This window comes from Mesorhizobium sp. M0166 (genome assembly GCF_040322255.1).
Taxonomy (GTDB): domain Bacteria; phylum Pseudomonadota; class Alphaproteobacteria; order Rhizobiales; family Rhizobiaceae; genus Mesorhizobium.
Window position 1 is genome coordinate 1 of sequence record NZ_JAMYTD010000040.1, and the last position, 50,210, is coordinate 50,210.

The following is a 50,210-nucleotide window of genomic DNA, read 5'->3' on the forward strand; positions in this document are numbered from 1 at the left end:
GAGTTCATCTGCAAGGCATGGGCTTCCCAGCCCGAGCGCTTCACTCTCAATCCGCTCCAGCAAATGCCGGGACTAAACATCTAGCCCCAGCCGGTTGGTGAAATTCCGAACACATCGGTCTCATTTTCAGTCCTTAGGGGTAAGGGCGGGTCGTTCTGTTTGACGAACCGATGCTAGCAGCTGACAGTCGGGTCGGTGCTGGCTCAAGATGGCGCGCTATACAACTTTCCGCCGCAATTGGCTCACGCTCAGCCACACCGCCGAAACCAGGAAGTAGAGGGCGCCTACTGCGGCATAGCCGGCCACGTTGGCGATGGATGGCGGCATCGGCATCCGCGCCTGCGCGATGAAAAACGTGCCTGCCAGTGCTGATTGCCCTCCGCTCAGGATCATCGCCCACTGCGCACCTGAGCTCTTCCAACGGCGGACAGCGGTGCCGAGTTGAAGCAGGCCGGACAGGATCGCCCATAGGCCAAACACCCCGAGCACCCAATTCATGCTCATCTTCAGCGCAACAACGACCGCGAGCGTTGTCGCCACACTGACCACGACGTTGATGGTCTGGGTGCGATTCTGTCCCAATCCTCCGCTGCGCGATGCGTCGACAAAATTGGCCAAGGCATCCCATGCAGGATAAGCCACGAGTAAAACCGCCGCGACCACCCCGGAATGCTGTCCCACTGTAAAGGCAGCCGCCACCCAGACAGCCGAGAACGCCGTCCGAGCGAAGTAATAGAGCTTGAGCCATTGTTCCTGGCTGGCGCGGGAAAGATCGCCATCGTGAATCGTCATTGGATCATCCTTTCGACTAGTAGGTAGGTCTCTCGACGAACGTCGCAGAGCCATTACGGCTATGGTTCGTTGAGGTCTTAGGGTCGTATCTGGAGGGAACGCGGAGCGAGCCGCTCCAGGAGCGGGCCTGTCACGACGCCGAATACCTTCGGGTCGCCATAGGCCCGTGCGGAAAGCATCGCGCCGTGGACAGTCGCCATGAACGCTTCAGCCTCGGCACGAGGGGTACTCACCAGTTGAAATCGGCCGCGTCGCGCGCCGCGCTCCAGCACGGATGTAAGCCAAGCCGACAGGGAGCGGAAATGCGCCCGGACCTCAAGGCCAACTTCCTCGGGCAGAACGGGGAGCTCGCTTGCCAACAGCGCGCAGATGCAAAACGGGGCGCTGACGTCCGCAATGCAGGCTTCCCAATACCGGGCATAGATCCCCAACTGTTCGAGCGGATCGGATTCGTGAAGTTCGACATTTGCCAGCCCCGCTTCAGCTTCCTCCCGATACCGCGCAACCAGCGTTCGGACCAGATCGACCTTGCTTGGGAAATGGTGATGGATGCTCGCCTTACGGATCCCGACCACATCAGCGATGTCGGCATAACTGAAACCGTTGTAGCCGCCAGCGACGATCAGTGAACGTGCACAAGCCAGGATGTCATCAGAGGTGGTAGACAAGTTGCTCATGCCCTTTACCTACCTTCTGGTAGGATGGCAGTCAAGCCTCGTTGCGATGCGGCGAACCAAGGAGAGAGTAGCGTGAAATCGGGTGGCTATGGCGTAGACGTCATTCGATCTTCATTGTTTCTCGGCCCCCATCCATTCAAAAGCGGGGTGTTTGTCGATCGAGGTAGCCGTCCCACTTCGCAGGCGGCGACACCCTCCGGCCGACCGGATCATCGCAATCGCCGCGCGGCTCTAGGCGTTTGCACCGACTGCGCTATCTCCCCATCGTTAGCCTTGTTCTATCGCTGGTTGAGATCGGGAGGTTTCCATGGATCGGCGACTATTTTTGACAGGAATGTTTGGCATTGCGGGGGCTGCGGCCCTTGCAAGCACAGTTCGGCCAATCAACGCAGTGGCCGGCGTTCCAACTGCCAGAAGCGGCATTCTCGATGAACTCGAGGCGCCGGATGTCGAGACCTTCGACGACGACGAAACTCAAGCAGAGTTGCAACCAATCTATCATCGCCGGTGGCACCGGCCGCGTCGCCGCCGCCGGCGCGCTTGGAGAAGGGTCTGTCGCGTTTACTGGCGAAATGGCTATCGGCGTAGGCGGTGCTTCCGCAGGCGCGTCTGGGTCTGGTTTCGATTCTAGCAACTGGCCGGCATGAACCCTGGCCATCGCGGCCGGGGTTTTCGCCTCAGGCGGCCGTTTGCGCCCTTAGGGAGCTTTCCTAAGGGCGCGGAGGAGGCTGACGGTGTTTGCAGGTTTCAGAGCCACCAGCTTGGAACTAGACGATACGACCATCTTCGCAAGGGTCGGTGGCACCGGTCCGCCGCTACTGCTTCTTCACGGTTTTCCAGAGACGCATCTGATGTGGAGGGATATCGCCGAAGCCTTGGCGCCCCGCTTCACTGTGGTCGCCGCCGACCTGCGAGGCTATGGACGAAGCGGATGTCCGGTTTCCTCTGCCGATCATAGCCTATACGCCAAACGCGCCATGGCCGGCGACATGGTTCAAGTCATGAAGCAGCTGGGGTTTGAGCGGTTCATGGTTGCCGGGCATGATCGTGGCGGACGGGTTGCCCATCGCCTGGCGCTCGACCATCCCGACAAAGTACTCAAGATCGCCGTCCTCGACATCATCCCCACCGCCGCAACATGGGATCGGGCGGATGCCAGACTGGCGCTCGGCTTCTGGCCATGGAGCCTTCTTGCCCAGCCGGAGCCCCTGCCGGAACGTCTGATCGGCGCGGCTCCCGATGCCGTCGTCGACGATGCGATAACGCAGTGGGGATCGTCGGCAAAAATGGTCTCCAAAGAGGTCAGGGACGCCTATGTTGATGCGCTTCGTGATCCCGCGCATATTCATGCAATCTGCGAAGAGTATCGCGCCGCTGCGACGATCGATCGTGAACATGACGCGCTGAACCAGGCAAACGGTCGTCGCATCGAGTGTCCGCTACTGGCGCTATGGAGTAGCGAAGGCGCTCTGGAGAACTGGTATGCGCAAGAAGGCGGGCCGCTGGTCATCTGGAGGAAATGGGCCGACAGAGTGGAAGGACGGGCCGTCCAAGGCGGGCACTTTTTCCCGGAAGAGCACCCCGACAAGACGGCAGCGGCTCTCTCGGAATTCTTCGAAGAAAAACAGGACGGTCAGCACGGAGTGTTGTAGAGGTCACATGCTTCAGTTACGCGGAACCTCGGGAGCCCTTCGCCGCCCGAGATCGAGAACCCTCCGAAATCCGCCCGTCCGGCATCAACGTGCTTGATAAGGGAATGAAGGCGATCTCCACGGCCACGCCTGTAATATGCAGCCTGATGTTTGTCGCAAGTTGCGCATCGCCTTTGCCGGCATCCTTTGATGCTGCGAAATACGACAAGATGAGTTGCGTCGAGCTCAACGTGGCGATAGGCGCGGTCGCCGACGAAATGTCGGCAACGGCCATTGCTCGCGGCAAAGTCGTCCACACCAACATTCCGAGCTGGCTGTTGGGAGGACAGCGTGTCGCCGCGACCGTGGCTGCCCGCCAGAGTGCGAAGATCGAGCGCTTGCGGCAGCAGGAGGCAGCGATTGCAGCGGCGAGACGAAGCCGGTGCTGATTGCGCCGCTGGAGTGGGTCTTCAACCCGACAGACCGGATTGATGCGCAGCGATCGCGCCGAGGAATATCTCGCCGAAATCCTTGAGCTTGGCGGCGCCGACGCCGTTGACCGCGGCGAAGGCGTCCAGATCACGCGGGCAGCGTTCGGCCATATCGATCAGTGTACGATCCGAAAAGACCACGAAGGCCGGCACCTGGCGTTCGCGGGCAAGACGCAGCCGTACCGCCTTGAGCGCGGCCAGCAGCGCCGAATCCAGACCTTCCGTGCCTGCTGCGGTATCCTGTACGGTCCGTATCTTGCCTCGCGATAACTGGCGCGCGTCCACGCGATACCGGAACGAGGCCTCGCCCCGAGCCAGCGCACGGCCCTTCTCGGCAATGGCGAGGCCGCCATGGCCGGCTGGGTCCAATGTCAGGAACCCTCCCGCGACGAGCTGGCGGACCAGCGACAGCCACACGTTTTTCTTGTGCGCCACACCGGTGCCGAAGCTGGCAAGCCTATGGTGGTTCCTGTCCAGGACCTTCTCGGTCTCATGGCCGAGCAGAACATCGACGACATGGGCGGCGCCAAAGCGCTCGCCGGTCTGTGTGATCGCCGCCAGGATGATCCGCGCCTCCGCCTCGCCATCCGCATGCGGCGCCTGGTCGAGGCAGTTGTCGCAATTGCCGCAATGCGAAGCATTTTCGCCGAAATAGCCAAGCAGGATCTGGCGGCGGCACTGCGTCGTCTCGCAATAGCCGATCAGCGTATCGAGCCGGCCATGCGCGCGCCTTTTGTGCTCAGCCGGTGCGTCCTCGTCTTCGATGAAAAGCCGGCGCATGCGGATATCGCCGAGACCGAAGAGCATATGTGCCTCGGCCGCTCGCCCGTCGCGGCCCGCCCGCCCGATTTCCTGATAATAGGCCTCAAGACTGCCCGGCAGGTCGGTGTGGAAGACATAGGCGACATCCGGCTTGTCGATCCCCATGCCGAAGGCGATGGTCGCTACCATCACCACGCCGGACAAGGTCATGAAAGCGTTTTGATTCGCTTCGCGCGCGTCCTTGCTCATGCCGGCATGATAGGCGAGCGCGCGTACGCCGTTCCGCTCGAGGAACGCCGCCATCTCCTCGGTCTTTTTGCGTGACAGGCAATAGACGATCCCGCTGCGGCCCGCATGGCGCTGCACGAAGCCTAGCAGTTGGCGCTTGCTGTCCTGCTTGGGCTCGATGCTTAGCTTGATGTTCGGCCGGTCGAAGCCGAGCACCACGGTATCGACGCGCCCATCGAACAGTTGCGCGGCAATGTCGGTGCGCGTCGCCTCGTCCGCCGTCGCCGTCAACGCAATGATCGGCACTTTCGGGAAGACATCACGTAGTCTCGACAACTCTTCGTATTCGCGCCGGAACGCCGGTCCCCATTGCGAGATGCAATGCGCCTCGTCGATGGCCATCAGCCGGACATCGAGCTTGGTCAACGCCTCGAGCATTCGCACCGTCATTAGCCGCTCCGGTGCAAGATAGAGCAGGCGTGTCTGGCCTGCCGCGACGCGGCGCCATGCAGCGACATTGGCGTCGCGGTCGAGCGAGGAATTGATCGTATCGGCCGCCACGCCGGCAAGGCGCAATGCGGCGACCTGATCCTGCATCAGCGCCACCAGCGGCGAAACGACAATGGTGAGCCCGCCCAGCACCAGCGCCGGGACCTGGTAGCAGAGCGATTTGCCGGCGCCGGTCGGCATGACAGCCAGCACATGGCGCCCGGCCAGCAGCGCCTCCATAACGGGCGCCTGGCCGAGACGAAAGTCATCGAAGCCGAAGACATCCTTCAGGACGCGCCGCTTGGAATCCTCCGCCGGGATGCTCGCTGCTGCCTGCATTACAGAACTTTCGGAGGCACGACCTGCCGAAATTTCCCGGCGAATCGCCAAGTGATTGCCTGGACAGCAGATTCGAACATTTATCGACCCCTCCGGTCCTCCTCGGCACCGCCTGAAGCGAACCTCTCTCTCATTGGCCGATATCAGACCGTCGTTCCAGCCCCTATTCGCTTTGGCTGTGAATATCGCGCCGCCTCGGAGCGGTTAATCCTATCTTCACCATCATTCGGCAGGTTCAGGTTCTGCGGTGATGTTTTGAGTACCGCGGCGCCACAAGCGCCCAGGCAACACGCCCGCGTCTCTCCGGAGGCGCGGGTTTTTCGTTCCGAGAACCGGCTGCCTGATCTTCGCGCCAGCGGCTCAGTCGAGGAAATCGGCGCGGTGCGGCGTGAAGCTGTCGACCAGTCGTCCCGCCTCCAGCGCCTTGACGCCATGGACAAGGTTGGACCGGACGATGAAGCTGCTTCCGGTCTCCAGGATCTCGGTCCTGCCGTCGATGGTGACTTCGAAGCGGCCTTCGGCGACGTAGCTCGCCTGGACGTGCGGGTGCGAATGCAGCGCGCCGACGCCGCCCTTGTCGAATCCGAACTCAACCATCATCAGCTCATCGGTGTGCAGGAGCACGCGCCGGCAGTTGCCGTCGGGCGTCGGCGTCCACGCACCCTCGCCGGCATGCGAGAAGATTTTGATTCCGGTCATCGTCAAACTCTCATTGTCGCTGTTCATCGCGCCAGCCAGCCGCCGTCCACCGGCACCACCGCGCCATGCATATAGTTCGACGCCGGCGCCAGCAGGAAGACGGCTGCGTCGCCGATGTCCTCCGCCGCGCCCCAGCGCCCGGCCGGAATGCGCGCCAGGATCGACGCGCTGCGGTCGGGATCGGCGCGCAGCGCCTCGGTGTTGTTGGTCTCGATATAGCCGGGCGCAATGCCGTTGACGTTGATGCCCTTTGCCGCCCATTCGCACGCCAGCAGCCGTGTAATGCCGAGTACGCCATGTTTGGAGGCGGTGTAGGAGGCGACGCGGATGCCGCCCTGAAAACTCAGCACCGAAGCGATGTTGACGATCTTGCCGCGCCGCGCCGGATCGGCGAGCACGCGCCTGGCAAAGCGCTGGCTGAGGAAGAATACCGTCTTCAGATTGACACCGATGACGTCGTCCCAGTCGGCTTCGGTCAGTTCGACCGCATCGGCACGCCGGATAATGCCGGCATTGTTGACCAGGCCGTCGAGCGGCCCGGTGTCGTCCCAGACGCGGTCAAGCATCGCCTGGGCGGCTGCATCATCGCCAAGATCGCAGCGGACAGCCTCGAAGCGGCCGCCGGCTGCTGCAATCTTCTCCGCGGTCTCGTCCATCGCCGAGCGGCCGACGCCGACGACCGCGCCGCCGGCACGCGCGACCGACACGGCGATGCCCTGGCCGATGCCGGTATTGGCGCCGGTGACGAGAATGCGCTTACCGGCAAGGCTGAAGGCCGAGAGGTCGCTCACTTGAGCTCTTCCATCGTTACCAGGTCGACATCGGTATAGTCGGCATTGTCGCCGGCCATCGCCCAGATGAAGGCGTAGTTCGAGGTGCCGGCGCCCGAATGGATCGACCATCCCGGCGACAGCACCGCCTCCTCGTTACGCATGACGAGATGGCGCGTTTCGTCCGGCTCGCCCATGAAGTGAAACACCCGGGCTGCCTCCGGCAGGTCGAAATAGAGATAGGCCTCCATGCGCCGGTCATGCACATGGCATGGCATGGTGTTCCAGACCGAACCGGAGGCAAGCTGCGTCATGCCGACGACAAGCTGACAGGTCTTTACGCCATCGGCATGGATGAACTGGAAGATCGAGCGCTCGTTGGAGGTTGCCTGGCTGCCTAGATCGAGCCGCTTGGCATCGCCGATGCGGATCAGCCGGTTGGGATGGCTCTGATGCGCCGGCGCGCTGAGCAGGTAGAATTTTGCCGGCTCAGCCGGGTTGGTCGCAGCGAACGATACCTCATTCGTGCCCATGCCGAGATAAAGCATGTCGCGCGCCTGCAACTCGAAGGATTGACCGCCGGCTTTCACGATGCCCGCGCCGGCGACGTTGACAATGATCATCTCACGGCGGTCGAGAAAATTCTTGGTCCCGGTCGGCTTGATTGCCTGCAGCGTCAGGGGTGTACCGGCGGGCATGGCGCCGCCGACGATCATACGGTCGTAATGGGTGTACGTCAGGCTGATGCGGCCGGGCTGAAACAAGTCCTCGATCAGGAAATTGTGTCGCAGCTCGTCCGTTCCCATGGCTGCGGCAGAAACAGGATCGATGGCGAAGCGGGAGGTGAAATCGGTATGATTGTCGGTGTGATTCATTGCTGTCCCATGGGGCTGCCTCAATTGCTTATTCGGTTGCCGCGGCCTTGACCGAGTCGGCATAAAAAACCTGGCGCGCGTGCAGGCGCTCGCGATAGCGCTGCTGGCTGGCACCGAGATGCGCGCGCATCGCCTCCCGGGCCCCCTCGGCATCGCCTGCCGAGATGGCATTGAGGATCACCAGATGCTCTCGTTGCAGGCCGCGCTGATAGGCGTCCGATTGGGCGATCTCGGTCGACCAGGGCGAGGTCACGTCGCAAGGAATGGCGCGGCGGCCGAGCACGTCGAGCATCTCGACATAGAACGGATTGTTGGTGGCGCTGGCGATAGCGCGGTGGAAGGCAAGGTCGGCCGGTCCCGTCGGCTCGCTGTTGAGGAGCAGCCGTTCGAATTCGAAAAAAGCTTCCTGGATCGCCGCTTCCTGCGCGGCGTTGCGGCGGATGGCAGCGAGCCCGGCGGATTCGATCTCGATCGCCAACCTGACTTCGAGCACGTTGAGGGCGATCGAGTCCTTGCTGCCCATCTCCGCTGCCAGCGCACCGAACGCAGTCGAGATATGCTCGGTGACGAAGACGCCGGCGCCTTGGCGCGGCTCGACCAGGCCGTCTGCGGCAAGCTTGGCCAGCGCCTCGCGTATCACGGTGCGGCTGACCCCGAAGGTTTCAGTCAACTGACCCTCGGTCGGCAGCTTTTGCCCGGGCTGGATCTCACCCGCCTGCAGCTGTTTGCGGATCGCCGCGACGACGGTTTCCGAAAGCTTCGGTCTTCGTTCGACGCGGAGATCGACTGCGGTATCCGAGGCCATGTCGCACCCCCTATTTGAAGACACTCGGCAGCCATAGCGAAATGGCCGGAATGTAAGTGACGAGCGCAAGCACCACGAGGCCTGCCGCATAGAACGGCCAGATCGAGCGCATCGATTCCCAGACGGATATCTTGCCCACGGCACACGCCACGAACTGCACTGCGCCCACCGGCGGCGTGTTCAGTCCGATGCCGAAATTGAGGATCATGATGACGCCGAAATGCACCGGATCGACGCCGTAGGCCTGCGCCACGGGCAGGAAGATCGGCGTGCAAATGATGATCGTCGGCCCCATGTCCATGAACGTGCCGAGGAACAGCATCAAGAGGTTGAGCAGGAGAAGCACGACCAGCGGATCGTCCGAGATCGCGTTCATGGAGGCTATCAACGCTGCCGGCACTTTCAGGAAGGCCATCAGCCACGAGAACGCCGCCGCCATGCCGATGATGAGCAGCACCATGGCCGTGGTGCGCACGGCGCCATGGGTGGCATGAACGAACCCTTCCCAGGTCATCTGCCGGTAAACGAAGACGGTCACGAGCAGCGCATAGATGACGGCGATACAGGAACTCTCGGTGGCGGTGAAGACGCCCGATCGCACGCCGCCGAAGATGATCGCGATCAGCAGCAGGCCGGGCACCGCAACGGCGAAAAGATGCGCGACGGCGGTGAAGCCCGGAAACGCCTCGGTCGGATAGCCGCGCGAGCGCGCCACGATATAGGCGGTGACCATCAGCGACAGGGCCAGTAGCAGGCCCGGGATGATACCGGCCGTGAACAGATCGGCGATGGAGATCTTTCCGCCTGCCGAGATCGAGTAGATGATCATGTTGTGCGACGGCGGCAGCAGCAGCGCAATCAGCGCCGCCATCGACGTGACGTTGACGGCGTAGTCCGCCCCATATCCACGCGCTTTCATCTGCGGGATCATCAGGCCGCCTACCGCCGCTGCCTCCGCAACCGCCGAGCCGGAAATGCCGCCGAAGAGTGTGGCGGTGGCGATGTTGACCTGGCCGAGGCCGCCGCGCAAATGGCCGACGAGCGAGCCGGCGAAGGCAACGATCTTGCTGGCGATGCCGCCGCGCACCATCAAGTCGCCGGCGTAGATGAAAAACGGAATGGCCAGCAGCGAAAAGACGCTCATGCCGGAATTCAGGCGCTGGAACACGATGAGCGGCGGCAGGCCCATATAAAGGACGGTGGCAAGGCTTGCGACGCCCAGGCAAAAAGCGATCGGCGTGCCGATGAGCATCAGCAGAGTGAAGACGCCGAAGAGAATCCACAGTTCCATGGCGTCAGACCTTCACCTTGGCGGTATCGAGTTCGGCCGCGACTTCAGCCGGCGGCAGTTCATCGAGGGCATCGTCGATCGGTGCGCCGGAGAGACGAAGCACGATGCGCTCCAGCGTGAAAAGCACGATGAGCGCGCCTCCCGCGACAAGCGGGACATAGTCCCAGCCTCCCGATATGCCGAGTGACGGCAAGACGGAGCCCCAGGTCAATGCGACCAGCTGGCTGCCATACCAGATCATGCCGATGCCGAAGGCGAGCGCGACAATATCCGAAATCATCCGCAGCCAGCGCTTGCCGCCTTTCGGCAGCACGTAGAGCAGGACGTCGAAGCCAAGATGATAGTTCTCGCGCACACCGACGGCAGCGCCGAGGAAAATGAACCAGCTCATCAGCATCACCGAGCCGGGCTCGGTCCAGCTCGGCGAGCGGTTCAGGACGTAGCGGCCGAACACCTGCCAGGCGACGAACGCGGTCATCAGCACCAGCCCGATGCCGGCGATCGACAGCGCCGCCGTGCTGACGCGCGACATCACTTGCGCGACGCCCGACAGGAGCGGTGTTGGTTTTGGGCTGGAAGTCACCGGTTTTCTCCCCAGGAGGATGGCGGCGCGGAATGTCCGCGCCGCCGCTTGATCACTGCACGGCCTTGATGGCTTCGACCATGGCCTTCAGCTTGTCGTCCTTGACATGCTTCTCATAGACCGGCCCCATCGCGTCGATGAAGGGCTGCTTGTCCGGCGTCGTGATCTGCGAACCGGCCGCCTCGACCTTGGCGCGCGATTCCTTGACCTTGGCAGTCCACAGCTCGCGCTGCTTGGCGACGCTTTCCTTGGCGGCCGCCTTGAAGATCGCCTGGTCTTCCGGCGTCAGCTTGTCCCAGCTCGACTTCGCCATGACGAAGGCTTCCGGCACCATCGTGTGCTCGTCGAGCGAATAGTACTTGGCGACTTCCGCATGCTTGGCAGTGTCGTAGCTCGGAAAATTGTTTTCCGCGCCGTCGATGACCCCGGTCTCGATCGCCGAATATACTTCGCCATACGGCATCGGCGTCGCGTTGGCGCCGAGTGCCGCCACCATGTCGACGAAGATGTCGGACTGGATGACGCGGAACTTCATCCCGGCCATATCGGCGACGGTGTTGATCGGCTTCTTCGAATTGTAGAAGGAGCGCGAGCCGCCGTCGTAAAAGGCAAGCAGCACCAGCCCGACCTGGTCGAACGCCGCCGCGATCTGGTCGCCGATCGCCCCGTCCATGACCTTGTGCATGTGCTCTTCCGAACGGAAGATGTAGGGCAGCGAGGGCACGGTGGTCTCCGGGATGAGCCCGTTGAACGGCGCCATCGAGACGCGGTTGAGATCGATCACGCCGGTGCGCACCTGCTCGATCGTGTCCTTTTCCTCGCCGAGTTGCGCGGAAGGATAGATCTCGACCACGTAGCGGCCGGCCGTGCGCTCTTTCACGAGCTCGCCGAAATATTTGACCGCCTCGACCGTCGGATAACCGTCCGGGTGCGTGTCGGAGGAGCGCAGGACCGTCTGGGCGCTTGCCGTTCCGGCCAGCAGTGCGGCGGCAAGTAGCGTAGCTCCCGCCAATCTCGAAAAATGCAGCATTGGTTTCCTCCCGTTTTGAACGATGGCGGCAAGCGCCGTTAGAGCCGGTACGCCTTTTTCGCGAGCGTATAGGCAAGTTCCTGCGCCAGCTCGTGCGCCTCGTCTTCGCCGAGCCGATGCTCGGCGACGAGACGCGCCAGATATGCGCAATCGACCCGGCGCGCCACATCATGGCGGGCCGGTATGGATGGAAAGGCGCGGGTGTCGTCGTTGAAACCGACGGTGTTGTAGAAACCGGCCGTTTCGGTGGTCATCTCACGGAACCGGCGCATGCCTTCGGGGCTGTCGTGGAACCACCAGGCCGGCCCGAGCTTCAATGCCGGGTAGACGCCGGCGAGCGGCGCCAGCTCGCGCGCATAGCTCGTCTCGTCGAGGGTGAAGAGGATGATGGTGAGGTCGCGCTCCAGCCCGACACAGTCGAGCAACGGCTTCAGCGCCGTCACATAATCGGTGCGGGTCGGGATATCGAAGCCTTTGTCCCTGCCGAACTTGTGAAAAATAGCCGGCGAATGATTGCGCCAGGAGCCGGGATGGATCTGCAGCACCAGCCCGTCGTCGCGGCTCATCTTGGCCATCTCGGTCAGCATCTGGGCGCGAAACAGTTTTCGCTCCCGCTCGTCGTCCGAGCCCCGGCGGATGCGGTTGAACAACTCCTGCGCGGCGGCATCCGAGAGATTGGCGGTTTCGGCCGTTGGATGGCCGTGATCGGAGGAAGTCGCACCGAAACTTTTGAAGAAGGCCCGCCGCTGGCGATGTGCATCGAGATAGCCGGCCCAGTTGCCGGTATCGCACCCGGTGATCTCGCCAAGCCGGTCGAGATTGGCCGAGAACCCTTCGAAATCGGGATCGACGACCGCGTCCGGCCGATAGGCGGTGACGACGCGGCCCTCCCAGCCGCTGTCGCGGATCATCTGGTGCCATCTGAGATCGTCGAGCGCGCCTTCGGTCGTCGCGATGACCTCAATGTTGAAGCGCTCGAACAGCGCTCGGGGGCGAAAATTCTCCCACTGCAGCAGCATCGCGATCGTGTCGTAATGGCGGTCGGCCGTCTTGGCATTCAGCGGCTCGTCGATGCCGAACAGGTGGGCAAGAACATGGTCGAACCACAGCCGGGTCGGCGTGCCGCGGAACAGGTAGTAATGCTCGGCGAAGCGCCGCCAGATCGTCCTGCCGTCGGTCTCCACCGGCGAGCCGTCAAGAGTCGGCACGCCAAGCTCCTCAAGGCGAACGCCCTGGCTGAACAGCATACGGAAAATGTAGTGGTCCGGCACGATCAGCAATTGCGCCGGATCCGGAAACGCCTCGTTGAGCGCATACCAGCGCGGGTCGGTGTGGCCGTGCGGGCTGACGATCGGCAGGTCCTTGACCGCAGCATAGAGATCGCGGGCCAGCGAAAGCGGGCGCGCCTCGGCGGGAAACAGCAAATCCGGATCCGTCAATGCGGCCACGTAATCCTCCCAATCTGGACATCGGTAGGGTTGGAAAGAAATAATGTCAACATACAAAAACTGGGTTGTTGTATGATGACTTTTCGTCGGTCATCGCCCATTGTGCGTGACGGCATCGGGTGTTACGCCGCCTGCCAGCAGTGACCCAACAATCTCGATCAGACACGTGGCGCAATGACCAATAGACGCCTTTCCAACAGCACCCTGAAGGCACTGCCGGCTTCGGTCGCGGTTCCGCGCTACGACCGCGGCGGCATCGCACCAGGCATCGTCCATCTCGGCGTCGGCGCGTTCCACCGCGCCCACCAGGCGGCCTCTGTCGACGACTGCATGGCGTCGGGAGAGACGGACTGGGGCATTGTCGGCGTGTCCTTGCGCAGTCCAGACACGCGCGACGCACTGGCGCCGCAGGATGGCCTCTACACGCTGGCGATCAGAAGCAGCATCGGCGAAGAGCTGCGCGTCATCGGTTCGATCCTGTCGCTGCTGGTCGCGCCGGAAGATCCGGTTGCGGTGCTCGCCGCTCTGACCGATCAGCGCACCCGCATCGTCACGCTGACGATCACCGAAAAGGCCTATCTGAGAGCAGCCGGCGGCGGACTGGACAATACCCACCCCGACATCGTCCATGATCTGGCTAACCCGCAAATGCCACGGACGGCGCATGGTTTCCTCACCGAAGCGCTGTCGCGCCGCCGTGCCGCCGGCATCCAGCCTTTCACCGTGCTCTGCTGCGACAACCTTCCGGCGAATGGCGCCACGCTGCACCGCCTGCTCGTCGAATTCGCCGCACTGCGCGATTCCAGGCTCGCCACTTCAGGCGATGCCAGGCTCGCCGCACACATCGCTGACGGCGTCGCGTTTCCGTCGAGCATGGTCGACCGTATCGTGCCGGCGACCACCGACGCCGACCGGGCGCGTATCGCCGTCGAGCTCGGCGTCGAGGATGCCTGGCCGGTGATGACCGAGCCGTTCTGCCAATGGGTGGTCGAGGACGATTTCCCGGCGGGCAGGCCGGCCTGGGAAAAGTTCGGCGTCACCATGGTCGGCGACGTCGGGCCGTTCGAGGACATGAAGCTGCGGTTGCTCAACGGCTCGCATTCGGCAATTGCCTATCTCGGCCTGCTCAGCGGCTACGACACGGTCGACCGCGCCTTTGCCGATCCGGCGATCCGGCAATTCGTCGACGGACTATGGGCCGAGGCCATCCCGACGCTGCCGCAGGACGCCGGACTCGATACGGCCGGCTACACGGCCCAGCTCGCCGAACGCTATTCGAACACCGCGCTCGCCCATCGCACGGCGCAGATCGCCAATGACGGCAGCCAGAAGCTGCCGCAGCGCATCGTCGCCTCTGCCCTCGATCGGCTGGGTGCCGGTGACCCGCCCGCGCATCTCATGCTGGTGGTGGCCGCCTGGATCGCCGCTTGCGAGGCGCGCGGCAAAACCTTGCCGGAAGCCCATTTTACCGACCCGATCGACACTCGGCTTACGCTCGGCAGCCGGCCGGCTGTCGAAACGGTGACAGCAATGTTCGATCTCGCCGGCTTCGCCAAGGACCATTCCCACCGCATGACACTGATCGATCTGACGGCAGCCCATCTTGAGCGCCTGCGGCGGGGCGGACCTGCTGCTGCCTTCGCGGCGCTTGGCATAGGGAGTGAGAAGCCATGAGACAAACCTGGCGCTGGTTCGGGCCAGACGATCCGGTGACGCTTGCCCATGTCCGTCAAGCCGGCGCCGTCGGCATCGTCAGCGCGCTGCACCATCTCAATGACGGCCGCGCCTGGCCGGCGGACGAGATCGCCAGGCGCAAGGCCGAGATCGAGGCAGCAGGCCTGACCTGGGATGTGGTCGAGAGCATCGTCGTCCACGAGGACATCAAGACCCGCAACGGCAACTGGCGCAGCCTGATCGACAATTACAAGGCCTCGATCCGCGCCGTCGCCGCCGCCGGGATCAATACCGTCTGCTATAATTTCATGGCGATCACCGACTGGACGCGCACCGACCTCGATTATCCCATGCCGCATGGCGGCACGGCGCTCCGCTTCGATGTCGTTGAGCTCTGCGCCTATGACGTCTTCATCCTCGAGCGAGAAGGGGCGGAGGCCGATCACCCACCGGCCCGTATCGAGGCCGCGCGTGCGCGGCTGCAAGGGATGAGCGACAGCGACAAGGCAAGGCTGGAGCGCAACCTGATCGGCTGGGTGCCGGCGCGCGAATTCATCTTCGATCGGGCAAGCTTCCGCCGCGCCCTCGACCTCTACAAGGACGTCTCCACCGAAGGCCTGCGCGAAAACCTGTTTGCCTTCCTGCGCGAGATCGTGCCGGTGGCCGAAGAGGCCGGCGTCAGGATGGCGATCCACCCCGACGATCCACCTTTTTCGCTGTTCGGCCTGCCGCGCATCGTTTCCAACGCCAATGATGCCCGCGCGCTGCTCGACGCCGTCGCTTCGCCGGCTAACGGGCTGACACTGTGCACCGGCTCCTACGGCGCGGGCGCGCAGAACGACCTGCCGGCAATGGCCAGGGCCTTCGCCGAAAACATCCATTTCGCCCATCTGCGCAATGTCACCAAGGAGTCCGACGGCTCCTTCCACGAAGCCGAGCACCTCGACGGCGACACCGACATGGTGGCGGTCGTGTCGGCGCTGATTGGCGAAGAGCGGCGGCGCAAGGCGGCAGGCCGCGCGGACTGGCAGATCCCGATGCGCCCCGATCATGGCCATGCCATCGTCGACGACATCGGCAAGAAGGTGAACCCCGGCTATTCCTGCATCGGCCGGCTGAAGGGCCTCGCCGAACTGCGCGGCGTCATGCGCGCAGTGGAGGCACTGACGACCTGAGGTTACTTGCTGGCCTGGCCGTTCAGCGTCTGTCGCGATGAATAATCGGTGCCCTTGGAATTCCAGAACAACCGCACAGCCTTGCCGACCAGATTTTCGTAGGGAACAAAGCCGACAGTGAATCGGCTGTCGGAGGCATTGTCGCGGTTGTCGCCAAGGACGAAATAATGGCCTTCGGGCACCTCAAACACGCGCGTATTGTCACCAATCGAGTTGTCGGTGAGGTCGAGGACGGAATGGGTGACGCCCCCCGGCAGAGTTTCGCGTTGAAGTTTGGCTTTCGAGAACTCTTCAGACGAAAAAGTGCCGATATCGTCGAGTCCCACCGCGACATCGTTGATGTGAAGCACCCCATCGATGATCTGGATCCTTTCGCCCGGAAAGCCGACGATCCGCTGGATGTAGTCCACGCTCGGATCGGGCGGGAACTTGAAGACAACCACATCTCCCCGTTTGGGCTCCGCGCCGAACAGCCGCCCGTCAAATGAAAGAACGTTGAAGGGCACGCTGTAGCGACTGTAACCGTACGCGGATTTGGAAACGAAGAGATAGTCGCCCTCCTGCAACGTCGGCACCATGCTGCCGGAGGGAATCGAAAACGGCTGGAATAGGAACGCGCGTATTGCAAATGCGGCCGGATACGTGGTCAGAAAGACGAGCACCAGCACCCAGAGCCCGTGCGCATACCATCTGTCCGGCTTGAATCGGCGCGCGAACGGCACGACAAGCGCTGCCCACAGGATCATCAAGCCGATACTTGAAAGATCGGCCGGCCAGGCAAGATCGACGCCAGGCAATACCGGAAATCCGATATAGACAAGCGCGAAAACGAGGGCGCCGATCACTAGCATGCTGGCAACCGCCAGTCTGCCGCTGCCGATCCAGAGGAACCCGCCGAACGGTCCGCCAAAGGCTGACACCAGGGCCGTCGACCACAGGGATCGCGAGGCAGTTTCTCGTTGCGCTGTTTCTTCCGTCACGGCCACCCCTCAATGCCCAGGCAGCCAGACTGTCCACCAAACAAAAAAGCGGGGCAACCCGCTTTTTCAGTCGATCATTTGAGCGAACCTCAAGCCGGCAGGATGGCACCTTCTAGCGTGGTGAGTTGGCTAAGGAACTGCTCGGCCTTGCTGCGGGTCTGGTCGTCCTTGGCGTCGGCGGCGTCTTCCCTCGCTTCCTGGATGCGGCGGGCAAGGTCGGCGCGGTCGATGTCGCCGACGGCCACAGCCGATTCCGCCAGCAGCGTGCAGCCGGCCGGAACGATGTCGGCAAAGCCGCCGAACACCACATAGCGCTCTTCCTTGCCTTGCGCGGTCCTCAGTGTGACGACGCCCGGCTTGATTGTGGTCATGACCGGCGCGTGATGCGCCATGACGGTCATCTCGCCTTCGGCGCCCGGGATGACGACGGATTCGACCTGCTCGGAAACCAAGAGGCGCTCCGGCGAGACCAGTTCGAATTTGAAAGCTTCAGGCATGATCAGTTTAGCGACTGGTGAATGGTGAATGGTGAATGGTCAAAAAGAATGACCTTCACTCAGCCCCGATTTCCTATCCGCTACTCCCCATTCACAATTCGCTATTGACCATTCACCATCAGGCCGCTTCAGCGGCCAGGCGCTGCGCCTTCTCGACCGCTTCCTCGATGCCGCCGACCATGTAGAAGGCGGCCTCCGGCAGATGGTCGTAGTCGCCGTTGCAAAGGCCCTTGAAGCCCTTGATGGTATCGGCGAGGTCGACCAGCTTGCCCGGCGCGCCGGTGAACACTTCGGCGACGAAGAAGGGCTGCGACAGGAAGCGCTCGATCTTGCGGGCGCGGGCAACCGTCTGCTTATCCTCTTCCGACAGCTCGTCCATGCCCAGGATGGCGATGATATCCTGCAGCGACTTGTAGCGCTGAAGGATCGACTGCACCTGGCGGGCGACCTGGTAGTGCTCTTCGCCGACGACCATCGGGTCGAGCATGCGCGAAGTCGAATCGAGCGGATCGACGGCCGGATAGATGCCCTTCTCCGAAATCGCGCGGTTGAGCACGGTCGTCGCGTCGAGGTGGGCGAACGAGGTCGCCGGTGCCGGGTCGGTCAGATCGTCGGCCGGCACGTAGATCGCCTGCACCGAGGTGATCGAGCCCTTGGTCGTCGTGGTGATACGCTCCTGCAGCGCGCCCATGTCGGTGGCCAGCGTCGGCTGGTAGCCGACGGCCGAAGGAATGCGGCCGAGCAGCGCCGACACTTCCGAACCCGCCTGCGTGAAGCGGAAGATGTTGTCGACGAAGAACAACACGTCCTGGCCCTGGTCGCGGAAATATTCGGCAACCGTCAAGCCGGTCAGGCCGACGCGGGCGCGCGCGCCCGGCGGTTCGTTCATCTGGCCATAGACGAGCGCGGCCTTGGAGCCTTCGCCGCCGCCCTTCTTGTTGACGCCGGACTCGATGAACTCGTGATAGAGGTCGTTGCCTTCGCGGGTGCGCTCGCCGACGCCGGCGAACACCGAGAAGCCGCCATGCGCCTTGGCGACGTTGTTGATCAGTTCCTGGATCAGCACCGTCTTGCCGACGCCGGCGCCGCCGAACAGGCCGATCTTGCCGCCGCGGGCATAGGGTGCCAGCAGGTCGAGCACCTTGATGCCGGTGACCAGGATCTGCGCTTCCGTCGACTGCTCGACATAGGTCGGTGCCGGTTGATGGATCGAGCGCATCTCGATGCCGTCGACCGGGCCTGCCTCGTCGACCGGCTCACCGATGACGTTGATGATGCGGCCGAGCATGCCCGGGCCGACCGGCACGGTAATCGGTGCACCGGTGTCATAGACGTCCTGGCCGCGGACCAGACCTTCGGTCGAGTCCATAGCGATGCAGCGCACGGTGTTTTCGCCCAGATGCTGGGCCACCTCTAGCACCAGGCGATTGCCGACGTTGATCGTCTCGAGCGCGTTCAGGATCGCCGGCAGATGTTCGCCGAACTGGACGTCGACAACGGCGCCGATGACCTGGCGAACCTTGCCTGCCAGGCCGGTTTTCTTGATGGTGGCGGCCGGCGTATTCACAGCGGCGGCCCTGGTTGGTGCCGCCTTCTTGGCCGGAGCGGCCTTTGCAGCTGCCGGAGCCTTTGCTGGTGCCGCGGCCTTAGGGGCTGCCGTCTTCGGGGTCGCTGCTTTCGCCATCGTCTTTACCCTTTTCGTCTCTTTGTTTCTCACACGCCTGAGGTCGATGACCTCCTTGTGAGCGTGCCTAGAGCGCCTCGGCGCCCGAAATGATTTCGATCAATTCCTTGGTGATCTGCGCCTGCCGCTGGCGGTTGTAGGTGATCGACAATTTGTTGATCATGTCGCCGGCGTTGCGCGTCGCATTGTCCATGGCGCTCATCTTGGCGCCCATCTCGCCGGCAGCATTCTCGAGCAGCGCGCGAAAAACCTGCACGGAAATGTTGCGCGGGATGAGATCGGAGAGGATTTCGCCCGGCTCCGGCTCGTATTCGTAGACGGCGCTGCCGCCATCCTTCACTTCCGCGGCAGCCGAAGCGACGCCCGCCGGGATAATTTGCTGCGCTGTCGGGATCTGGCTGATCACCGACTTGAACTGCGAATAGAACAGCGTGCAGATGTCGAAGCCGCCTTCGTTGAACAGGTGGATCACCTTCTTGGCGATGGCATCGGCATTGACGAAGCCCAGCGTCTTGACCTCGCGCAGGTCGACACGCTCGATGATCAGCGCCCCGTAGTCGCGGCGCAATATGTCGAATCCCTTCTTGCCGACGCAGATGATCTTGACCTGCTTGCCGTCGGCCAGAAGCTTGCGGATGTGGTCGCGGGCAAAGCGGGCGATCTGCGAATTGAAACCGCCGCACAGACCGCGTTCGGCCGTGCAGACGACAAGCAGATGTACGTCGTCCTTGCCGGTGCCGGTCATCAGCGCCGGGGCATCCCCGCCGCCACCGATCGCCTGGGTGATGTTGGCCAGCACCGCGCCCATGCGCTCCGAATAGGGACGTGCCGCTTCCGCCGCTTCCTGCGCACGACGCAGCTTCGCCGCGGCGACCATCTGCATCGCCTTGGTGATCTTCTGCGTCGCCTTGACCGAGGCGATACGGTTACGAAGGTCTTTTAACGAAGGCATGCTTCAAACCTGATCCCGTCCGTCCTGCTCAAGCAAAGGTCTTGGCGAAGGCGTCGATTTCTGCCTTCAGCCTGGCGCGCAGATCGTCGGACAGCGCCTTCTCCTTGCGGATGCCGTCGAGCACGTCCTTGCCGGCCGAGCGCATATGCGACAACAGACCATGCTCGAACTTGCCGACCTGGTTGATCGCCAGCTTGTCGAGATAGCCGTTGACGCCGGCGAAGATCACCGCGACCTGCTCCTCGACCTTAAGCGGCGAGAATTGCGGCTGCTTCAAAAGCTCGGTCAGGCGCGAGCCGCGGTTGAGCAGGCGTTGCGTGGCGGCGTCGAGATCGGAGCCGAACTGCGCGAAAGCAGCCATTTCGCGGTACTGCGCGAGCTCGCCCTTGATCGACCCGGCAACCTGCTTCATCGCCTTGATCTGCGCCGAGGAGCCGACGCGCGACACCGACAGGCCGACATTGACCGCCGGACGGACGCCCTGGAAGAACAGATTGGTCTCAAGGAAGATCTGGCCGTCGGTGATCGAGATGACGTTGGTCGGGATGTAGGCCGAAACGTCGTTGGCCTGCGTCTCGATGATCGGCAGCGCCGTCAGAGACCCGCCGCCGTTTTCGTCATTGAGCTTGGCGGCGCGCTCGAGCAGGCGCGAGTGGAGGTAGAAAACGTCGCCGGGATAGGCTTCGCGGCCCGGCGGGCGGCGCAGCAGCAGCGACATCTGGCGGTAAGCGACGGCCTGCTTCGATAGATCGTCGTAGCTGATCAGCGCGTGCATGCCGTTGTCGCGGAAATATTCGCCCATGGTGCAGGCGGTGAACGGCGCCAGGAACTGCATTGGCGCCGGATCGGAGGCGGTCGCGGCGATGATGATCGAATAGTCGAGCGCGCCGCGCTCTTCCAGGACCTTGACGAACTGCGCCACGGTCGAGCGCTTCTGGCCGACGGCGACATAGACGCAGTACAGCTTTTCCTTCTCAGGGCCGTTGTCGTGCACCGATTTCTGGTTGAGCATGGTGTCGAGGATGATCGCGGTCTTGCCGGTCTGGCGGTCGCCGATGACCAGCTCGCGCTGGCCGCGGCCGACCGGGATCAGCGCGTCGATGGCCTTGAGGCCGGTCGACATCGGCTCGTTCACCGATTTGCGCGGAATGATACCAGGCGCCTTGACGTCGACGCGCTTGCGTTCGGTGGCCTGGATCGGGCCTTTGCCGTCGATCGGGTTGCCGAGCGCGTCGACGACGCGGCCGAGCAAGCCCATGCCGACGGGCGCGTCGACGATGGCGCCGGTGCGCTTGACGGTGTCGCCTTCCTTGATGTCGCGGTCGGCGCCGAAGATGACGACGCCGACATTGTCGGCTTCCAGGTTGAGCGCCATGCCGCGGATGCCGCCGGGGAACTCGACCATCTCGCCGGCCTGGACATTGTCGAGGCCGTAGACGCGGGCGATACCGTCACCGACGGACAGCACCTGGCCGACTTCGGAGACCTCGGCCTCCTTGCCGAAATTCTTGATCTGGTCTTTCAGAATTGCGGAAATTTCCGCGGCGCGGATGTCCATCAGCCGACCTCTTTCAGTGCAAGCTTGAGCGAATTGAGTTTGGTTTTGAGCGACGTATCGATCTGGCGCGAGCCGATCTTGACCACCAGTCCGCCGAGCAGCGACGGATCGACGGTGACCGTGATCGCCACATCCTTGCCGGCGACGCTTTTCAGCGCTGCTTTCAGCTCGGTTTCCTGGGCAGGCGTCAGCGCATGCGCCGAGGTGACCTCGGCAGCGGTCTCGCCGCGGTGTTCGGCTGCGATCTGGCGGAAGGCCTTGATCATGCCGGGCACGGCGAACAGCCGGCGATTCTGGGCAACGACGCGCAGGAAATTGCCGGTGAGGCCGGTAATCCCTGCTTTGTCGGCGATCGCGGCGATCGCCTTGGCCTGGTCCTCGCTGGAGAAGACAGGGCTCCTGATCAGCCGCGAAAGGTCAGCGCTACCTTCGAGCATGGCGTCGAAACTATTGAGGTCGGCCTCGACGCTGGCGACCGAATTGGCCTGCAGCGCGAGCTCGAACAGCGAACCCGCATAGCGTTCTGCGACACCTGAGATTGGCGATGACGATTGGGCCACGGACCGTCTTTTCTCTTGTCTGACAGGCCGCAGATTGTTGGCGCGAGCAAAAACTCTGGCTAAATCTTTGACCTTACTGCATTTTTCCAAGCACGGAGGCGCGGCTTCCGCTATCCCCGGTCGAAAGTCGATTGCCGTCTAGCACAGGCATTTTCAGACCGCAATGCGTCGTCCGGCATGGTTTTCAGGCACTATTGTCGCATCCGCTGGCCGAGTTCAGCAACCAACCCCGGATTGATCCCTGATTCAGGGCAAAAAGCCAAAGGCGAAGGCAAGCGGCAGCGCCGCCAGCACCAGCTCGACGACGATCGATGCCCAGTTGAACGGCGTGTTGGCGCCGTCCGACATCATCGAGAGCAGCCGGCCGAAGGCGGTGAACAGCCAGGAGAAGCCGAGCGCCATGTAGAGCAGCGGCTGCGCCAGGAGGATGCAGCACAGGCTGACGCCGAGATAGAACCCCGACATCCGGCCGCGCCCCTCGGCGATCGCCGCCGCCTTCTCGGGCTTGACCTGCAGCCTGAGAATCCGGAAGGCCAGCCCTGGCGCGAGGAACAGCAGCAGGCCGAACAGCAGGGTCACCACGGCGCTCGACCATGCCAGCCACTCGCCCTGGCTCATCGGCCACGGAAACGCAAATTCCATCTTGTCCCCTCGTAAATGGATATTCAAAATTTCGGGCATTCTAGCGAAGCAAGAGACATACGCCAGATGGGCCGTCGGCAATTTGCAGGGCGCGTCAGCCCAACGCGGGCGCGACCGTTTTCTCGACCGGGCTAACAGGACGTTACACAACGGGCTGTTTTTTTCTGCACAATTCCTATATTGTGACTACATGAGACCACAAGGGGTTCCGCGCATGAAGACGATGCAACTACGAGAGGCAAAGGCCAGCCTTTCCGCGCTCGTGGAGGCTGCTGAGAACGGTGAGCCCACGGTTATCACCAAGCACGGCAAGCCCGCAGTCATGGTGGTGCCGATCGGTGAGGGACGGAAACTTTATCCGCAGAACAGCCAAAAAGACTTCGTGGATTTCCTGCTTCAGTATCCAGGCGGCATCGAGCTTGAGCGAAACGAATCGCCGTCGCGGGAAGTGGAGTTTTGACCGGTTATCTGCTTGATACGTCTTTTCTCTCGGCATTTGCACCTGGTCGGCCTCTGCTTCCGTCACACGTGCAGACCTGGGTTGCCGAACAAGGAGAACGCGGCTCTTGGCAGCTCTCGTCGATCGTCATCTTGGAGATGGAACGAGGAATCGCGAAACTGAAGCGGGCGGGCGGGCATATGAAGGCAGAGCGCATCAATGAGTGGTTCGAAAGGTTGCTTCTAGAGTTCAACCAGCGCATCCTTCCCATCGATTTAGCAATCGCACGAGAAGCCGGAAAACTGGAAGACGCCACTATCGCCAGAGGCGCCAATCCGGGTCTGGCGGACGTCCTGATCGCAGCTACTGCCCGTTTACACGGCCTGTCAGTTTTGACGGCCAACACCCGGCATTTTGCGATTCTCGACGTGCCTTACCTGAACCCATTCGCCGAACGCGTCACGAAAGGGTAATTCGACACCTTACAAAAAGCTCTGCGGGTCGATGTCGACCTGGACTCGCACCGAGCCCCTTATCTTCGGCCCCTCGGCCAGCATGGTGCGAATGAACCCTTGCATGTCGGCGCGCCGTTCGCCCTGGATCAGCAGGCGAAAGCGATGGCGGCCGCCGATCAATGACAGCGGCGCCTCGGCCGGGCCGAGCACGAACAGATCGGTGGCTTGCGGCGCGGCGCGACGCAGGCCACGGGCGTGCCCTTCGGCTTCGGCCCGTGTCGCCGCGCTGACGATGACGCCGGCGAGCCTGCCGAAGGGCGGCAGCCCCGCCCGCTCACGCTCGGCGATCTCGCGCTCGTAGAAGGCCTCGGCATCGCCGGAGACGATCGCGCGCATCACCGGGTGGTCTGGCTGGAAGGTCTGCAGCAGGCCGAGGCTCTTCTTGCCGGTGCGGCCGGCGCGGCCGGTCACCTGGCTGAGCAGTTGGAAGGTGCGCTCGGCGGCCCGCGGGTCGCCATTGGCAAGGCCGAGATCGGCATCGACCACACCGACCAGCGTCATGTTAGGGAAATTATGGCCCTTGGCGACGAGTTGCGTGCCGATGACGATGTCGGCCTCGCCATTGGCGATGGCTTCAAGCTCGAGCCGCAGCCGCCGCACGCCGCCCATCAGGTCCGACGACAGCACGATGGTGCGGGCATCGGGGAAATGCGCGACGACCTCCTCGGCGATGCGCTCGACACCCGGCCCGCAGGCGACGAGATGATCGAGCGTGCCGCATTCCGGACAGGCCTCTGGCCGGCGTTCATTGTGCCCGCAATGATGGCAGACGAGTTGGCCGCAAAAGCGATGCTCGACCAGCCAGGCCGAGCAGACCGGACAGCCAAAGCGGTGGCCGCAGACCCGGCAGAGCGTCAGCGGCGCATAGCCGCGCCTGTTGAGGAACAGCAGCGACTGTTCCTTTCTTTCCAGCGTCTGCCCCATATGGCCGAGCAGCACCGGCGACAGGAAGCCGCCGCGTGCCGGCGGCGCGCGGCGCATGTCGACCGTCTTGAGATCGGGAAGTGCCGCCTCGGCAAAGCGCGCCGAAAGCACCGCCCTGCTGTAGCGGCCCTGGCTGGCATTGACCCGGCTTTCGACCGACGGTGTGGCCGAAGCGAGCACGACCGGAAAACCGCCGATATGGCCGCGCACCACGGCCATGTCGCGGGCATTGTAAAAGACGCGATCCTCCTGCTTGTAGGCGGGATCGTGCTCTTCGTCGACGACGATCAATCCAAGTTCCCTGAACGGCAGGAACAGCGCCGAGCGTGCGCCTGCGACGACCCGCACGCCGCCTTCCGCTACTTGCCGCCAGACCTTTTCGCGCATCCTTGGCGGCAGGTCCGAGTGCCACTCCGCCGGCTTGGCGCCGAACCGCTCCTGGAAGCGTTCGAGGAAGGCGTGGGTCAGCGCAATTTCCGGCAGCAGGATCAGCACCTGCTTGCCACGATCGAGCGCGGCCGCGACCGCCTCGAAATAGACCTCCGTCTTGCCGGATCCGGTTACACCGTCGAGCAGGGTGACGCCGAATGTACCGGTCGTGACATTGGCGCGCAGCGTCTCGGCGGCATCGCTCTGGTCGGGCATCAGTGTCGGCACGGCGTAGCCGGGATCGGGTGCTGCGACCACCGGCCGCGGCGGGATCATCACCGTCTCGAATACGCCCTGCGCCCGGAGCCCGTCCACCACCGTCGACGACACGCCTGCCGCATGCGCCAGGCCCGATCGCGTCCAGGCCAGTCCGCCTTCGGCCGTCTCCAGCACGCGCGTCCTCGCCTCCGTCATCCGGTCGGGCTTGGCGAAGGTGCGCTGTAGTCCTTCGATCCACGGCTCCGGATCGAACGCCTCCGGCGCCCTGAGCAGCATGCGCGCCACCATGCCGGGCGGCGACAGCGTGTACTGCGCTACCCAATCGACAAAACGCCGCATCGCGCGGTCGATCGGCGGGCAGTCGAAAACCTGCTCGATCGGCCGCAATTTCTTCGCGTCGACCTTTTCGACGGCGCCGTCCCAGACGATGCCGGCGACCTGGCGGGGCCCAAGCGGAACGCGCACGATCGAGCCCGGCACCACGTGCATGCCAGCCGGCACGGCATAGGTGTAGGGGCGCTCGGCGGGCATCGGCACCAGCACCGGTGCGGCCGCGACAAAGGGCGAATCTTCGATCATGAGGCGTGACCTTGCCCCGACTTTGGTCTAGATCAAAGTCCGACCCCGAATGTGCATGACGTGCACATGAAAAATCTTCAGGAGACCGCCATGAAATTTTTTGTCGACACCGCCGATGTCAAGGAAATCCGCGAGCTGAACGATTTGGGGCTGCTCGACGGCGTAACCACCAATCCGTCGCTGATCCTGAAATCCGGCGGCAAGATCGCCGACGTCACAAGAGAGATCTGCGAGATCGTCAAGGGCCCAGTCTCGGCCGAAGTCGTCGCCACCGAATACAAGGACATGATGGCGGAGGCCAAGATCCTGGCCAGGATCGCCGACAATGTCTGCATCAAGGTGCCGCTGACGCTCGACGGCCTGAGAGCCTGCAAGGACATCCGGTCGGACGGCCGCATGGTCAACGTCACGCTTTGCTTCTCGGCCACCCAGGCGCTGCTTGCCGCCAAGGCCGGCGCCTCGTTCATCTCGCCCTTCGTCGGCCGCATCGACGACAGCGGCTGGGACGGCATGGAGCTGATTGCCGATATCCGCACCATCTACGACAATTATGACTTCCAGACCGAAATCCTGACCGCTTCTGTGCGCACCGTGAACCATGTCAAGCAGGCGGCACTGATCGGCGCCGACGTCATCACCGCGCCGCCGGCGACACTCAAGGCACTGGTCAAGCACCCGCTGACCGACAAGGGCCTGGAGCTGTTCCTCGCCGACTGGGCAAAGACCGGGCAGAAGATCGGCTGAAGCGACTATCCTGCGAACAAAAAAGGCCGAGCAATCGGCCTTTTTTGCAGATTGCGCACTCTGGAAAGACCTAGCTTGCCGCCGGCTTGCCGTGCTTGATCAGATCCTGGGCGATCGACAGCCGCAGCACATCTGCCAGCTCGCGCGCCGCACGGTTCTCGGCGTCGATCTGCGCCCGGTATGACGCGAATTCCTGGCGCGGCCTGTCGTATGACGACGGAATCGAGCGCTTGCCCCTCGCTATGACCGTGCCCGTCTTGGCATCGCTGAGCACATAGTTAGCGGTCAGCGTCACAGTGCCGGCGGTCGGCTCGTCCTCGTCGGTCGTGACCTGCTCGATTGCCGCCGATTCGACGAGTTCGGAGACGCCGAGATCAAGCGAATAGACCGGCGAAGCCGGCTCGCCGGCGCCCTGGCCGAGCGCGAAGATCAAATTGTTGCGGACCTGCTGGGCGTAGCGGGTCTTGACCGGCTTGACCGAGATCGATGCCAGCTCGGCAGGAGCGCCGACCTGCGAGCCGGCGACCAGCGGCGCGCTCGAATAGAGCGGCCGCACCGTGCAGGCGGAAACCAGCGCCACCGACGCGAGCAGCCCGCAAAGCACGACACGGCGCAGCGTCAGCTCTGTCTTTCGCGGCTCAGGCAACGACATTGACGATCCTCTGTGGCACGATGATCACCTTGCGCGGCGCCTTACCTTCGAGCGCTCTCTGCACGAAGTCGAGAGCCAGAACCGCTTTTTCGACCGCACCTTGGTCCGCGTCGCGGGCAATTGTCAAATCGCCGCGCTTCTTGCCGTTGACCTGCACCGGAAGCACGATCTCGGCGTCGACGACAAGCGAGGGATCGTAGTTCGGCCAGGGCCGTTCGGCGACAAGATCGGTGCCGCCGAGCGTCTGCCAGCACTCTTCGGCCAGATGCGGCATGACCGGCGCGATCAGGTGCACCAGGATCTCAACGGCCTCGCGGCACGCCGCTTGCAGCGCCGGACCGGCCTTGCCCTCTGCCGCCTCGTTGAGCGGCACGGTCAAGGCATTGGCGAGCTCGTAGATGCGGGCGATGGCGCGGTTGAAGGCGAGCTTTTCGATATCCTCACCGACCGACTTCAGTATCTTGTGCGCGGCCTTGGATACTGTCCCGGCCTCGCCGTCCTTCGCCGCAGCTGGCCGGACTCCGGCGAGCGATTCGGCAGCCGTCGACACCAGCCGCCAGATGCGCTGGATGAAGCGATGCGCGCCGGCCGCACCCTCGTCGGTCCATTCGACATCGCGCTCGGGCGGCGAGTCCGACAGCATGAACCAGCGCGCCGTATCGGCGCCGTAGCCGTCGGTGATCTCTTCCGGACTCACCGTATTCTTCTTCGACTTCGACATTTTTTCGAGCGGACCGATCCCCGCCTCTTCGCCAGTGGCGATTTCGAAGGCGCGGCGCTTGCCGTCGGCGTCTTCCAGCCTGACCTCGCTTGGCGCAAGCCAGCGGCCGTTCGAGGCGCCGCCAACCCGATAGGTCTCGTGCACCACCATGCCTTGCGTGAACAGGCCCCTGAACGGCTCGGCGAGATCGACATGGCCGGTCTCGCGCATGGCGCGGGTGAAAAAGCGCGAATAGAGCAAATGCAGGATCGCATGCTCAATGCCGCCAATATACTGGTCGACCGGCAGCCATTCAGTCGCGGCCTTGGGATCGGTCGGATCGTTTGCCCAGGGCGCGGTGAAGCGCGCGAAATACCACGAAGAATCGACAAATGTGTCCATCGTGTCGGTTTCGCGCCGCGCATCCTTGCCGCAGCGCGGGCATTTGACGTGCCGCCATGTCGGATGGCGGTCGAGCGGATTGCCCGGCCGGTCGAACTCGATATCGTCCGGCAGCTTGACCGGCAGGTCGGCTTTCGGCACCGGCACCACGCCGCAATCCTCGCAATGGATCATCGGGATCGGGCAGCCCCAATAGCGCTGGCGCGAAATGCCCCAGTCGCGCAGGCGGAAGTTCACCTTGCGCTCGGCCATCGGCCGGTTGCCGATGGTCCTTTGTTCCAGCAGCTTCGCCACCTCGTCGAATGCCTGATCCGGCTTCATGCCGTCGAGGAAGCGCGAATTGATCATCGCGCCATCATCGACATAAGCCTCGTCGATGACCTGGAAGCTTCCTTGATTCTCGCCTTCCGGCATCACCACCGGAATGACCGGAAGGCCGTATCTGTTGGCGAAGTCGAGGTCGCGCTGGTCATGTGCCGGACAGCCGAAGATGGCGCCTGTGCCATAGTCCATCAGCACGAAATTGGCGACGTAGACAGGCAGCGTCCACCTCTCGTCGAACGGATGGACGACGCGAATGCCGGTATCGAAACCCTTCTTCTCGGCCGTCTCCAAGGCCGCCGCCGAAGTGCCCATATGGCGGACCTCGTCGATGAACTTTGCCAGCGCCGGATTGTCTTCGGCGGCCTTTTTGGCCAGCGGATGATCGGCCGCAATCGCCATGAAGGAGGCGCCGAAGATGGTGTCGGGCCTGGTCGTGTAGACTTCAAGTTCATGCTCGCCGGCGACTGGCTCGGCCAGCGGCCAGCGGATCAGCAGCCCTTCTGAACGGCCGATCCAGTTCGCCTGCATCAGCTTCACTTTTTCCGGCCAGTCGTCGAGTTGATCGAGCGAATCCAGCAGGTCCTGCGCGTAGTCGGTGATCTTGAAGAACCACTGCGTCAGCTCGCGCTGTTCCACCAGCGCGCCCGAGCGCCAGCCGCGTCCGTCGATGACCTGCTCGTTGGCAAGCACCGTCATGTCCTCCGGATCCCAGTTGACCTTGGAGGATTTGCGCGTCACCAGCCCCTTCTCGACGAAATCGAGGAACAGCATCTGCTGGCGGTGATAGTAGTCGACATCGCAGGTGGCGAACTCGCGCGCCCAATCGAGCGACAGGCCCATGACCTTGAGCTGCTCGCGCATGGCGGCAATGTTCTGATAGGTCCAGTCCTTGGGATGAACCTTGTTCTGCATCGCCGCGTTTTCGGCTGGCATGCCAAAGGCATCCCAGCCCATCGGGTGCAGCACGTTGAACCCCTTGGCCCGCTTGTAGCGTGCCACCACGTCGCCCATCGTATAGTTGCGGGTATGGCCTATATGGATGCGCCCCGACGGATAGGGGAACATCTCCAGCACGTAGTATTTCGGGCGCGGGTCGTCATTGTCGGCTTCGAACAGCTTCTTGGCGTCCCAGGCCTTCTGCCATTTGGGCTCTGACGCGCGCGGATTGTATCGTTCGGTTGCCATCGGGTGTTTTTCACTTAAAAGCATGCACGAGCCGCCGGACAATGCCCGGGCGGCTCAGGAAATGTCGTCGCGGTGTTCACCATGGATTGCCGGACCCGTCAACTGCGGCGATCCGGCGAAAAGCCAAACACAGGCAGGATATAGGCATGGCGAGCGCCGTCGAACAGCTTTTCACGGTCAAGGCAAGGATCGCTGCCGCCGAACGCGAGGCAGGACGCGAGGCCGGAGCGGTGACGCTGGTCGCGGTCTCGAAGACCTTCGATACAACCGATATCCGCCCCGTCATCGAGGTCGGCCAGCGCGTCTTCGGCGAAAACCGCGTCCAGGAAGCACAAGCCAAATGGCCGGTGCTGAAGGAGGCGTTTCCCGACATCGAGCTGCATCTGATCGGTCCGCTGCAATCGAACAAGGCAAGGGAGGCGGTGGCGCTGTTCGACGTCATCGAAACCGTCGATCGCGAAAAGATTGCCGCAGAGCTGGCCAAGGAGATCGCCAGGCAAGGCCGGTCACCAAGGTTGTATGTCCAGGTCAACACGGGCTCCGAGCCGCAAAAGGCCGGCATCGAGCCGCGCGAGGCTGTCGCCTTCGTCGCCCGCTGCCGCGATGTCCATGGCCTCGCCGTCGAGGGGCTGATGTGCATTCCGCCGGCCGACGAGAACCCCGGGCCGCATTTCGCGCTGCTGGAAAAGCTTGGGCTTGAGGCCGGCGTCGACAAGCTCTCCATGGGCATGTCCAGCGACTACGAAACCGCGATCGCCTTCGGCGCGACCAGTGTCAGGGTTGGATCGGCGATTTTCGGCGCCAGATGAGGCGCAGCCGGCCTTAGGCCACAGACTGACATTGACTAAGCCAACTTATAGAAACGGAACGTTTCGTTCCTATATGGGTCGAGTTATTCTCAACCCGTCTGGAGCCACCATGCGTTACAATCAACTTGGAAATACGGGGATGTTCGTCTCCGAACTTTGCCTCGGCACGATGACGTTCGGCGCGGGCGGCGAGAATGCCCAATGGGGCCTGATCGCCAGCCTCGACCAGAAGGGCGTCGACGAGATCGTTGCCCGCTCGCTCGTCGCCGGTGTCAATTTCTTCGACACGGCGGATGTTTATTCATTCGGCGCCTCGGAACGGCTTCTCGGCCAGTCGCTCAGGAACCTTGGCGTCAACCGGCAGGACGTGATCATCGCCACCAAGGTTCATGGCACCATGGGCGGCGGCCCGAACCAGCGCAGTTCCTCGCGCGGCCACATCATGGATTCGGTCGAAGGCAGCCTCGAACGGCTGCAGCTGGACCATATCGATCTTTACCAGCTGCACGGCACCGACACGGTGACGCCGATCGACGAGACGCTGCGGGCGCTCGACGACCTGGTTGCCGCCGGCAAGGTCCGCTATGTCGGCGTCTCGAACTGGCAGGCCTGGCGCATCGCCAAGGCGCTGGGTATTGCCGAGCGCAGAGGCTTTGCCCGCTTCGAGACCGTGCAGTCGTATTATTCGATCGCCGGCCGCGATCTCGAGCGCGAGATCGTGCCGCTGCTCAACGAGGAGAAGCTCGGGCTGATGGTCTGGTCGCCGATGGCAGGCGGCTTGCTCTCCGGCAAATACGGACCGGGTGCCCCCGGCAATGGCGAGGGCCGCCGCGCCAGCTTCAATTTCCCGCCGGTCAATGAGGACCGTGCCTGGGCAGCGGTCGCCGTCATGCGCGAGATCGCCGCCAAGCACGGCGTCAGCGTCGCCACGGTGGCGCTCGGCTATGTCCTGGCCAAGCCATTCATGATGAGCGTGATTATCGGCGCCAGCCGCATGGAGCAGCTTGAACAGAACCTTTCAGCCACCGAGTTGCAGCTCGATGCCGATGATCTTGTTCGCCTCGACGAAGTCAGTGCCCTGCCCGCCGAATACCCCGGCTGGATGCTGGAACGTCAGGCGGCCGGCCGGCGTCCGGCGCCCTTTGTGCCGAAAACGTAACTCAATCTCACCTTCGATTCGATGCTTCGGGAGCCGGCAGGCTCCCGATTTTTTTGGGCTCAGGTCAGCCGGACAGTCTCGACCAAAAAGTCCAAAAACGCCCGCACCCGCGCCGGCAGATGCTTGCCTTGGCCGACATAGACCGCGTGGGTGAGTTCCTCGTCGCCGGGGTTGAACTCTTCCAGCAGCGGCAACAGCCGGCCGGCGGCAATGTCGGCCTCCACGTGCCAGCGTGCCAGCCGGGCGATGCCCACCCCTGAGAGCGCCATCAGCCGCATCGCCTCGCCGTCGCTGACCAGCGTATTTCCGATGATCGACAGGGTGATCGGCTTGCCGGCCGCGTCGATAAAAGGCCAGCCCTCGAGGTGACGTACGAAACGGAAGCCCATCCGGTTGTGACGATCGAGATCGGCGGGCTCCTTGGGCGTGCCACGCGCTTCGAGATACGATGGCGCTGCAACGACGACCACCCGGCTCTGCCCGAGCTTGCGCGCCACCAGCCGTGATTCACCGAGCGGCCCGGCGCGGATGGCGACGTCAGCGCGCTCCTCCATCAGGTCGATGACATCGTCGGTCAACACCAGATCGACCGAGATTTCGGGGTAGCGCTCTAGGAAACGCGGCAAAAGCGGGATCAGCCGATGTTGCCCGAAAGGCACGTAGCTGTTGATCCGCAGCCGGCCACGCGGCGCGGCACCCGCCGCTGCCTCGCGCTCGGCCGCTGCCATGTCGGCCAGGATGCGCACGCCGCTGTCGAAGAACGCCGCGCCCTCTGGCGTCAGTTGCAGCTTACGCGTCGAACGGCTGACCAGCCGCGCGCCAAGCCGCGCCTCCAGCCGCGCGATCAGCTTGCTCACCGCCGACGGCGTCATCCGCAACGCACGGGCAGCGGCTGAAAAGCTGCCCGCCTCGACGACGCGGACGAACACTTCGATCTCGCCGGAGCGATTGATGTCGGGCCTAGCCATTGGTGAATCTATTTCACAGACGATGTGCCCGATGCAAGGCTGGTTCACAGCACATCGCGGCACGATCTTCGGCATCGGCGCGTGGGAGGACACGGCGCCCGTCGTCAAAATTGGTCGTCATCGAAGTGGGAACCGCCATGCCCCTTGCTCTTTACGCTCTTGCCGCCGGTGCCTTCGGTATCGGCGTCACCGAATTCGTCATCATGGGCCTGCTGCTCGACGTCAGCACCGATCTCGGCGTCTCGATCTCAGCTGCCGGCCAGCTGATTTCCGGCTATGCGCTCGGCGTTGTCATCGGCGCGCCGCTGCTGACGATCGCAACCGGCCGCTGGCCGCGCAAAATCGTGCTTCTGGCGCTGATGGCAATCTTCACGCTTGGCAATCTCGCCTGTGCGCTTGCCCCAGACTACTGGACGCTGATGGGTGCGCGCGTGCTGACCGCCTTCGCCCACGGCACCTTCTTCGGCGTTGGTTCGGTCGTGGCGACCGGGCTGGTGGCGCCCAACAAGAAAGCTTCGGCGATCGCCCTGATGTTCACCGGCCTGACCATCGCCAACATCCTCGGCGTGCCCTTCGGCACATGGCTCGGCCAGGCCTTCGGCTGGCGCGCGACCTTCTGGGCGGTGACCCTGGTCGGCATCGCCGCCTTCGCCATCATTCTCCTGCTGGTGCCGCGCAGTCGAACAGAGCCTGAGAAGAGCAATTTGCGCGCCGATCTCGCCGTGCTCGGCCGCACGCCCGTCCTGCTTGGCTTCGCCACCACCGTGCTTGGCTATGCCGGCGTCTTTGCCGTCTTCACCTACATCGCCCCGTTGCTGACCGAGATCACCGGTTTTGACGAAGCAGCGGTGTCGCCGATCCTGCTGGTCTTCGGCGGCGGCCTCATCGCCGGCAACCTCGCCGGCGGCAAGTTCGCCGACCGCTGGCTGGTACCTTCCGTTCTCGGCAGTCTCGTCGTGCTGGCGCTGGTGCTCGGCACCATGACCTTCGCCCTGCACAGCCAGGTCATGGCCGTCATCTATGTCGGTCTGCTCGGCGCTGCCGCGTTCGCCACCGTGGCGCCGCTGCAGATGTGGGTACTGGAAAAGGCACAAGGCGCCGGCCAGAGCCTAGCTTCATCCTTCAACATCGCCGCCTTCAACCTCGCCAATGCGGCCGGCGCCTGGCTCGGCGGCTTGGTCATCGCCCATGGTCCCGGCCTCGGTGCCGTCACCTGGGTCGCGGCCCTGTTGCCGCTTTCAGCGCTTGCCGTGGCAGCGTTTGCGCTACGCCTCGACCGAGATCCCGTCCTCGCCACACCGGAAATCGCGCGGTCATAGAACGGCAACCTCAACCAATCTTTGAAACAGCCATCCTTCCACAAGGAGCAAACCCATGGATTATCGAAATCTTGGCGCATCGGGCCTGAAGGTCCCGGCGCTCTCGTTCGGCGCTGGAACCTTCGGCGGTTCGGGCCCGCTGTTCGGCGCCTGGGGCAACAGCGATGCGACCGAAGCGCGGCGGCTGGTCGACATCTGTCTTGAGGCCGGCGTCAACCTGTTCGACACTGCCGATGTCTATTCGAATGGCGCTTCCGAACAAGTGCTCGGCGCTGCCATCAAGGGCCGCCGCGACGCCGTGCTGATCTCGACCAAGACCTCGCTGCCGATGGGCGACGGTCCCAACGATGCCGGCTCTTCGCGTTCACGCCTGATCAAGGCCGTCGAAGACGCGCTGAGGCGTCTTGGCACCGACTACATCGACCTGCTGCAACTGCACGCTTTCGACGCCGCAACACCGATCGAGGAGGCGCTGTCGACGCTGGACAGTCTCGTGCGCGCCGGCAAGCTGCGTTATGTCGGCGTCTCCAATTTTTCCGGCTGGCAAGTGATGAAGTCGCTCGGCCTGGCGGACAGATACGGCTATCCCCGATACGTCGCCCATCAGGTCTATTACTCGCTGGTCGGACGCGATTATGAATGGGAGTTGATGCCGCTCGGCCTCGACCAGGGTGTCGGTGCGCTGGTGTGGAGCCCGCTCGGCTGGGGCCGCCTGACCGGCAAGATCCGCCGTGGCCAGAAGCTGCCTGAGAAAAGCCGGCTGCATGACACCGCAAGCTTCGGACCGCCCGTCGAGGATGAGCATCTCTATCGGGTGATCGACGCGCTTGATGTTGTCGCCGAGGAAACCGGCAAGACCATACCGCAGATCGCCATCAATTGGCTGCTGCAGCGGCCGACCGTCGCCTCCGTCATCATCGGCGCGCGCAACGAGGAGCAGTTGCGCCAGAATCTCGGCGCCGTCGGCTGGTCCTTGACAGCCGGGCAGATGAAGAAGCTCGACACGGCAAGTGAGGTCACCGCACCCTACCCGTATTTTCCCTACCGCCGGCAGGAGGGGTTTGCCCGGCTGAGCCCGCCTGCAGTCTGACGCTCCAAAAGCTGGGGCGGCGGCTCCCAGCCTGCCACCCGCCCGGCTAATGCAGCACGAACTCGCCGTCGACCTTGCGCCATTCGTTCGGCGCGATCAGCTTCTGGTGCGTGTAGCTGACCGAATGCAGCGGGCCTTCGAGCTTGGCCTGCCAGAACTCGATGAAGCGGATCAGCACCGGAAATTTCGGGGCGATGTCGTAATCCTGCCAGATGAAGCTCTGCAGCAGATGCGGATGATCGGGAAAGTGATAAAGAATCTTGGCCGTGGTCAAGCCATAGCCCTTGAGCATCAGGTCCATTTCGGAATGGTCGCGCATTGCGGTCCCCTGGTTGATTCTCCTTCCTCCCAGCCTGAAATTGTGCACCCCATTTGCTTAATCGTCTATTGGTATTTCTGCGATCGAATCAGATTCCTCCCGCAAAAACATGTGCTTAGCAGCCACCTCACGAGAGTGCTGACACCGCCTGGCAAGGCACCTGCGGCATCCCGCCGCGCGAATCCAACGTCTAATGTTGCCGTCGCGGCCGAACTGTTAATAATGCGCGCGAATTCGCGGCCGCATCGCTGCGATCCTGCCGGCGGTCAAGCCGGCGGTTTGGTTTTGGGGAGGAAGGCGAAGAATGTCCGATGTTCATGTCCATCGCGTCCAGCCGGCGTGGAAGAAGAACGCGCTGATTGACAATGACACCTACCTGAAATGGTACGCCGACAGCGTCAAGAGCCCGGACAGGTTCTGGGGCAAGCACGGCAAGCGCATCGACTGGTTCAAGCCGTACAGCAAGGTCAAGAACACGTCCTTCGACGGCAAGGTCTCGATCAAATGGTTCGAGGATGGCCAGACCAACGTTTCCTGGAACTGCATCGACCGGCATCTGAAGAAGCGCGGCGAACAGACCGCTATCATCTGGGAAGGCGACAATCCCTACGACGATAGGAAGATCACCTATAACGAACTTCACGCGCATGTCTGCCGCCTCGCTAATGTGATGAAGAAGCACGGCGTCAAGAAGGGCGACCGCGTCACCATCTACATGCCGATGATCCCGGAGGCCGCTTATGCGATGCTCGCCTGCACGCGCATCGGCGCCATTCATTCGGTCGTCTTCGGCGGCTTTTCGCCGGACGCGCTGGCCGGACGCATCGACGACTGCAAGTCGACCTTCGTCATCACCGCCGACGAAGGCCTGCGCGGCGGCAAGTCGATCCCGTTGAAGGACAACACCGACAAGGCGATCGAGATCGCCGCCAAGGCTGGAACGAAAGTCGAAAAGGTCTTGGTAGTACGCCGCACCGGCGGCAAGACCGGCTGGGCCGCCGGGCGCGACGTCTGGTACCATGACGAGGTCGCGACGGTTAAGGCCGAATGCAAGCCCGAGAAGATGAACGCCGAGGACCCGCTGTTCATCCTCTACACATCCGGCTCGACCGGCAAGCCGAAGGGCGTGCTGCACACCACGGCCGGCTATCTCGTTTATGTCTCGATGACCCACCAATATGTCTTCGACTATCATGACGGCGATATCTACTGGTGCACCGCCGATGTCGGCTGGGTCACCGGCCACAGCTACATCGTCTACGGGCCGCTGGCCAACGGCGCAACCACGCTGATGTTCGAAGGCGTGCCGAACTACCCCTCGCAGTCGCGGTTCTGGGACGTGATCGACAAGCACAAGGTCAACATCTTCTACACCGCGCCGACGGCGCTGCGCGCGCTGATGGGTGCCGGCGATGCCCATGTCACCAAAACGTCGCGCAAGTCGCTGCGCGTGCTCGGCACCGTCGGCGAGCCGATCAATCCGGAAGCCTGGGAGTGGTATTTCAACGTCGTCGGCAACGGCAAGGTGCCGATCGTCGACACCTGGTGGCAGACCGAGACCGGCGGCATCATGATCACGCCGGTTCCGGGCGCCACCCACCTCAAGGCGGGTTCGGCGACGCGGCCCTTCTTTGGCGTCAAGCCGCAGCTGGTCGATGCCGACGGCAAGGTGCTGGAAGGCGAAGCCAGCGGCAATCTTTGTATTGCCGACTCATGGCCGGGCCAGATGCGCACCGTCTATGGCGATCACGACCGCTTCGTGCAGACCTATTTCTCGACCTACAGGGGCAGGTACTTCACCGGCGACGGCTGCCGCCGCGATGCTGACGGCTACTACTGGATCACCGGCCGCGTCGACGACGTCATCAACGTCTCCGGCCACCGCATGGGCACCGCCGAGGTCGAATCGGCGCTGGTTTCGCATGAGAAGGTCTCGGAGGCCGCCGTCGTCGGCTACCCGCACGATATCAAGGGCCAGGGCATTTACTGCTATGTCACGCTGATGGCCGGCGAGACGCCAAGCGAGGAACTGCGCCAGGAGCTCGTCGCCCATGTCCGCAAGGAGATCGGCGCCATCGCTTCGCCCGACAAGATCCAGTTCGCGGCCGGCCTGCCGAAGACGCGTTCCGGCAAGATCATGCGGCGCATCCTGCGCAAGATCGCCGAGGACGATTTTGCCACGCTCGGCGACACCTCGACGCTGGCCGATCCGGCGGTCGTCGACGACCTGATCGCCAACCGGCAGAACAAGAAGGGCTGATGCAACCCGCATTGGGCGCCGTCACCGCGCTTTGCCGCTATCCCGCGAGCTCGCTCGCCGGCGAGTTTCAGGAGGCGATCTCCGTGGACTGGCATACCGTCGAAGGCGACCGGCTGTTTGGCCTTGTCGATACCTTGACCGACGAAATCGCACGGCCCGACCGCGAAGCGAAATGGCACAAAGTGCCCCGCATCCGCACCCGGCTGTCGCAGGCCGGCAGACTGGAGGTCGCCATCCCGGACGGACGCTGGCTTTCGGCACCTGGCGCGCAAAGTGATCGCGCCATTTCCGCCTATCTCGGCTTTGCGGCTTCCATCCGGCCGTTCCGCCGGGAAAATGCGGCTCCGGATTACGCCGGCCCCCTGCTGATGGAACGCTACGTCAAAGCCCCTATTCATCTACTGACCACCGCCTCACTGGCGCGTTTGAAAGTGCTGCATCCAAAGGGCACGGCCGACCCGCGCCGCTTCCGCCCCAACATCGTCGTCGACATGGCGGCGGTCGAGGGATCGTTCCCGGAAACGGAATGGATCGGCCGCAAGCTGGCGATCGGCGATCTGCTGCTGACCATCTCCGAACCATGCCGCCGCTGCGGTTTCACCATCATCGCCCAGGACGGCTTCGACCACGATCCGGCAATCCTGCGCAGCCTGGTCCGCCACAATGCGCATAATATGGGCGTCTACTGCACCGTCGACCGACCGGCCCGCGTCGAGATCGGCGCCGCGATGCGCCTCCTGTAGCTATCGGTACAAATCCGCCCGCGTCGGCGGCAGGCCGCTCGGCCCACGCGCGCGCCTGGTGGCGACGGTCTGGAAAACCTGTGCCGATGCACGTTCGAAGGTAATCGAGCAGCCGGTGAGATAAAGTAGCCAGAGCCGCGCCTTGGCTTCGCCGACCTCGGCGATGGCTTCGTCAAAGCGTGCGTGGAGGCGCTCGGCCCACAGCCTGCAAGTGCGCGCATAGTGCTCGCGCAAGTTTTCGACGTCGTAGACGAGGAAGCCGTGCGCCTCGAGATTGCCGAGCGTCATGCCGATCGTATCGAGTTCGCCGCCCGGAAAAATGTATTTGATCAGCGCCTTGAATTCCGGCCCCTTGCGCAGCGTCTTCTTTATGTTGCCCTTGTCGCGCCGGGTGATGGCGTGGTGCAGATAGATGCCGCCGGGCTTGAGCAGGCGATGGATCCTCGAGAAATAGGCCGCATGGTTGGCAAGCCCCAGATGCTCGAACATGCCGATCGACGAGATCTTGTCGAAGGAGCCGGACAGCTCGGCATAGGACTTGATCTCGATGGTGATGCGGTCCTCCAGCCCCTCTGCGCGGATGCGCTCGCGGGCGAGCTCGGTCTGTGCCTCCGACAGCGAAACGCCGTGGCCGACGACGCCATAATTCTTCACCGCGTGGATGAGCATCGCTCCCCAGCCGCAGCCGATGTCGAGCAATCTGTCGCCGGGCTTCAGCCGAAGCTTGCGGCAGATATGGTCGAGCTTGTCTCTCTGCGCCTGATCGATATCGTTGGCAAAATCCTTGAAGTAGCCGCAGCTATAGACCATGCGCTCGTCGAGGAAGAGCCGGTAGAATGCGTTGGAAATGTCGTAGTGATGCTGGATCGCCTCCTTGCTCGAACCGCTGACGTAAGGATTGCGGCCGGAAAGATCGGTTCGCGCGGTCATCTGTTTTCGCGAAAACAGCACCGCCGGCAGGTCGCGCAGGATCGCCAGCTTCGGCAATGTCTTGAGCTTTGTCCTGAGCTTGCCGTGCGTGGGCAAGGCGTAGAAATCGAACAGCGATCCGTCTTCGACGTCGACCGCCTTGGCAATCCACATCTCGATCAGCGTCGATAAAGAAGGGCGGCGTACGATCTGCCAGACGATGTCCTGGTCATTGATAGTCAGCACCGGGCCGGTAGCCGGGCCGATCCGCTCGCCTGTCCACAGCCTCACCGCAAAACCCGGCTTAAGCGTCTCGATGACCGTCCGAACAATCCGGGCCGCTCTCTCGGCTGCCTCCATCCCCGTCCTCCCTTACCCGGCAAAATAGTGACCCGGAACAATAGCGGCTCGATCTTGCCTGCCCGATCGGCCGGCCGCAAGCTGCCTGAGTGCGCAAGCACGCTTGTTCAGGATTTTCGAGTGCCGCGCCTTGCCATTTGCCGGGTGACACCCCATCATGAGCGAGTGTTCAACAAATCGAAAGGAGGTGATCCGATGTCGAGTGATTTCGTTTTCCAGAACGTGGCCTCAGCGGATCGCACTTTCGGGAAGCAGTCTTCCCGTTAAGGCGCGAGATGCGCGGCTGGCGACCAGGGTCGCCGCCAGGAGCCGCGCCATGGACGGAAACACGGAAGGCCGCCGGCTTCGCGAGAAGCGGCGGCCTTTTCCTTTTTGGGCTGTTTGTCCTCTATTTGGTTACGGTCAACATCTCGACGTTGCGCACTATATCCTGGAAAGCCTGGTTGAGTTCCGTTCCATTGGCCGCCTGATAAAAGTGCTTGATCTTGGCGGTGTCCGGGCTCGCGCAATCCTGGAGCGTCGCCTTGGCATTCGTTTCGTTTAGGTCAAACCCAATGGTGAAGACCTCGATGCCCTTGTCGCGCATGGCAGCGCAAAGTGTCTTGGCTGCCGTGCGAGTCGGCTCCTTGCCGGCGTCATTGTAGACGTCGCTCACCGTGCTCGCATCGAAGTAGGACAGGTTGAATTCGCCATCGGTCATCAGGATCGCGATCTTGGCAACCTTCTTTGGATCCATCTTGGCCGGCCGTTCCGAGGCTTTCATCACACTGCCCCAGTTCTCCGAAAGCATGTACCAGCTCCACTGCACGCCGATATGGCCGGCAGTGCCGCCCGATGCGACAAAGGTCTTGATGACGTTCTTGAGCGCCGTGGCGTCCGCCGTCAGCGGTTTCAACGCGGCGGCAGGGCAGGCAGCCGTGCCGGTCTGCCAGGCGAAGGATGACAGCAGGTAGTCGCGATTGATCATGCTGACGTCGGGGCCCGCATCCGAATACTGATAGGTCCCCTTGCGCTCGGTGGCACAATTGTCCGGACGCACAAAGCCGGAGACATACTGCACGGCGCCATTGCCGGGCGCCTGTTTGCGTTGACTGGCGGTGGTTTCCACATAGACGCTGCTGGCGGCAATTGTACCGGCATTCACCGAATTGGCATAAGGCACGATAGCAACCCGCACACGTGGCTTGGAGGGGTCCTGGCCGCCCAGGAAGCTGTCGACAGCATTCGCTGCGGCCGTCCGCAGATCGATGATTTTCTGGCCGGCCATCGACCCGGTCACGTCGAGCATCATCGCGACTTCGACCTGCTTGTCCGAATAGAGCGCCGTCGTCGATGCGGGGACGCGTTGCATGCCACTCGTGCCGAAAAGCGGGAAATAGTAGTTGACATTGACATGGACGTCCGCCTGGACCGTGTTGGCGGTTCGGTCGACGGTCAATTTGTCGAGGACGATCTGGTCGTCCTGCAGGATACCCGCCGTGCTGTTGGCATCGAGAAAGGCCTGCACCGATTTGCTGGCGTCGGCCTCGCTGATGACGCCGGTTGTCAGGTCGCGGGCCGTCGAGGTGACCGCTGCATCGACGACGCCCTGCAAGCTCGACTTTACATTGTAGAGTTGGGACATGTTGACGGCAAAGCCGACACTCAGTGCCAGCACTGAGCCGATTATCCCAAACAGCACCGCGAAATTTCCGCTGCGATCCCCGGCAAAGTCGCCGATCGCTTGAACAAGCCTCCCGAAACGCCGCATTCCTACCGCCTCCATTCGCTACAGCCTGCAGCTGTCCGAACGCGCATTGCAGGAATCCGGCCGGATAGCGCCGCCAGGCGAGGGAAGGTAGGCGGCTACCTCTCAGGCCATTGTTTCCAAACGGTTTCGAGCGGTGACAAGGTAAACAGCTGGTAAACGAAAGCCGCGTCGGCGCGGCTTTGTTCACAAAGCGCTTACCAAGATTCGGGCTCGCAATTCGAGACGGCTGGACTGCGTCCCAATCCGGTACAGACGAGATGTATCGAACAGGATCAGTGCTACCGCGGTGGCGGCAGGTGGAAATCCGGACTTCGAATGTGTCCGAAGATCAGGCCAGCATCCGTGCGCTGACGGTCTTGTCGACGCCACGATAAGGCGGCTTGAACAGATTGCCTTCCTGCTCGTGCGTCCAGACCTTGAACAGGCTGAGCCGATGCGGGCCGAAACTGTGGAGCAGCGGCACGTCGGTGGCGTCGCGGCCGCGCGCGATGACGACGCGGCCGATCCTCGGCACATTGTGGCGAGGATCGAAAGTGTACCATCTGCCGTCGAGGAACACTTCCACCCACGCCGAGAAATCCATCGGCGCCGGATCGGCGGGCACGCCGATATCGCCGAGATAGCCGTTGACGTAGCGGGCGGGGATATTCATGCAGCGGCAGAGCGTGATCGCCAGATGGGCAAAGTCGCGGCAGACGCCGACGCGCTCCTCATGCGCTTGCGCCGCCGTGCGGGTCGAGCGCGCATAGCCGTAGCCGAAGGACAGCCGGTTATGGACATAGTCGACGATCGCCTGCACCCGCGCCCAGCCGGGCGGAAGCTGGCCGAAAAGTTGCCAGGCCAGGTCGCCGAGATGGTCGGTCTCGCAGTAACGGCTGCCGAGCAGATAGCCGAGCACATCGTCCGGCAATTCGGCGACCGGGACTTCCCTGGCCAGCGTGTTGACCTCGTCCGGCTCGCCGCTGTCCTCGACCACCGCGTCATAGAGGATGCGAAAGCTTCCGGCTGGCGCCGTGAAGCGGCGGCAGCTATTGCCGAAAAGATCGTGGTAGACCCTGGTCGGGACCGACGGCGACGTCAGTACGCGCGTCTGCCGCTTGATATCGGCCTGGCGATCCCGATGGATCTCGAGCAGCGAAACAATCGGCGTGGCTGCAGCGCATTCAATGGCAATTTCATAGCCGAGCCTGATCAGCATCGCCGTCCCCCTACGATCGTCATGGAAGATAGTGCTGGTCAACGCAGGAGAGTGTGCGGCGGTTCCTTGCGAACGTCGAAAACGACGCCTCGCGGCTTCCCATACGGACGCGGCAACGTTACGCTCGATCGACACGCGACTTCGAAATAATCCCTCCAAGATGACCCCGGGAAAACCGATGTTTGCAGGCAGAAAATTCGCCGCCTTCCTGTTCGATATGGACGGCACGATTCTCAATTCGATTGCCGCGGCGGAAAGGGTCTGGGCAGCTTGGGCGCATCGGCAAGGTCTTGACGTCGCCGCATTCCTGCCGACCATCCACGGCGTGCGGGCGATCGAGACCATCGGCCGGCTGGCGCTCCCGGGCGTCGATCCTGCGCGTGAAGCCGAATCGCTTTTGCAGGCCGAGGCGGCCGATGTCGAGGGCATTCGCCCGATTGCCGGCGCCGCGGCCTTCCTGGCGTCGCTGCCGCCCGGAAGCTGGGCGATCGCCACTTCGGCACCGCGCGAGCTGGCCCTGCTGCGCCTGCAGGCCGCCGGTATTCCGGCTCCCGCCGTGATCGTTGCGGCGGAGGACGTATCGCGCGGCAAGCCGGCGCCCGACTGCTTCCGGCTGGCGGCCGAGCGGCTCGGCGTCGATGTGCGCGACTGCCTCGTCTTCGAGGACGCACCGGCCGGCATAGCGGCAGCCGAAGCCGCGGGCGCTGCGGTCGTGGTGATCAGCGCCACGCACCGGCATACGTTGGAGACGCCGCATGCCGCCATCACCGGCTATGACGCGATCGGCATCGCCGTCGATGCCAGCGGCTGGATAGCCATCGAAGCGGAACGGACCGCACAGCCTGCGTAGTTTGGCACCCTGCCTGGGCTAAAAGTCGCTGGTCAGGCCCTTGACCTCCCAGTCGCCGTAGCGGCCGGGCTCCTTGCCGCCGCGCCCGCCGATCTCCCTCGGCAGCGTGGCTTCCTGCTCGCGATATTTGTCCCGCCGGGCCTCGGCCTCGGCCAAGGCGCGCCTGGCTGCCGGGGTCAGCAGCTTTTGCGGCGAGCCGTTAGCATGCGTTTGGCTGGTTTTGTCGATCATGCGATCTTCCGCTAGATTGAAACAGGCCCCGATTGAAACGGGAACCGCTGTTTCCCATCATATAGCGATGGGCCCACAAGGATCGACCCCTTTGTTGGGCCAGAACGGAGCAGACGATGAACACCCTTCGCACCGCCATGCTATTGGCCGCAATGACGGCCCTGTTCATGGGTGTCGGCTATCTGGTCGGCGGATCCGGCGGCATGATAATTGCCTTGCTGATCGCCGCCGGCACCAATTTGTTCAGCTATTGGAACGCCGACAAGATGGTGCTGTCGATGCACCGTGCGATCGAGGTCGACGAACGCAACGCGCCTGAATATTACGCCATCGTGAAGGGTCTGGCGCAACGCGCCGGCCTGCCGATGCCAAGAACCTATCTCATCGACAATCCGCAGCCCAATGCCTTCGCCACCGGCCGCAATCCGCAAAATGCCGCTGTCGCCGCCAGCACCGGCCTGCTCGAGCGGCTGTCGCATGAAGAAGTCGCGGCGGTGATGGCGCACGAGCTCGCTCATGTGCAGCACCGCGATACGCTGACCATGACGATCGTCGCCACCTTCGCGGGCGCAATTTCGATGCTCGGCAATTTCGCCTTCTTTTTCGGCGGCAACCGCGAAAACAACAATTCCTTTGGCATCGTCGGCGTGCTGGTGGCGATGATCGTCGCGCCGCTGGCCGCCATGATCGTGCAGATGGCGGTGAGCCGCACCCGCGAATACGAGGCCGACCGGCGCGGTGCCGAAATCTGTGGACACCCGCTGTGGCTCGCCTCGGCACTTGACAAGATCGCGCGGGGCGCCGAACGCATCCGCAACCCCGATGCCGAGCGCAATCCGGCAACCGCCCATCTCTTCATCATCAATCCTCTTTCCGGCGAGCGCATGGACAGTTTGTTTTCCACTCACCCGAGCACAGAAAACCGCATTGCCGCATTGCAGAGGATGGCGAGCGAGATGGCCGGCGCACCCGAAGCGGCCGAGGCACCAAGGCCGGCGCCGGAAGGGACCGGGCAGCAGCCGTCGGGCCCGTGGGACAGGGCCGCGCGGCCCGAGAGGCCGGCTGAGCCGGCCAAGCCGAGGCCCAATCCCTGGGGACGCAATCCGACCGGACCCAAGGGTCCTTGGTCGTGAGCGGAGCCATGGACAGCAATTGCGAGATCTCGCTGGCGGAAATCCGCGATCTCTGTGCGAGGCACTGGAACCCCATCGGCATACCGATGGCGAACCTGGCACCATCGAGCGAGCCGCGATTCCGCCGCCCGCTGCCTGCCGACGAATATGATACCTATCTTCTCCATGTCATCCGACTTGTCGGCGATGGTGCATCTCCGAGCCAAGTCGCGGATTACCTCAGCACTGTGGAGAACGAGTACATCCAACTGACTTCTCCCCGAGGAAGCAAAGACGATTTTGTCAGCGCCGTCTTTGGACTGGCCAAACGAACATCGACACTGTGAAGCCGCTTCCAAGCCAAGTTTCAGAGGTTGTCGGCCTCCCCGCGCGCAAGGCAGCCGCGCGCCTGCTTACCGCCGTCATTGACGCGAAAACGCCGCTCGATGGGCTGACCGACCACGAGAACGGCCATCCGCAATACAAGGCGCTCGACCTGCGCGACCGCGCCCTGGTGCGCGCCATTCTGGTCACCGCCCTGCGCTACCGCATGACCATATCAGGCCTTTTGGCCCGCCGCCTGGAAAAGCCGCTGCCGCCCAATGCCACGGCGCTTTCGCATATCTTGCATGTGGCGGCAGCGCAGATCCTGTTCCTCGATGTTCCCGACAGCGCTGCCGTCGACCTCGCCGTCACGCACGCCAAGTCCGATCCGCGGACGGCGCGCTTTTCCGGCCTCGTCAACGGCGTGCTGCGCACGCTGGCGCGGGCCAAGCAGGACGAGCTCGCGGCCGCACTTGCCGCAACCGACGAGGCGCCAAAATGGTTTTCCGACCGTTTGAAAATGGTCTACGGCCTCGACAAAGCCAGGCAGATACAGCTCGCCCATCGCCATGAGGCGCCGGTCGATTTCTCGGTCAAGTCGGACCCGGCGCTGTGGGCCGAACGGCTCGGCGGCTTTGTCTTGCCGACCGGCACGGTGCGGGTGGAAAAGCTCAGCGCTTCCGTGACCGAACTGCCCGGTTTCGCGGAAGGCGCCTGGTGGGTTCAGGACGCGGCGGCCAGCCTGCCGGCCCGGCTGTTCGGCGACATCAATGGTTTGCGAATCGCCGACCTCTGTGCCGCGCCGGGCGGCAAGACCGCCCAGCTGATCCTCGCCGGCGCCCATGTCACCGCGCTCGACATGTCCAAAACGCGGCTGGCACGGTTGACGCAGAACCTTGAACGGCTCGGTCTGGCCGCCGAGATCGTCCAGGCCGATCTGCTCAAATACGAGCCGAAAGACCGCTTCGACGCCGTCCTCCTCGACGCACCTTGCTCTTCGACCGGCACGGTGCGGCGGCATCCCGACGTCCCCTGGACGAAGACGGCGGCCGACGTCGAAAAACTGGCCGACCTGCAACGCCGGCTGCTTGCCCGCGCCGTCACCCTGGTCAAGCCTGGCGGTCGCATCGTCTTTTCCAACTGTTCGCTCGATCCGCTGGAAGGCGAAGAGCTCCATCGCGACTTTCTCGCCGGCAATGCGGAGATTGTCGATGACCCACTTCGGCCGGGTGAGATCGCCGGCATCGACCCGTTCCTGACGCCGCAAGGCACGTTGCGCACCACGCCTGCCGATCTGGAGTTAGGCTCGCCGGGCCGCTCCGGGCTGGACGGCTTCTTTGCCGCCCGCATGCGCAGAGCCGGCTAAGGGCCGATCTTGAAGCGCCGTCCGGCTTCTTGGGGCGAGGAGGCATGGAAAACCGGCTGAACGGCCCCACTGCCGCGGAATTCGCCTTCGCACAAGTTCTTGAATCATATAAACTTGTGCTTGGGTGAGGACGATCAGGAGGGGTTTTGGCAATCGCTGCCGGTAACACGACGCGTCTGTGGACGCTTGTCGCGAGGGAGTTCTGGCGCAAGACGCGCCGGCGCTTGCGCGCCGGGCCACTCTATCGCTGGCGTTACTCCGGCCGCACGCCGGAGCGCGTCCTGATTGCCCCGCCGGACCTGCGCCTCGCCGATCCTCAGATCGCGCTCGAGATCTATTACGGCCGCTATCCGCTTTCGGGGCATCTGGTCGAGACCGGTGGCAAATCGCCCTTCCAGATCGACGTGCCCAATCCCGGCTGGCAAAAAACGCTGCATGGCTTTCGCTGGCTGCGCCATATGCGTGCCGCGGGTACCGAGCTCGCCGCCGCCAACGCGCGGGCGTTGGTTTCCGACTGGATTGCAATCCATGGCAGCTATATTTCCGGCGTCGCCTGGGAGCCGGGCACGACGGCCAAGCGTGTCATTGCCTGGCTGCAGCATTCCTCGATCGTGTTGCAGGGCGCCGAATTTCCGTTCTACCGCGGGTTCCTGAAGTCGCTCGCCGTCCAGATCCGCTATCTGCGCGCCATGGTGCGCGAGATGCCGGATGGCAAGGACAGGCTGCGCGCGCGCATTGCGCTGGCCTTTGCCGCTTTGTCGCTGCCGGCGCCGGCCTCGGCGCTGCGCGGTGCCACACGCAATCTCGCCGAGGAGCTCGACCGCCAGATCCTGCCTGACGGCGGCCATATCTCGCGCAATCCGATGACCGTGCTTGAAATCCTCGCCGACCTTCTGCCGTTGCGCCAGACCTACGCCAATCAGGCCGAGACGCCGCCGGCCGCCCTGATCGGCGCCATCGACCGGATGCTGCCGGCACTGCGCTTCTTTCGCCATCAGGATGGCAGCCTTGCCCGCTTCAACGGCATGGGCGCCACTATTCACGACCGTATCGCCAGCATCCTGCATCACGACGACACCGCCGGCGCACCGTTGCTGCACGCGCCGCATTCGGGTTACGAGCGCCTGTCGATGGGCGGTGCCACTGTGATCGCCGATACCGGCCCGCCGCCGCCCGTCGACGTGTCCAATGCCGCTCACGCCGGATGCCTCGCCTTCGAATTGTCGTCGGGCCGCCAGCACTATATCGTCAACGCCGGAATAGACACTTACGGCGCCGCCGAGTTCCGGCCGCTTGCCCGCGCCACCGCCGCCCACTCGACCGCCACCATCAACGACACCTCATCGGCGCGCTTCAACCATTCCTTGCGCGTCAACGACCTGCTCGGCACGCCTTTGATCGGCGGGCCGCAACATGTGCCTTGCAAGCGTACCGACCAGAAGGGCAGCCAGGGCTTCATCGCCCGCCATGACGGCTATGTGGCGCGCTTCGGCTTTCTGCATGAGCGCGAGCTGAAATTATCGACCGAAGGCAATGTGCTTGCCGGCAGGGACCGCTTCCTGCGCCCGGGCGGCGCTTCTATCCGCAACAATGGCCGTGATTTCGTCACGGTGCGTTTCCATGTCCATCCCGATATTAACCTGCTCCAGGATGAGCATGACCGTCTGGTGCTGGCCGCCGACCATGCCGACACTTGGGTGTTTACCTCTACCGAAGTGGCGCCCGAGGTCGAGGAATCGATCTATTTCGCCGGACTCGGCGGCCCACGCCGCAGCCGCCAGATCGTGCTTGCCTTCAAGGCCTCGGAAATTTCCGAGGTCCACTGGCAATTGACGCGCACCATCATCGCCGGCCGTCCGGAAAAAGCTGAAGCCGGTGGCAACGGCAGACACTGATCAAGCCTTGCGGCTTGATTTCCGGGCCTCATATGCTACGGCCCGCGGACGCTCTCCAACCAGAACTGGAAAGGCCGCCAGCCCATGGCCGTCGCCGCCAAGAACATTCCCGCGCCCGACCTTGTTCCCATCCGTCGCGCGCTGCTCTCCGTCTTCGACAAGACCGGCCTGATCGATTTCGCCAGGGCGCTGGCTTCGGCCGGCGTCGAGCTGGTTTCGACCGGCGGCACCGCAAGGGCCCTTGCCGAGGCAGGCATGGCGGTGCGCGACGTGTCCGAGCTCACCGGCTTTCCCGAGATCATGGACGGCCGCGTCAAGACGCTGCACCCGTCGGTGCACGGCGCACTACTTGGCGTGCGCGACGATCCCGAGCACGCCGCGGCGATGCGCGACCATGGCATCGAGCCGATCGATCTCGTCATTTCCAATCTTTATCCGTTCGAAGAGGTGCGTCGCTCCGGCGCCGACTACGCGGCGATCGTCGAGAACATCGACATCGGCGGCCCGGCGATGATCCGTGCCTCGGCCAAGAACCACGCCTATGTCGGCATCGTCACCGACCCCGATGACTATGCCTCGGTGCTCAACGCGCTGGAGATGAATTTCGGGTCGTTGTCGCTGGATTTCCGCAAGAAGCTGGCAGCCAAGGCCTTTGCCCGCACCGCCACCTACGATGCGGCGATCTCGGGATGGTTTGCCGAGGCGCTTGAGATCGAGCATCCGACATGGCGCGCCTTCGGCGGCAAGCTGCAATCGGTGATGCGCTACGGCGAAAACCCGCATCAGGGCGCCGGCTTCTATGTCAATGGCGACAGGCGGCCGGGCGTCGCCACGGCGCGCCAGCTTCAGGGCAAGCAGCTTTCCTACAACAACATCAACGATACCGACGCTGCCTTCGAGCTGGTCGGCGAATTCGATCCGGCCCGCTCCGCAGCAGTTGCCATCATCAAGCACGCCAACCCGTGCGGCGTCGCCGAGGACGCTTCGCTGCAGGCGGCTTATGCCAAGGCGCTGGCCTGCGACCCGGTCTCGGCCTTCGGCGGAATCGTCGCCATGAACCGCATCCTCGATGCCGGAACCGCCGAAGAGATCGTCAAAACCTTTACCGAAGTGATCATCGCACCGGAGGCGTCCGAAGAAGCAGTCCGCATCATTGCCGCCAAGAAGAATCTACGCCTGCTGGTCACCGGCGGCCTGCCCGACCCGCGCGCCGCGGGCCTCGGCTTGAAATCGGTTGCTGGCGGCTTGCTGGTCCAGGGCCGCGACAATGGGGTGGTAGATGACCTCGACCTGAAAGTGGTGACCAGGCGCGCTCCGACGCCGGCCGAATTGGCCGATCTGAAATTCGCCTTTCGCGTAGCAAAGCACGTCAAGTCGAACGCCATCGTCTATGCCAGGGACGGCGCCACGGTCGGCATCGGCGCCGGCCAGATGAGCCGGGTCGATTCCTCGCGCATCGCCGCGCGCAAGGCGCTCGACGCCGCCGAGGCTGCCGGTCTGACGGAGCCTTTGACCAAGGGATCGGTCGTCGCCTCGGATGCCTTCTTCCCGTTCGCGGATGGGCTTTTGTCGGCAATCGAAGCCGGCGCTACCGCCGTCATCCAGCCCGGCGGCTCGATGCGCGACGACGATGTCATCGCCGCCGCCGACGCTCACGGCATTGCCATGGTCTTCACCGGAGTGAGGCACTTCCGGCATTGAACTCCCTCCCTTCCCCTTGCTATCGGATTCACACATTTTGCAGATTGAGTTTGGTTCCGTACTTGATGGCGTGGAATTCGGCGAGGCCGATGCGCATGACCTT

The 50,210-nt window shown here is 63.3% G+C and carries 46 protein-coding genes; 19 read left to right on the forward strand and 27 right to left on the reverse strand.

Features of this window, described 5'->3' with window-relative positions; genetic code table 11:
* Nucleotides 1–216 precede the first annotated feature (216 nt).
* Nucleotides 217–792 carry a DUF308 domain-containing protein gene (locus NKJ46_RS28155; RefSeq protein WP_352669426.1) on the reverse strand — a complete coding sequence of 192 codons (576 nt, stop codon included), beginning with the start codon at nt 790–792 and terminating at the stop codon, nt 217–219.
* 77 nt (nt 793–869) lie between these two features.
* Nucleotides 870–1,469, reverse strand: a complete 600-nt coding sequence (locus NKJ46_RS28160; protein ID WP_352669429.1) for a TetR/AcrR family transcriptional regulator — start codon at nt 1,467–1,469, stop codon at nt 870–872.
* Nucleotides 1,470–2,203: 734 nt separating this feature from the next.
* On the opposite strand from NKJ46_RS28160, the gene NKJ46_RS28165 reads away from it, so the two are divergent.
* Both NKJ46_RS28165 and NKJ46_RS28170 read left to right on the forward strand, forming a co-directional pair.
* Complete coding sequence (locus NKJ46_RS28165; protein ID WP_352669431.1) at nt 2,204–3,121, forward strand: alpha/beta fold hydrolase; 918 nt, start codon at nt 2,204–2,206, stop codon at nt 3,119–3,121.
* Between the two features lie 173 nt (nt 3,122–3,294).
* Nucleotides 3,295–3,549, forward strand: coding sequence for a hypothetical protein (locus NKJ46_RS28170; protein WP_352669434.1), 255 nt, complete (start codon nt 3,295–3,297; stop codon nt 3,547–3,549).
* Between the two features lie 21 nt (nt 3,550–3,570).
* On the opposite strand, the gene recQ is transcribed toward NKJ46_RS28170, so the two are convergent.
* The 9 genes from recQ to uxaC all read right to left on the reverse strand — a co-directional run bounded on the left by recQ (nt 3,571) and on the right by uxaC (nt 12,910).
* Nucleotides 3,571–5,409: a DNA helicase RecQ gene (gene recQ, locus NKJ46_RS28175; RefSeq protein WP_352669437.1), complete on the reverse strand. Its 1,839-nt coding sequence runs from the start codon at nt 5,407–5,409 to the stop codon at nt 3,571–3,573.
* Nucleotides 5,410–5,769: 360 nt separating this feature from the next.
* Nucleotides 5,770–6,108 carry a cupin domain-containing protein gene (locus NKJ46_RS28180; protein WP_352669439.1) on the reverse strand — a complete coding sequence of 113 codons (339 nt, stop codon included), beginning with the start codon at nt 6,106–6,108 and terminating at the stop codon, nt 5,770–5,772.
* 23 nt (nt 6,109–6,131) lie between these two features.
* A complete protein-coding gene (gene kduD, locus NKJ46_RS28185) occupies nt 6,132–6,899 on the reverse strand; it encodes a 2-dehydro-3-deoxy-D-gluconate 5-dehydrogenase KduD (protein WP_352669442.1) in 768 nt (255 codons plus the stop codon).
* The gene (gene kduI / locus NKJ46_RS28190; RefSeq protein WP_352669444.1) at nt 6,896–7,753 is read right to left on the reverse strand and encodes a 5-dehydro-4-deoxy-D-glucuronate isomerase; all 858 of its coding nucleotides are present in this window, start codon (nt 7,751–7,753) and stop codon (nt 6,896–6,898) included. The genes kduD and kduI overlap by 4 nt, the downstream gene beginning before the upstream one ends.
* A gap of 28 nt (nt 7,754–7,781) precedes the next feature.
* Nucleotides 7,782–8,558 (reverse strand): FadR/GntR family transcriptional regulator, encoded by a 777-nt coding sequence (locus tag NKJ46_RS28195; protein WP_352669446.1) that lies wholly within the window; start codon nt 8,556–8,558, stop codon nt 7,782–7,784.
* A 10-nt stretch (nt 8,559–8,568) separates the two neighbouring features.
* Nucleotides 8,569–9,849, reverse strand: a complete 1,281-nt coding sequence (locus NKJ46_RS28200) for a TRAP transporter large permease (protein WP_292656436.1) — start codon at nt 9,847–9,849, stop codon at nt 8,569–8,571.
* A gap of 4 nt (nt 9,850–9,853) precedes the next feature.
* A complete protein-coding gene (locus tag NKJ46_RS28205; RefSeq protein WP_352669521.1) occupies nt 9,854–10,381 on the reverse strand; it encodes a TRAP transporter small permease in 528 nt (175 codons plus the stop codon).
* A 103-nt stretch (nt 10,382–10,484) separates the two neighbouring features.
* The gene (locus tag NKJ46_RS28210; protein ID WP_352489188.1) at nt 10,485–11,462 is read right to left on the reverse strand and encodes a TRAP transporter substrate-binding protein; all 978 of its coding nucleotides are present in this window, start codon (nt 11,460–11,462) and stop codon (nt 10,485–10,487) included.
* Nucleotides 11,463–11,500: 38 nt separating this feature from the next.
* Nucleotides 11,501–12,910, reverse strand: a complete 1,410-nt coding sequence (uxaC, locus tag NKJ46_RS28215; protein WP_352669448.1) for a glucuronate isomerase — start codon at nt 12,908–12,910, stop codon at nt 11,501–11,503.
* A gap of 174 nt (nt 12,911–13,084) precedes the next feature.
* On the opposite strand from uxaC, the gene NKJ46_RS28220 reads away from it, so the two are divergent.
* Together NKJ46_RS28220 and uxuA are read left to right on the forward strand one after the other, a co-directional pair.
* A complete protein-coding gene (locus NKJ46_RS28220) occupies nt 13,085–14,584 on the forward strand; it encodes a mannitol dehydrogenase family protein (protein ID WP_352669451.1) in 1,500 nt (499 codons plus the stop codon).
* Nucleotides 14,581–15,759: a mannonate dehydratase gene (gene uxuA, locus NKJ46_RS28225; RefSeq protein WP_352669454.1), complete on the forward strand. Its 1,179-nt coding sequence runs from the start codon at nt 14,581–14,583 to the stop codon at nt 15,757–15,759. Before NKJ46_RS28220 ends, uxuA begins: the two co-directional genes overlap by 4 nt.
* Before the next feature lie 2 nt (nt 15,760–15,761).
* On the opposite strand, the gene lepB is transcribed toward uxuA, so the two are convergent.
* The 7 genes from lepB to NKJ46_RS28260 form a co-directional block, all read right to left on the reverse strand.
* Nucleotides 15,762–16,505 (reverse strand): signal peptidase I, encoded by a 744-nt coding sequence (lepB, locus tag NKJ46_RS28230; RefSeq protein WP_352669523.1) that lies wholly within the window; start codon nt 16,503–16,505, stop codon nt 15,762–15,764.
* A gap of 323 nt (nt 16,506–16,828) precedes the next feature.
* The gene (locus tag NKJ46_RS28235) at nt 16,829–17,236 is read right to left on the reverse strand and encodes a F0F1 ATP synthase subunit epsilon (protein ID WP_352669456.1); all 408 of its coding nucleotides are present in this window, start codon (nt 17,234–17,236) and stop codon (nt 16,829–16,831) included.
* A 118-nt stretch (nt 17,237–17,354) separates the two neighbouring features.
* Nucleotides 17,355–18,920: a F0F1 ATP synthase subunit beta gene (gene atpD / locus NKJ46_RS28240; RefSeq protein WP_352669459.1), complete on the reverse strand. Its 1,566-nt coding sequence runs from the start codon at nt 18,918–18,920 to the stop codon at nt 17,355–17,357.
* A gap of 67 nt (nt 18,921–18,987) precedes the next feature.
* Nucleotides 18,988–19,872, reverse strand: a complete 885-nt coding sequence (locus tag NKJ46_RS28245; RefSeq protein WP_352669462.1) for a F0F1 ATP synthase subunit gamma — start codon at nt 19,870–19,872, stop codon at nt 18,988–18,990.
* 28 nt (nt 19,873–19,900) lie between these two features.
* The gene (atpA, locus tag NKJ46_RS28250) at nt 19,901–21,430 is read right to left on the reverse strand and encodes a F0F1 ATP synthase subunit alpha (protein ID WP_352489181.1); all 1,530 of its coding nucleotides are present in this window, start codon (nt 21,428–21,430) and stop codon (nt 19,901–19,903) included.
* Nucleotides 21,430–21,990 carry a F0F1 ATP synthase subunit delta gene (locus NKJ46_RS28255; protein ID WP_352669465.1) on the reverse strand — a complete coding sequence of 187 codons (561 nt, stop codon included), beginning with the start codon at nt 21,988–21,990 and terminating at the stop codon, nt 21,430–21,432. Before NKJ46_RS28255 ends, atpA begins: the two co-directional genes overlap by 1 nt.
* 246 nt (nt 21,991–22,236) lie before the next feature.
* Nucleotides 22,237–22,632 carry an AGROH133_08824 family phage infection protein gene (locus NKJ46_RS28260; RefSeq protein ID WP_352500793.1) on the reverse strand — a complete coding sequence of 132 codons (396 nt, stop codon included), beginning with the start codon at nt 22,630–22,632 and terminating at the stop codon, nt 22,237–22,239.
* A 214-nt stretch (nt 22,633–22,846) separates the two neighbouring features.
* On the opposite strand from NKJ46_RS28260, the gene NKJ46_RS28265 reads away from it, so the two are divergent.
* Both NKJ46_RS28265 and NKJ46_RS28270 read left to right on the forward strand, forming a co-directional pair.
* Nucleotides 22,847–23,092 (forward strand): type II toxin-antitoxin system Phd/YefM family antitoxin, encoded by a 246-nt coding sequence (locus NKJ46_RS28265; protein ID WP_254018681.1) that lies wholly within the window; start codon nt 22,847–22,849, stop codon nt 23,090–23,092.
* Nucleotides 23,089–23,544 carry a type II toxin-antitoxin system VapC family toxin gene (locus NKJ46_RS28270; RefSeq protein ID WP_352669468.1) on the forward strand — a complete coding sequence of 152 codons (456 nt, stop codon included), beginning with the start codon at nt 23,089–23,091 and terminating at the stop codon, nt 23,542–23,544. The genes NKJ46_RS28265 and NKJ46_RS28270 overlap by 4 nt, the downstream gene beginning before the upstream one ends.
* Nucleotides 23,545–23,553: 9 nt before the next feature.
* On the opposite strand, the gene NKJ46_RS28275 is transcribed toward NKJ46_RS28270, so the two are convergent.
* Complete coding sequence (locus tag NKJ46_RS28275; protein ID WP_352669470.1) at nt 23,554–25,737, reverse strand: primosomal protein N'; 2,184 nt, start codon at nt 25,735–25,737, stop codon at nt 23,554–23,556.
* A 90-nt stretch (nt 25,738–25,827) separates the two neighbouring features.
* Here NKJ46_RS28275 and fsa point away from each other — a divergent pair, with 90 nt between their 5' ends.
* Nucleotides 25,828–26,481, forward strand: coding sequence for a fructose-6-phosphate aldolase (gene fsa, locus NKJ46_RS28280; RefSeq protein ID WP_023678103.1), 654 nt, complete (start codon nt 25,828–25,830; stop codon nt 26,479–26,481).
* A gap of 70 nt (nt 26,482–26,551) precedes the next feature.
* On the opposite strand, the gene NKJ46_RS28285 is transcribed toward fsa, so the two are convergent.
* Nucleotides 26,552–27,133 (reverse strand): LPS assembly lipoprotein LptE, encoded by a 582-nt coding sequence (locus NKJ46_RS28285; protein WP_352669473.1) that lies wholly within the window; start codon nt 27,131–27,133, stop codon nt 26,552–26,554.
* Nucleotides 27,120–29,744, reverse strand: a complete 2,625-nt coding sequence (gene leuS, locus NKJ46_RS28290; protein ID WP_352669476.1) for a leucine--tRNA ligase — start codon at nt 29,742–29,744, stop codon at nt 27,120–27,122. Before leuS ends, NKJ46_RS28285 begins: the two co-directional genes overlap by 14 nt.
* 146 nt (nt 29,745–29,890) lie before the next feature.
* On the opposite strand from leuS, the gene NKJ46_RS28295 reads away from it, so the two are divergent.
* Both NKJ46_RS28295 and NKJ46_RS28300 read left to right on the forward strand, forming a co-directional pair.
* A complete protein-coding gene (locus NKJ46_RS28295; RefSeq protein WP_352669478.1) occupies nt 29,891–30,553 on the forward strand; it encodes a YggS family pyridoxal phosphate-dependent enzyme in 663 nt (220 codons plus the stop codon).
* 109 nt (nt 30,554–30,662) lie between these two features.
* Nucleotides 30,663–31,712: an aldo/keto reductase gene (locus NKJ46_RS28300; RefSeq protein ID WP_352669481.1), complete on the forward strand. Its 1,050-nt coding sequence runs from the start codon at nt 30,663–30,665 to the stop codon at nt 31,710–31,712.
* 59 nt (nt 31,713–31,771) lie between these two features.
* Here NKJ46_RS28300 and NKJ46_RS28305 read toward each other — a convergent pair whose 3' ends face one another.
* Nucleotides 31,772–32,680 carry a LysR family transcriptional regulator gene (locus NKJ46_RS28305; RefSeq protein WP_352669483.1) on the reverse strand — a complete coding sequence of 303 codons (909 nt, stop codon included), beginning with the start codon at nt 32,678–32,680 and terminating at the stop codon, nt 31,772–31,774.
* A 137-nt stretch (nt 32,681–32,817) separates the two neighbouring features.
* Between NKJ46_RS28305 and NKJ46_RS28310 the strand changes: the two genes are divergently transcribed.
* The gene (locus NKJ46_RS28310) at nt 32,818–33,999 is read left to right on the forward strand and encodes an MFS transporter (RefSeq protein ID WP_352669486.1); all 1,182 of its coding nucleotides are present in this window, start codon (nt 32,818–32,820) and stop codon (nt 33,997–33,999) included.
* A 55-nt stretch (nt 34,000–34,054) separates the two neighbouring features.
* Nucleotides 34,055–35,089 (forward strand): aldo/keto reductase, encoded by a 1,035-nt coding sequence (locus NKJ46_RS28315; RefSeq protein ID WP_352669489.1) that lies wholly within the window; start codon nt 34,055–34,057, stop codon nt 35,087–35,089.
* A gap of 46 nt (nt 35,090–35,135) precedes the next feature.
* Here the strand turns inward: NKJ46_RS28315 and NKJ46_RS28320 are convergent, their stop codons facing one another.
* Nucleotides 35,136–35,408: an usg protein gene (locus NKJ46_RS28320; protein ID WP_023719720.1), complete on the reverse strand. Its 273-nt coding sequence runs from the start codon at nt 35,406–35,408 to the stop codon at nt 35,136–35,138.
* Nucleotides 35,409–35,712: 304 nt separating this feature from the next.
* Between NKJ46_RS28320 and acs the strand changes: the two genes are divergently transcribed.
* Both acs and NKJ46_RS28330 read left to right on the forward strand, forming a co-directional pair.
* Nucleotides 35,713–37,668 (forward strand): acetate--CoA ligase, encoded by a 1,956-nt coding sequence (gene acs / locus NKJ46_RS28325; protein WP_352669490.1) that lies wholly within the window; start codon nt 35,713–35,715, stop codon nt 37,666–37,668.
* Complete coding sequence (locus NKJ46_RS28330; RefSeq protein ID WP_352669492.1) at nt 37,668–38,411, forward strand: MOSC domain-containing protein; 744 nt, start codon at nt 37,668–37,670, stop codon at nt 38,409–38,411. Before acs ends, NKJ46_RS28330 begins: the two co-directional genes overlap by 1 nt.
* Here NKJ46_RS28330 and NKJ46_RS28335 read toward each other — a convergent pair whose 3' ends face one another.
* From NKJ46_RS28335 to NKJ46_RS28345, 3 genes are all read right to left on the reverse strand, one after another.
* Nucleotides 38,412–39,680, reverse strand: a complete 1,269-nt coding sequence (locus NKJ46_RS28335) for a class I SAM-dependent methyltransferase (RefSeq protein ID WP_352669495.1) — start codon at nt 39,678–39,680, stop codon at nt 38,412–38,414.
* A gap of 388 nt (nt 39,681–40,068) precedes the next feature.
* On the reverse strand, nt 40,069–41,430 hold the full coding sequence (locus tag NKJ46_RS28340) for a pilus assembly protein TadG-related protein (RefSeq protein ID WP_352669497.1): 1,362 nt from the start codon (nt 41,428–41,430) through the stop codon (nt 40,069–40,071).
* Between the two features lie 328 nt (nt 41,431–41,758).
* The gene (locus tag NKJ46_RS28345) at nt 41,759–42,628 is read right to left on the reverse strand and encodes a transglutaminase-like domain-containing protein (protein ID WP_352669500.1); all 870 of its coding nucleotides are present in this window, start codon (nt 42,626–42,628) and stop codon (nt 41,759–41,761) included.
* A gap of 178 nt (nt 42,629–42,806) precedes the next feature.
* Here NKJ46_RS28345 and NKJ46_RS28350 point away from each other — a divergent pair, with 178 nt between their 5' ends.
* On the forward strand, nt 42,807–43,478 hold the full coding sequence (locus tag NKJ46_RS28350) for an HAD-IA family hydrolase (protein ID WP_352669502.1): 672 nt from the start codon (nt 42,807–42,809) through the stop codon (nt 43,476–43,478).
* Nucleotides 43,479–43,496: 18 nt separating this feature from the next.
* On the opposite strand, the gene NKJ46_RS28355 is transcribed toward NKJ46_RS28350, so the two are convergent.
* Nucleotides 43,497–43,709 carry a DUF1674 domain-containing protein gene (locus tag NKJ46_RS28355; RefSeq protein ID WP_352669505.1) on the reverse strand — a complete coding sequence of 71 codons (213 nt, stop codon included), beginning with the start codon at nt 43,707–43,709 and terminating at the stop codon, nt 43,497–43,499.
* 116 nt (nt 43,710–43,825) lie between these two features.
* Here NKJ46_RS28355 and htpX point away from each other — a divergent pair, with 116 nt between their 5' ends.
* The 5 genes from htpX to purH all read left to right on the forward strand — a co-directional run bounded on the left by htpX (nt 43,826) and on the right by purH (nt 50,107).
* Nucleotides 43,826–44,842, forward strand: a complete 1,017-nt coding sequence (gene htpX / locus NKJ46_RS28360) for a zinc metalloprotease HtpX (protein WP_352669508.1) — start codon at nt 43,826–43,828, stop codon at nt 44,840–44,842.
* Nucleotides 44,843–44,850: 8 nt separating this feature from the next.
* Nucleotides 44,851–45,168: a hypothetical protein gene (locus NKJ46_RS28365; protein ID WP_352669510.1), complete on the forward strand. Its 318-nt coding sequence runs from the start codon at nt 44,851–44,853 to the stop codon at nt 45,166–45,168.
* Nucleotides 45,165–46,511 carry an RsmB/NOP family class I SAM-dependent RNA methyltransferase gene (locus NKJ46_RS28370; RefSeq protein WP_352669512.1) on the forward strand — a complete coding sequence of 449 codons (1,347 nt, stop codon included), beginning with the start codon at nt 45,165–45,167 and terminating at the stop codon, nt 46,509–46,511. Before NKJ46_RS28365 ends, NKJ46_RS28370 begins: the two co-directional genes overlap by 4 nt.
* Nucleotides 46,512–46,657: 146 nt before the next feature.
* Nucleotides 46,658–48,406 carry a heparinase II/III family protein gene (locus tag NKJ46_RS28375; protein ID WP_352669515.1) on the forward strand — a complete coding sequence of 583 codons (1,749 nt, stop codon included), beginning with the start codon at nt 46,658–46,660 and terminating at the stop codon, nt 48,404–48,406.
* Between the two features lie 84 nt (nt 48,407–48,490).
* Nucleotides 48,491–50,107, forward strand: coding sequence for a bifunctional phosphoribosylaminoimidazolecarboxamide formyltransferase/IMP cyclohydrolase (gene purH, locus NKJ46_RS28380; RefSeq protein ID WP_352669518.1), 1,617 nt, complete (start codon nt 48,491–48,493; stop codon nt 50,105–50,107).
* The last annotated feature ends 103 nt before the right edge of the window (nt 50,108–50,210 follow it).

Bases quoted from the DNA above. Each gene is read 5' to 3' on its own strand.
- NKJ46_RS28155 (WP_352669426.1), bottom strand. From the start codon at position 792: ATGACGATTCACGATGGCGATCTTTCCCGCGCCAGCCAGGAACAATGG.
- NKJ46_RS28160 (WP_352669429.1), bottom strand. From the start codon at position 1,469: ATGAGCAACTTGTCTACCACCTCTGATGACATCCTGGCTTGTGCACGT.
- recQ (WP_352669437.1), bottom strand. From the start codon at position 5,409: ATGCAGGCAGCAGCGAGCATCCCGGCGGAGGATTCCAAGCGGCGCGTC.
- NKJ46_RS28180 (WP_352669439.1), bottom strand. From the start codon at position 6,108: ATGACCGGAATCAAAATCTTCTCGCATGCCGGCGAGGGTGCGTGGACG.
- kduI (WP_352669444.1), bottom strand. From the start codon at position 7,753: ATGAATCACACCGACAATCATACCGATTTCACCTCCCGCTTCGCCATC.
- NKJ46_RS28195 (WP_352669446.1), bottom strand. From the start codon at position 8,558: ATGGCCTCGGATACCGCAGTCGATCTCCGCGTCGAACGAAGACCGAAG.
- NKJ46_RS28200 (WP_292656436.1), bottom strand. From the start codon at position 9,849: ATGGAACTGTGGATTCTCTTCGGCGTCTTCACTCTGCTGATGCTCATC.
- NKJ46_RS28205 (WP_352669521.1), bottom strand. From the start codon at position 10,381: ATGTCGCGCGTCAGCACGGCGGCGCTGTCGATCGCCGGCATCGGGCTG.
- NKJ46_RS28210 (WP_352489188.1), bottom strand. From the start codon at position 11,462: ATGCTGCATTTTTCGAGATTGGCGGGAGCTACGCTACTTGCCGCCGCA.
- NKJ46_RS28220 (WP_352669451.1), top strand. From the start codon at position 13,085: ATGACCAATAGACGCCTTTCCAACAGCACCCTGAAGGCACTGCCGGCT.
- uxuA (WP_352669454.1), top strand. From the start codon at position 14,581: ATGAGACAAACCTGGCGCTGGTTCGGGCCAGACGATCCGGTGACGCTT.
- lepB (WP_352669523.1), bottom strand. From the start codon at position 16,505: ATGATCCTGTGGGCAGCGCTTGTCGTGCCGTTCGCGCGCCGATTCAAG.
- NKJ46_RS28235 (WP_352669456.1), bottom strand. From the start codon at position 17,236: ATGCCTGAAGCTTTCAAATTCGAACTGGTCTCGCCGGAGCGCCTCTTG.
- atpD (WP_352669459.1), bottom strand. From the start codon at position 18,920: ATGGCGAAAGCAGCGACCCCGAAGACGGCAGCCCCTAAGGCCGCGGCA.
- NKJ46_RS28245 (WP_352669462.1), bottom strand. From the start codon at position 19,872: ATGCCTTCGTTAAAAGACCTTCGTAACCGTATCGCCTCGGTCAAGGCG.
- atpA (WP_352489181.1), bottom strand. From the start codon at position 21,430: ATGGACATCCGCGCCGCGGAAATTTCCGCAATTCTGAAAGACCAGATC.
- NKJ46_RS28260 (WP_352500793.1), bottom strand. From the start codon at position 22,632: ATGGAATTTGCGTTTCCGTGGCCGATGAGCCAGGGCGAGTGGCTGGCA.
- NKJ46_RS28265 (WP_254018681.1), top strand. From the start codon at position 22,847: ATGAAGACGATGCAACTACGAGAGGCAAAGGCCAGCCTTTCCGCGCTC.
- NKJ46_RS28275 (WP_352669470.1), bottom strand. From the start codon at position 25,737: ATGATCGAAGATTCGCCCTTTGTCGCGGCCGCACCGGTGCTGGTGCCG.
- fsa (WP_023678103.1), top strand. From the start codon at position 25,828: ATGAAATTTTTTGTCGACACCGCCGATGTCAAGGAAATCCGCGAGCTG.
- NKJ46_RS28285 (WP_352669473.1), bottom strand. From the start codon at position 27,133: ATGTCGTTGCCTGAGCCGCGAAAGACAGAGCTGACGCTGCGCCGTGTC.
- leuS (WP_352669476.1), bottom strand. From the start codon at position 29,744: ATGGCAACCGAACGATACAATCCGCGCGCGTCAGAGCCCAAATGGCAG.
- NKJ46_RS28295 (WP_352669478.1), top strand. From the start codon at position 29,891: ATGGCGAGCGCCGTCGAACAGCTTTTCACGGTCAAGGCAAGGATCGCT.
- NKJ46_RS28300 (WP_352669481.1), top strand. From the start codon at position 30,663: ATGCGTTACAATCAACTTGGAAATACGGGGATGTTCGTCTCCGAACTT.
- NKJ46_RS28305 (WP_352669483.1), bottom strand. From the start codon at position 32,680: ATGGCTAGGCCCGACATCAATCGCTCCGGCGAGATCGAAGTGTTCGTC.
- NKJ46_RS28310 (WP_352669486.1), top strand. From the start codon at position 32,818: ATGCCCCTTGCTCTTTACGCTCTTGCCGCCGGTGCCTTCGGTATCGGC.
- NKJ46_RS28315 (WP_352669489.1), top strand. From the start codon at position 34,055: ATGGATTATCGAAATCTTGGCGCATCGGGCCTGAAGGTCCCGGCGCTC.
- NKJ46_RS28320 (WP_023719720.1), bottom strand. From the start codon at position 35,408: ATGCGCGACCATTCCGAAATGGACCTGATGCTCAAGGGCTATGGCTTG.
- acs (WP_352669490.1), top strand. From the start codon at position 35,713: ATGTCCGATGTTCATGTCCATCGCGTCCAGCCGGCGTGGAAGAAGAAC.
- NKJ46_RS28330 (WP_352669492.1), top strand. From the start codon at position 37,668: ATGCAACCCGCATTGGGCGCCGTCACCGCGCTTTGCCGCTATCCCGCG.
- NKJ46_RS28335 (WP_352669495.1), bottom strand. From the start codon at position 39,680: ATGGAGGCAGCCGAGAGAGCGGCCCGGATTGTTCGGACGGTCATCGAG.
- NKJ46_RS28340 (WP_352669497.1), bottom strand. From the start codon at position 41,430: ATGCGGCGTTTCGGGAGGCTTGTTCAAGCGATCGGCGACTTTGCCGGG.
- NKJ46_RS28345 (WP_352669500.1), bottom strand. From the start codon at position 42,628: ATGCTGATCAGGCTCGGCTATGAAATTGCCATTGAATGCGCTGCAGCC.
- NKJ46_RS28350 (WP_352669502.1), top strand. From the start codon at position 42,807: ATGTTTGCAGGCAGAAAATTCGCCGCCTTCCTGTTCGATATGGACGGC.
- NKJ46_RS28355 (WP_352669505.1), bottom strand. From the start codon at position 43,709: ATGATCGACAAAACCAGCCAAACGCATGCTAACGGCTCGCCGCAAAAG.
- htpX (WP_352669508.1), top strand. From the start codon at position 43,826: ATGAACACCCTTCGCACCGCCATGCTATTGGCCGCAATGACGGCCCTG.
- NKJ46_RS28365 (WP_352669510.1), top strand. From the start codon at position 44,851: ATGGACAGCAATTGCGAGATCTCGCTGGCGGAAATCCGCGATCTCTGT.
- purH (WP_352669518.1), top strand. From the start codon at position 48,491: ATGGCCGTCGCCGCCAAGAACATTCCCGCGCCCGACCTTGTTCCCATC.